51 protein-coding genes and 2 pseudogenes (2 of these 53 running past the window's edge) are annotated in these 57,671 nt (G+C 52.3%); 27 read left to right on the top strand and 26 right to left on the bottom strand.

What is annotated here, in order from left to right; genetic code table 11:
- A protein-coding gene (gene uvrA, locus P0X86_RS23925) for an excinuclease ABC subunit UvrA (RefSeq protein WP_277746639.1) crosses the window boundary here: on the bottom strand, positions 1-2,039 show its 5' portion. Its footprint begins 463 nt before the window's first position; 2,039 of the gene's 2,502 nt are visible here — the first part of the coding sequence; the start codon lies at positions 2,037-2,039; its stop codon lies off the left edge, out of view.
- A 232-nt stretch (positions 2,040-2,271) separates the two neighbouring features.
- On the opposite strand from uvrA, the gene P0X86_RS23930 reads away from it, so the two are divergent.
- The 3 genes from P0X86_RS23930 (at position 2,272) to P0X86_RS23940 (ending at position 4,797) form a co-directional block, all read left to right on the top strand.
- Positions 2,272-2,895 carry a CGNR zinc finger domain-containing protein gene (locus P0X86_RS23930; RefSeq protein ID WP_213579420.1) on the top strand — a complete coding sequence of 208 codons (624 nt, stop codon included), beginning with the start codon at positions 2,272-2,274 and terminating at the stop codon, positions 2,893-2,895.
- Between the two features lie 203 nt (positions 2,896-3,098).
- Positions 3,099-3,965, top strand: a complete 867-nt coding sequence (locus tag P0X86_RS23935) for an alpha/beta fold hydrolase (RefSeq protein WP_277746640.1) — start codon at positions 3,099-3,101, stop codon at positions 3,963-3,965.
- A 130-nt stretch (positions 3,966-4,095) separates the two neighbouring features.
- A complete protein-coding gene (locus P0X86_RS23940) occupies positions 4,096-4,797 on the top strand; it encodes a MerR family transcriptional regulator (protein ID WP_213579422.1) in 702 nt (233 codons plus the stop codon).
- 87 nt (positions 4,798-4,884) lie between these two features.
- Here the strand turns inward: P0X86_RS23940 and P0X86_RS23945 are convergent, their stop codons facing one another.
- Complete coding sequence (locus tag P0X86_RS23945) at positions 4,885-5,790, bottom strand: DUF4097 family beta strand repeat-containing protein (protein WP_228468862.1); 906 nt, start codon at positions 5,788-5,790, stop codon at positions 4,885-4,887.
- A 283-nt stretch (positions 5,791-6,073) separates the two neighbouring features.
- Positions 6,074-6,993: pseudogene (locus P0X86_RS23950) on the bottom strand (NADP-dependent oxidoreductase).
- A gap of 183 nt (positions 6,994-7,176) precedes the next feature.
- Here P0X86_RS23950 and P0X86_RS23955 point away from each other — a divergent pair.
- The 6 genes and pseudogenes from P0X86_RS23955 (at position 7,177) to P0X86_RS23980 (ending at position 14,823) form a co-directional block, all read left to right on the top strand.
- A pseudogene (locus P0X86_RS23955) lies at positions 7,177-8,021 on the top strand (LysR family transcriptional regulator).
- Between the two features lie 292 nt (positions 8,022-8,313).
- The gene (locus P0X86_RS23960; protein WP_213579424.1) at positions 8,314-8,937 is read left to right on the top strand and encodes a TetR/AcrR family transcriptional regulator; all 624 of its coding nucleotides are present in this window, start codon (positions 8,314-8,316) and stop codon (positions 8,935-8,937) included.
- 140 nt (positions 8,938-9,077) lie between these two features.
- Positions 9,078-9,632, top strand: a complete 555-nt coding sequence (locus tag P0X86_RS23965) for an HXXEE domain-containing protein (RefSeq protein WP_277746641.1) — start codon at positions 9,078-9,080, stop codon at positions 9,630-9,632.
- 189 nt (positions 9,633-9,821) lie between these two features.
- Positions 9,822-11,018, top strand: coding sequence for an oxalate decarboxylase family bicupin (locus P0X86_RS23970; RefSeq protein ID WP_213579426.1), 1,197 nt, complete (start codon positions 9,822-9,824; stop codon positions 11,016-11,018).
- 189 nt (positions 11,019-11,207) lie between these two features.
- Positions 11,208-11,810: a MarR family winged helix-turn-helix transcriptional regulator gene (locus tag P0X86_RS23975; RefSeq protein ID WP_277746642.1), complete on the top strand. Its 603-nt coding sequence runs from the start codon at positions 11,208-11,210 to the stop codon at positions 11,808-11,810.
- A complete protein-coding gene (locus tag P0X86_RS23980) occupies positions 11,692-14,823 on the top strand; it encodes an MMPL family transporter (protein ID WP_277749086.1) in 3,132 nt (1,043 codons plus the stop codon). The genes P0X86_RS23975 and P0X86_RS23980 overlap by 119 nt, the downstream gene beginning before the upstream one ends.
- A gap of 158 nt (positions 14,824-14,981) precedes the next feature.
- Here the strand turns inward: P0X86_RS23980 and P0X86_RS23985 are convergent, their stop codons facing one another.
- Entirely contained in the window at positions 14,982-15,662 is a 681-nt protein-coding gene (locus P0X86_RS23985) for an O-methyltransferase (protein WP_213579428.1), read from the bottom strand.
- 133 nt (positions 15,663-15,795) lie between these two features.
- On the opposite strand from P0X86_RS23985, the gene P0X86_RS23990 reads away from it, so the two are divergent.
- Positions 15,796-16,683, top strand: coding sequence for a LysR family transcriptional regulator (locus tag P0X86_RS23990; protein WP_015736777.1), 888 nt, complete (start codon positions 15,796-15,798; stop codon positions 16,681-16,683).
- A 336-nt stretch (positions 16,684-17,019) separates the two neighbouring features.
- On the opposite strand, the gene P0X86_RS23995 is transcribed toward P0X86_RS23990, so the two are convergent.
- A complete protein-coding gene (locus P0X86_RS23995; protein ID WP_277746643.1) occupies positions 17,020-17,535 on the bottom strand; it encodes a TetR/AcrR family transcriptional regulator in 516 nt (171 codons plus the stop codon).
- Positions 17,536-17,730: 195 nt separating this feature from the next.
- Here P0X86_RS23995 and P0X86_RS24000 point away from each other — a divergent pair, with 195 nt between their 5' ends.
- Entirely contained in the window at positions 17,731-18,087 is a 357-nt protein-coding gene (locus P0X86_RS24000; protein WP_213579430.1) for a VOC family protein, read from the top strand.
- Positions 18,088-18,238: 151 nt separating this feature from the next.
- Here the strand turns inward: P0X86_RS24000 and P0X86_RS24005 are convergent, their stop codons facing one another.
- From P0X86_RS24005 to P0X86_RS24025, 5 genes are all read right to left on the bottom strand, one after another.
- Positions 18,239-19,168 carry a carbohydrate ABC transporter permease gene (locus P0X86_RS24005; protein WP_213579431.1) on the bottom strand — a complete coding sequence of 310 codons (930 nt, stop codon included), beginning with the start codon at positions 19,166-19,168 and terminating at the stop codon, positions 18,239-18,241.
- Positions 19,168-20,079, bottom strand: a complete 912-nt coding sequence (locus tag P0X86_RS24010) for an ABC transporter permease (RefSeq protein ID WP_009595317.1) — start codon at positions 20,077-20,079, stop codon at positions 19,168-19,170. The genes P0X86_RS24005 and P0X86_RS24010 overlap by 1 nt, the downstream gene beginning before the upstream one ends.
- Positions 20,080-20,089: 10 nt before the next feature.
- Complete coding sequence (locus tag P0X86_RS24015) at positions 20,090-21,706, bottom strand: ABC transporter substrate-binding protein (RefSeq protein WP_096776120.1); 1,617 nt, start codon at positions 21,704-21,706, stop codon at positions 20,090-20,092.
- Positions 21,707-22,040: 334 nt separating this feature from the next.
- A complete protein-coding gene (locus P0X86_RS24020) occupies positions 22,041-24,314 on the bottom strand; it encodes a helix-turn-helix domain-containing protein (protein WP_277746644.1) in 2,274 nt (757 codons plus the stop codon).
- Positions 24,315-24,466: 152 nt separating this feature from the next.
- Positions 24,467-24,811, bottom strand: coding sequence for a winged helix-turn-helix transcriptional regulator (locus P0X86_RS24025; RefSeq protein ID WP_096776122.1), 345 nt, complete (start codon positions 24,809-24,811; stop codon positions 24,467-24,469).
- Positions 24,812-25,010: 199 nt separating this feature from the next.
- Between P0X86_RS24025 and P0X86_RS24030 the strand changes: the two genes are divergently transcribed.
- Both P0X86_RS24030 and P0X86_RS24035 read left to right on the top strand, forming a co-directional pair.
- Positions 25,011-26,186: an MFS transporter gene (locus P0X86_RS24030; RefSeq protein WP_277746645.1), complete on the top strand. Its 1,176-nt coding sequence runs from the start codon at positions 25,011-25,013 to the stop codon at positions 26,184-26,186.
- A 160-nt stretch (positions 26,187-26,346) separates the two neighbouring features.
- Entirely contained in the window at positions 26,347-27,234 is an 888-nt protein-coding gene (locus P0X86_RS24035; RefSeq protein WP_277746646.1) for a cupin domain-containing protein, read from the top strand.
- 93 nt (positions 27,235-27,327) lie between these two features.
- Here P0X86_RS24035 and P0X86_RS24040 read toward each other — a convergent pair whose 3' ends face one another.
- Genes P0X86_RS24040 through P0X86_RS24055 form a run of 4 tightly spaced genes read right to left on the bottom strand, consistent with a single transcriptional unit; the run spans position 27,328 to position 31,919 of the window.
- Entirely contained in the window at positions 27,328-27,981 is a 654-nt protein-coding gene (locus P0X86_RS24040) for a metallophosphoesterase (RefSeq protein WP_277746647.1), read from the bottom strand.
- Entirely contained in the window at positions 27,978-29,057 is a 1,080-nt protein-coding gene (locus P0X86_RS24045; RefSeq protein ID WP_277746648.1) for an ABC transporter ATP-binding protein, read from the bottom strand. Before P0X86_RS24045 ends, P0X86_RS24040 begins: the two co-directional genes overlap by 4 nt.
- Positions 29,058-29,074: 17 nt before the next feature.
- The gene (locus P0X86_RS24050) at positions 29,075-30,784 is read right to left on the bottom strand and encodes an ABC transporter permease (RefSeq protein WP_277746649.1); all 1,710 of its coding nucleotides are present in this window, start codon (positions 30,782-30,784) and stop codon (positions 29,075-29,077) included.
- 10 nt (positions 30,785-30,794) lie between these two features.
- Positions 30,795-31,919 carry an extracellular solute-binding protein gene (locus P0X86_RS24055; RefSeq protein WP_277746650.1) on the bottom strand — a complete coding sequence of 375 codons (1,125 nt, stop codon included), beginning with the start codon at positions 31,917-31,919 and terminating at the stop codon, positions 30,795-30,797.
- A gap of 163 nt (positions 31,920-32,082) precedes the next feature.
- Here P0X86_RS24055 and P0X86_RS24060 point away from each other — a divergent pair, with 163 nt between their 5' ends.
- The 3 genes from P0X86_RS24060 to P0X86_RS24070 all read left to right on the top strand — a co-directional run bounded on the left by P0X86_RS24060 (position 32,083) and on the right by P0X86_RS24070 (position 36,774).
- On the top strand, positions 32,083-32,973 hold the full coding sequence (locus P0X86_RS24060; protein ID WP_277746651.1) for a LysR family transcriptional regulator: 891 nt from the start codon (positions 32,083-32,085) through the stop codon (positions 32,971-32,973).
- A 133-nt stretch (positions 32,974-33,106) separates the two neighbouring features.
- Positions 33,107-34,468, top strand: a complete 1,362-nt coding sequence (locus tag P0X86_RS24065; protein ID WP_277746652.1) for a dipeptidase — start codon at positions 33,107-33,109, stop codon at positions 34,466-34,468.
- A 1,166-nt stretch (positions 34,469-35,634) separates the two neighbouring features.
- Positions 35,635-36,774: a zinc-dependent alcohol dehydrogenase gene (locus tag P0X86_RS24070; RefSeq protein ID WP_277746653.1), complete on the top strand. Its 1,140-nt coding sequence runs from the start codon at positions 35,635-35,637 to the stop codon at positions 36,772-36,774.
- 207 nt (positions 36,775-36,981) lie between these two features.
- On the opposite strand, the gene P0X86_RS24075 is transcribed toward P0X86_RS24070, so the two are convergent.
- Both P0X86_RS24075 and P0X86_RS24080 read right to left on the bottom strand, forming a co-directional pair.
- Complete coding sequence (locus P0X86_RS24075) at positions 36,982-37,353, bottom strand: VOC family protein (RefSeq protein ID WP_277746654.1); 372 nt, start codon at positions 37,351-37,353, stop codon at positions 36,982-36,984.
- 74 nt (positions 37,354-37,427) lie between these two features.
- Positions 37,428-38,363, bottom strand: a complete 936-nt coding sequence (locus tag P0X86_RS24080; protein WP_277746655.1) for an aminoglycoside phosphotransferase family protein — start codon at positions 38,361-38,363, stop codon at positions 37,428-37,430.
- Between the two features lie 189 nt (positions 38,364-38,552).
- Between P0X86_RS24080 and P0X86_RS24085 the strand changes: the two genes are divergently transcribed.
- The 4 genes from P0X86_RS24085 to P0X86_RS24100 all read left to right on the top strand — a co-directional run bounded on the left by P0X86_RS24085 (position 38,553) and on the right by P0X86_RS24100 (position 41,706).
- Positions 38,553-39,050, top strand: coding sequence for a DinB family protein (locus P0X86_RS24085; RefSeq protein ID WP_015736790.1), 498 nt, complete (start codon positions 38,553-38,555; stop codon positions 39,048-39,050).
- A 63-nt stretch (positions 39,051-39,113) separates the two neighbouring features.
- Entirely contained in the window at positions 39,114-40,106 is a 993-nt protein-coding gene (locus tag P0X86_RS24090) for a helix-turn-helix transcriptional regulator (RefSeq protein ID WP_277746656.1), read from the top strand.
- Positions 40,107-40,111: 5 nt separating this feature from the next.
- Positions 40,112-40,414: a putative quinol monooxygenase gene (locus P0X86_RS24095; RefSeq protein WP_009591286.1), complete on the top strand. Its 303-nt coding sequence runs from the start codon at positions 40,112-40,114 to the stop codon at positions 40,412-40,414.
- A gap of 147 nt (positions 40,415-40,561) precedes the next feature.
- Positions 40,562-41,706, top strand: a protein-coding gene (locus P0X86_RS24100) for an IS3 family transposase (RefSeq protein ID WP_277746525.1) whose coding sequence is annotated in 2 segments (ribosomal slippage) — positions 40,562-40,856 and positions 40,856-41,706 — 1,146 coding nt in all. Because the reading frame shifts where the segments join, the coding sequence is not laid out codon by codon here.
- A 69-nt stretch (positions 41,707-41,775) separates the two neighbouring features.
- On the opposite strand, the gene P0X86_RS24105 is transcribed toward P0X86_RS24100, so the two are convergent.
- Entirely contained in the window at positions 41,776-42,603 is an 828-nt protein-coding gene (locus P0X86_RS24105; protein ID WP_277746657.1) for an AraC family transcriptional regulator, read from the bottom strand.
- A gap of 119 nt (positions 42,604-42,722) precedes the next feature.
- Between P0X86_RS24105 and P0X86_RS24110 the strand changes: the two genes are divergently transcribed.
- The 3 genes from P0X86_RS24110 to P0X86_RS24120 all read left to right on the top strand — a co-directional run bounded on the left by P0X86_RS24110 (position 42,723) and on the right by P0X86_RS24120 (position 45,972).
- Entirely contained in the window at positions 42,723-44,072 is a 1,350-nt protein-coding gene (locus P0X86_RS24110; RefSeq protein ID WP_009591280.1) for an alpha-L-fucosidase, read from the top strand.
- 227 nt (positions 44,073-44,299) lie between these two features.
- Positions 44,300-45,184, top strand: coding sequence for an ATP-binding cassette domain-containing protein (locus P0X86_RS24115; RefSeq protein ID WP_213579437.1), 885 nt, complete (start codon positions 44,300-44,302; stop codon positions 45,182-45,184).
- Positions 45,181-45,972 (top strand): ABC transporter permease, encoded by a 792-nt coding sequence (locus P0X86_RS24120; protein WP_277746658.1) that lies wholly within the window; start codon positions 45,181-45,183, stop codon positions 45,970-45,972. The genes P0X86_RS24115 and P0X86_RS24120 overlap by 4 nt, the downstream gene beginning before the upstream one ends.
- A 280-nt stretch (positions 45,973-46,252) precedes the next feature.
- On the opposite strand, the gene P0X86_RS24125 is transcribed toward P0X86_RS24120, so the two are convergent.
- From P0X86_RS24125 to P0X86_RS24140, 3 genes are all read right to left on the bottom strand, one after another.
- Complete coding sequence (locus P0X86_RS24125; protein ID WP_096776681.1) at positions 46,253-47,053, bottom strand: TetR/AcrR family transcriptional regulator; 801 nt, start codon at positions 47,051-47,053, stop codon at positions 46,253-46,255.
- 296 nt (positions 47,054-47,349) lie between these two features.
- Entirely contained in the window at positions 47,350-48,090 is a 741-nt protein-coding gene (locus tag P0X86_RS24135; protein ID WP_277746659.1) for an SDR family oxidoreductase, read from the bottom strand.
- Between the two features lie 69 nt (positions 48,091-48,159).
- Positions 48,160-48,423, bottom strand: coding sequence for an Atu4866 domain-containing protein (locus P0X86_RS24140; protein ID WP_096776132.1), 264 nt, complete (start codon positions 48,421-48,423; stop codon positions 48,160-48,162).
- 197 nt (positions 48,424-48,620) lie between these two features.
- Here P0X86_RS24140 and P0X86_RS24145 point away from each other — a divergent pair, with 197 nt between their 5' ends.
- Positions 48,621-49,544, top strand: coding sequence for an AraC family transcriptional regulator (locus P0X86_RS24145; RefSeq protein WP_277746660.1), 924 nt, complete (start codon positions 48,621-48,623; stop codon positions 49,542-49,544).
- Positions 49,545-49,659: 115 nt separating this feature from the next.
- Here the strand turns inward: P0X86_RS24145 and P0X86_RS24150 are convergent, their stop codons facing one another.
- The 3 genes from P0X86_RS24150 to P0X86_RS24160 all read right to left on the bottom strand — a co-directional run bounded on the left by P0X86_RS24150 (position 49,660) and on the right by P0X86_RS24160 (position 52,899).
- The gene (locus tag P0X86_RS24150; RefSeq protein WP_009591022.1) at positions 49,660-50,493 is read right to left on the bottom strand and encodes a carbohydrate ABC transporter permease; all 834 of its coding nucleotides are present in this window, start codon (positions 50,491-50,493) and stop codon (positions 49,660-49,662) included.
- Between the two features lie 16 nt (positions 50,494-50,509).
- Positions 50,510-51,400 carry a carbohydrate ABC transporter permease gene (locus P0X86_RS24155; protein ID WP_009591023.1) on the bottom strand — a complete coding sequence of 297 codons (891 nt, stop codon included), beginning with the start codon at positions 51,398-51,400 and terminating at the stop codon, positions 50,510-50,512.
- Between the two features lie 98 nt (positions 51,401-51,498).
- A complete protein-coding gene (locus P0X86_RS24160) occupies positions 51,499-52,899 on the bottom strand; it encodes an ABC transporter substrate-binding protein (protein WP_213579440.1) in 1,401 nt (466 codons plus the stop codon).
- A gap of 282 nt (positions 52,900-53,181) precedes the next feature.
- On the opposite strand from P0X86_RS24160, the gene P0X86_RS24165 reads away from it, so the two are divergent.
- Both P0X86_RS24165 and P0X86_RS24170 read left to right on the top strand, forming a co-directional pair.
- The gene (locus P0X86_RS24165) at positions 53,182-53,667 is read left to right on the top strand and encodes an anthrone oxygenase family protein (protein WP_277746661.1); all 486 of its coding nucleotides are present in this window, start codon (positions 53,182-53,184) and stop codon (positions 53,665-53,667) included.
- A gap of 124 nt (positions 53,668-53,791) precedes the next feature.
- Positions 53,792-54,478 carry a G1 family glutamic endopeptidase gene (locus P0X86_RS24170; RefSeq protein WP_213579441.1) on the top strand — a complete coding sequence of 229 codons (687 nt, stop codon included), beginning with the start codon at positions 53,792-53,794 and terminating at the stop codon, positions 54,476-54,478.
- 82 nt (positions 54,479-54,560) lie between these two features.
- Here the strand turns inward: P0X86_RS24170 and P0X86_RS24175 are convergent, their stop codons facing one another.
- Positions 54,561-55,787, bottom strand: coding sequence for an amidohydrolase (locus tag P0X86_RS24175; protein ID WP_277746662.1), 1,227 nt, complete (start codon positions 55,785-55,787; stop codon positions 54,561-54,563).
- A 49-nt stretch (positions 55,788-55,836) separates the two neighbouring features.
- Complete coding sequence (locus P0X86_RS24180; protein WP_277749087.1) at positions 55,837-56,493, bottom strand: ankyrin repeat domain-containing protein; 657 nt, start codon at positions 56,491-56,493, stop codon at positions 55,837-55,839.
- Between the two features lie 142 nt (positions 56,494-56,635).
- Between P0X86_RS24180 and P0X86_RS24185 the strand changes: the two genes are divergently transcribed.
- Positions 56,636-57,505, top strand: a complete 870-nt coding sequence (locus P0X86_RS24185; RefSeq protein WP_213579443.1) for a LysR family transcriptional regulator — start codon at positions 56,636-56,638, stop codon at positions 57,503-57,505.
- Between the two features lie 78 nt (positions 57,506-57,583).
- Here P0X86_RS24185 and P0X86_RS24190 read toward each other — a convergent pair whose 3' ends face one another.
- Positions 57,584-57,671 carry the 3' end of an ABC transporter ATP-binding protein gene (locus P0X86_RS24190; protein ID WP_277746663.1) on the bottom strand. Its footprint extends 1,766 nt past the window's final position, so the window shows 88 of its 1,854 coding nt (coding positions 1,767-1,854); its start codon lies off the right edge, out of view — the gene reads right to left on this strand; the stop codon is at positions 57,584-57,586.

Genomic DNA, 57,671 nt, shown 5'->3' on the forward strand with positions numbered 1-57,671 from the left:
ATATCGGAAATGGTGTAACCGTTAAAAGTCACCCGGAGAACCTCTTCCTTGAAGCGCTTGCCCTTGCAGTCCGGGCAGCGTACTTCCAGCTCCGGCAGAAAGTGCATATGCACGGACACGACGCCAAGGCCTTGGCATGTCTCACAGCGCCCGCCTTGCGTATTAAAAGAGAAGTGCTTGGCCGTCAGTTGATTCTGTTTAGCTTCCGGCAAGCTGGCGTACCAGTTTCTGATATGAGTGTAAACATCCGTATAGGTAGCAATGTTAGATCGCTGCATTCGGGATACCGGCGATTGGTCAACCTTGATCAGCTGTCCCACCGATTCCCAGCCCGTGATGGCTTTGCAGCCGATTGGAGTTGATTGATCGCTTCCGGATTCCGCCAGAAGATCAAATAAAAGCGTGGATTTACCAGATCCCGATACGCCTGTCACCGATATGAGACAGCCTAGCGGGAAAGAGGTCGTAATATGTTTCAGATTTCTCAGATGTGCATCCTCGATCGTCAGCAGGCTGCCGTTTCCGGTCCTGCGACGACTCGGAGCCGCCAGCATCGTGGGATCCCGGAAATACGATCCGGTCACGGACTCGGGATTCCCTATCAATTCCTCCAGCGTTCCTTGACCGACGACCGTGCCGCCCATCGTTCCCGCACCCGGTCCGATATCAATGATATGATCGGCGGCCCGCATCACTTCTTCGTCATGCTCGATGACAAGCACCGTGTTGCCGAGATCCCTCAGTTGCTTCAGAACCTGGATAAGTCCCCTGGTATCTTTGGGATGCAGACCCGTCGTCGGTTCGTCCAAAATGTACAGCACGCCCGTGAGGCCGGAGCCCAGAATCGATGCGAGCCGAAGCCTCTGAGCTTCCCCGCCCGACATCGTGACGACCTGCCTCTCCATGGACATGTAACCCAGCCCGACATCCATGATGCGCTTTAGTCTCACGACGGAATCATAAATGAGCGGTTCCACGATCGTTAATTGGTCCGCCTTCAGCTTCTTCAGCAGCGCCTCCATCCAATTCAGCGCTTCCCCGATCGACCATGCGTTAACTTCGTTAATGGAGACGCCGGCAATCCAGACGCGGCGGCTGTCCTCCTTCAGCTTCGTTCCGTGGCAATCCGGGCAGACATGCTCATGAAACAGGGACGCTTCCCCGGACTCGCTCCCCTTCTCCCGGTACCTTCTCCATATTCCGGTGACTACGCCCTCGTACTTGCCTTGTCCTACGGACTTCGGCGGCTTTACGTCAGGAAAGTGCCGGCTGAACGGCTCACTCTCCACGCCATAATACAGGAGATCGCGCTGAACGTCGCCATAATCCCGAAGCGGCATAAACTCATCGAACACAAACCCGTAATACTTGGCTGCTGCTTTCAGAATGCTGATGTTATAATCGGTAAGAGCGCTGTACCATATTGCCACCCCGCCGTCTCTTAGGCTTAAGTCAAGCTGGAACACGGCTTCCATGTTCAGGCTGACCGTTTGACCGAGTCCGCTGCATGTTTCGCATGCGCCTTCCGGCTTGTTAAAGGAAAAATGCGACATCGTCAATTTGTCGAGACCATGACCGCATCGCCTACAATGAACCGTCTCGTGGGAATCGCTGATTTCTTCCTCGTCAGAAGGACCGTGATAGGCTTCTCCGTCCACACTTGGTATCACCTTGTCGCCGCAGGAAGGACAGCTTCGTTCCCCCAGCTTGGCAAACAGAATCCGGAGCAGCGTATAGATATCCGTCACCGTTCCGATGGTGGATCTCGGGTTCCGGTTCGTAATGTGCTGACCCACGCTGATCGACGGGGAGAGCCCTTCAATCGAATCCACCTTCGGCTTGCTGACCGTGTCCGACACCATGCCCATGGATTCCATGTACTGCCGCTGACATTCCCGCTGCAGCGTATCCATGGCCAGCGTGGACTTGCCCGAGCCGGACGGACCTGTCATGACGACCAGTTTGTATTTGGGAATCTCAAGCGAAACATTTTTCAGATTGTTCTCCCTGGCACCGCGAATCTTAATCGTTCCTTCCATCTTCCCTACCTCCTTCATTTTACAAACCCATCTTACAACATTGATGCAAGTACAAAATTTCAAACCTGCGAAGGTTGCTCCACCACTGTTTTCAACGGCGAAAGCCGTCACGGAGCTTTAAGGTTTATGTACAATGTTTGAAGCCCTGTTGGTTGTCTGTGCACCGCAATTGACTTTATAATAGGCTATGAATATCTACGCTACGTATCGTGTTTTCTGAGGAGAGGTACCCATGCCGAAAAAAATCGCACCCGAATTTTATTTTATTGGCAACCATCCCGTGCTGGATTTCGTGAATACCAAGATCGCTGTCAACGCTCAGCCGCTGGATTTGCTGGATACTTTCGATTCTTTAATGGATTGGATGGTGAAGGCGAACCTGCTGTCTGAGGCGGAACGCAACCTGCGCAAGGCGGTATATAACGGCAACGAGGAGGAAGCCCGGATCGTGGAGTCCGCCAGATTGCTCCGCGACCACATCTTTCACCTGATTCAGCCGGGCAGTGCGAACGAGAGTTCAACCGAAGCAAGCCTGCAGTTCATCAACGGGCTGCTGAAGGAGCAAATCATGCGCACCGTGCTCGTGGCCGAAGACAGCGCGTACAGCCGCAAAAGCCGGATGCTTTTTCGGAAGCCGCTGGACCTGCTGAGCCCGATCGCCGCATCTGCCGTTGATTTTTTAACTACCCATGACTTGAAGCTGGTGAAAAAATGCGAAAATCCGGCGTGCGTGCTTCGCTTTTACGACAATAGCAAAAACGGCACAAGGCGCTGGTGCAGCCCCAAAACATGCGGAAACCGCATGAAGGTCGCTGCTTATCTGGAGCGTCAGAAACAACAAACGAAGGAATCTTAGATAAACCGTCTAAGATTCCTTTTTTAATACCCAAAATAACACTTTACAGGTTAAAATAAGAAGTATATAATACCCTTAAACTAATTTTGGTGGTTAATAAAACGAAAGGAGGCATTCTACTAATTAAATGACGGCTAGTCAAAAGGATCTACATAGCAATCGTTTCTTAAAAAATCGCAGGTATTCAAGGAGGCGTTTATCCAATGGAAGATAAAATCCAGTATCATACGGTTCAAATCAACGGTTTGAACATTTTTTACCGTGAAGCAGGAGCTCCCGGCTCGCCTGTCGTATTACTGCTGCATGGTTTCCCGACTTCCAGCCATATGTATCGTCAATTGATTCCGGCCCTTGCCGATCAGTATCATGTGATCGCACCTGATTATCCAGGATTTGGTTACAGCAGCGCACCAGACCATGATCAGTTCCGGTACAGCTTTGAGCATTTCAGTCAGCTCATCGAAGAATTGCTGGCCCAATTAAATATCCAGACCTTCTATATGTACTTGATGGACTATGGTGCACCCGTCGGGTTCCGGATCGCGTCGCGACATCCCGAGCGGATCCGAGGCCTGATCATTCAGAACGGGAACGCCTACGATGAGGGACTCGAAGAATTCTGGAATCCCATTAAAGCTTACTGGGAAGATCCGGCAAACCCGGATAAACGCGAGGCTCTGCGCTGGCTTACCAGCATCGAGGCAACGAAGTGGCAGTATACGCATGGTCTCGATGACGCCTCCCTCATCAGCCCGGACACCTATACCTTGGATCAAGCGCTGCTCGACCGTCCCGGCAATCAGGAAATTCAACTGGATTTGTTCCTGGATTACGGATCGAATCCTCCCTTGTATCCGGCTTGGCAGCAATATTTCCGCAATGCTCAGCCGCCAACCCTGATTGTGTGGGGGCAAGGCGACCACATCTTCCCTGAGAACGGAGCCCATCCGTATCAGCGTGATTTGCCTCATGCCGAGCTGCATCTTCTAAAGGGTGCCGGTCATTTTGCATTGGAATCCCATGGACCGGAAATCGTTCAATACATTCGGGCATTTTTGGAACGGCAATGATTCTGAGCATGATTCACACCCAAGGTGACAGGTTATTTTTTCATCCGTCTTTTCTCGGAAACGCACTTCATGATACAATCCCCCAATAAGTAAGGATTCAGGCAGATCCGGATGAAGTAGGGGGGACATCATGGGCATCCGACCGATTGATATCGCCAAGAAACTCGGGATTACCACAAGTGCGCTCAAGCACTATGAGAAATGGGGAATTGTCCCTACTGCCGAGCGTGCGCCGAACGGCTACCGGTTATATACCGAGGAGCATGCCGCTTATTTCGAGTGCATCCGCGCCATGTTTCCCGGTTTCGGCGTAGACGTGACGAAGCAAGTCATGAAGAAGCTGCAGGAAAGGGAGCTGGATGATGCGCTCTGGATCGTAAGCGAGGTGCAAGCCCGCCTCCAGCAGGATAAAATCCTTGCGGAGCGGACCATCCGCATTCTGGAAACGGAGCAGCTTGACGCAGTCGATGCCCGAGGCCGCAAGAAAGAGCTGACCATCGGGGAGGTTGCGGCCGAGATCGGCGTTCCCTCCTCGGCCATCCGCCATTGGGAGAAGGAAGGCGTCCTTATTCTGCCGCGGGATCAGGTTAACGGCTACCGGAAATTCGATGGTGCCCAAATCCGGCAGATTATGATCATTCGGATTCTCCGCTCAGCCAATTACCCGCTTGAAGTCATCAAGGACGTCCTGCATGAGCTCGAGCATCATCAGGTTCATAACGCCAGACGGGTGCTCAAGGACACGCTGGTGTACCTCAATCACCTCAATCATAACCAGATACGCGGCGTGCACTACTTATATCAATTGTGCCAAGTATTGAAGTTAATGTAATCCGCTATCCATTCGCACATTGGTTATTGCTGTAACAAAAAAACAAACCCGGAGCCTCATCCGGGTTTGTTTGTGTGTATGTGCCGCTTATGGATTAACCTTGATGGAACCGACCGAGGTCGTCAGGGATATTTTCGCTCCGCCGCCGTTGACGTCGCTCTGTCCCCGGCTTGCTCCTGTAATCTGTCCAAGCTCGGTTTCGGTATTCAGCGTATATTTCATGGACGGCGCGAACGCAGCGGTGATGCTGCCTGCCGATGTGTTGGCCGTCAGCGAGCCGTCCGGGTCGATCTGCCCAATATCCAGCTTGATGCTGCCCGCTTCGGATACGATCCTGGAGCTGCCCGTGATTTCCGTTTGGTTGAGTTGAACTTCCCCGGCTCCCAGCTGCAGCTCGAAAGCCCCCTTCAGCTCGTTCACCCTTACCTTCCCGACATCATTCTTGATACGGATATTCTGCAGGGCTTCCGGTACCTCGATCACATAATCGATCATAAATCCGGAATCGCCGAACTGCTTCTGCGACCAGTCCCACAGGCTAATGCCGGAGTCGTCTCTAGGATGCGTCCTTAATTCCAGCATGCCATCCTGGAGCGCCAAGGAGGTAGCGGCCTGCTCCGTCACCCGGGTGCGAATGTTATCGTTCTTGAAAAAGCTTTCGTTGAACCACACGGTTGTTTTCACGTTGACCTCGCTACCGGGGACCGCGATAAGCTCGATATTGCCTACGGCATGATCGATGACCAGTCCCTCGGCCGTGCCGGCTTCCTGAGCCGTCGTCCATTCGAACTCCTTCCCTTCCCGTTTTACTTGATCGCTGATGGCTATCGCCGATTCGCCGGCTAGGTTCCCGATTTGCGCTAATTTATCAAGCTCCCGGTTTACGGCTTCATCGGCATTTTGGGCAGCATCGCATCCGACCAGCACGGCAAATATCAACAGCGACGAAATTTTCACGGCCAGCATGCTCTGTTTTCTCTTCAAATCCTCCACGTCCATTCCTGTTTATGTATATGTCCATTATATCGCGGAGGAAAAAGTTCACACGCTGCCGCGGACCAGTTTCTTCCTGGACCTTAGTCTGGGACGCCCCCTCCGTCTTTTGTATGACGCTGCACGTTCGGATCATTCTTCCAATCGCTGTTGCCCCCAAATTTCAATCATGGTTTTGTAACGGTAGAAATTCGGGGACCAAGCTAAAAAAAAGAAAAGGGAGTTCCGGCAGTAAAAGATCTACTCTTGGAACAACCCTTTTCTCTAAAATCATGCGCGGATCTCATGGCTGGTCTATCCGCAGCACGACCTTTCCCCGGACATGACCGGATTCCACGGCACGATGCGCCTCAGCAGCTTCGCTCAGCGAGAACGTCTGCGACACATGGATTTTCACCTTCCCTTGTTCATACATTTGGACCAGTTCCGCTAATCGATCCTTGGATCGCTGGCTGCGGATCGGACGCACCCCCAATTCTTCTACCAGATCGAAAGCCACGATCGTTCCGATGCGGCTCCGGTCGCCGACAAGCGCCACCGAGGCCCGCAGCGCTTCTTCGCCGGAGGCATCAAGCGCGGCTGTCACTCCCTCGGGGGCGCAAGCCTTGACCCGGTCTACAAGGCCTGGTCCATAAACAACGGGAACAGCGCCCAGCGAACGAAGATAATCATGATTTCGCTCGCTTGCGGTACCGATGACCCGCGCTCCCCAGGCTCGTGCGATCTGGACGGCAAATGAGCCGACTCCCCCGCTGCCGCATGAATCAAAACCGTATCCTTATGGCCAACCCCTAGCATCCCAAGTGCCGTATGGGCGGTTTGCCCCGATGCGGTCAAGGCACCCGCTTCCTCCCATGGCATCGAATCGGGTTTCCGTACAACTTGGTCTGCGCTGACCACGACATATTCAGCGTAGCAGGCGAGTAATGACCAGCCAATGACGCCATCCCCAACTTCAAATTCCGTCACTCCCTCTCCTACCTGATCAACCGTTCCGGCGAATTCGTTGCCGAGGATTTGCGGCATCCGCAATGTCACCCCGGGCGGCGCCCAGCCGCTTCCCCTGATTCCGCAGTCGGCCGGCTGGACGCCTGCCGCCTTGATGTTAACCCTGATCTGGCCGTTGCCGGCCTGAGGATCTTCGAAGTCCATAACGCGCAAAACTTCCGGCGGTCCAATCGTACTGAACGCAGCGGCTCTCATATCGATCATCCTTTCATGCATCCCTTGATCTTGTTTCTGAGACCATTCTATAATCATTGATAAATAATAAAAAATACAAAATAATCTATGTATATATATACTGAAGTATATAAGCAGGGACGGTGAACCGTAATGGAGATGTTGCAGCTGAAGTATTTTGTTACCGTAGCAAGGCTTGAACATATGACCAAAGCCGCAGAGGAGCTCCATATTGCTCAGCCGGCGCTCAGCAAGACGATCTCCAGACTCGAAGAGAATCTCGGGGTTCCGTTATTTGAACGCCAAGGCAGGCAAATCCGCCTCAATCCGTACGGCAGAGCATTTTTGGCGAAAGCCACCGCTGCCCTGCAGCTGCTGGAAGAGGGACGGCGGGAAGTGGAAGATCTTGCGGGGCTGGAGCATGGGCGCATTCATTTGGCCTTGTCCAACATGGAGCAGCTCCGCGAGCCTTTACGCTTGTTTCTGCGCAAACATCCGAAGGTCAACTTTCATATTATCCAGTCCTCGATGGAGGATATGGTTCAGACGATTGAACATAACGAAGTGGACTTCTTTCTGACCTCCATGCCCGTTCGGCATCCGGATATACGCAGCTTGCCATTGCACGTGGAAGAGGTGTTCTTGGCAGTCCCCCCACCCACCGCTTAGCCGGAAACAATCGCATCCGCTTAAGCGAGGCTGCCGGAGAATCCTTTGTGGGTTATAAAGAGGGCCATCCGTATCAGAAGATGAATAACGAGTTTTGCAAACAAGCCGGTTTTCAACCGAAGGTCGTCTGCGAGGTGGAAGACCCCGGGACCATCGCCGATCTGGTCCGTTCGGGGTTTGGCGTGGCTTTAATCGGGGAATGCAGAAGCAGCGAGGAATTAAAGCTGACGAAGCTCAGCATTCAAGAACCTCTCGCACGCCGGGTATTCCAAATCGCATGGCTGGAATCCAGATACTTGTCCAAGGCCGCGATTTCCTTCCGCGATTACCTCGTCGAATATTACGCGGATCACGGTAAGAGAGACATAACCACGTCGTAAACGACGTGGTTTTTTATGATATCGAAATTTCAAACCCTGCAGCGCCGTTTCACTCTCTGGCTATTCCATTTGGGCACGTTGTCTGTCCGTGCACCTTGGTAGAACATGACCACAATGAACAGTCTCTGCGGTGATACTTCGAGGGTTGACAATATTTGGGGAGTGATTATACTTTTGAGTAAACACTCAGTATTTTGAATTCATCCCTCATGACTATTTAGCATCCATGGAAACCGGAAGCTCCACAAGGAAGTTTTGCCTATTTCATTCCAAAGGAGAAAGACATCTGCCTATGCCTACAACAACCCGTCGAAATGCCAAGAAGGAACGGATATTGAACGCCGCTCTGAAGCTGTTCTCCCAGCAGGGATTCCATGCAACGACAACCAAAGAGATTGCGGCCGAAAGCGGCGTGGCCGAAGGGCTGATCTTCTACCACTTTGGAGATAAACGGAAACTGCTGCTCTTTCTTGTGAACAATTTTTCCTTTGCTGCGCAGCTTCAAGAGGATGCAGGTGAATTGTCGAAGCTTCCTGCGGACGAGGCCCTGTTTCAATACGGCATCGCATATCTCCAGTTCCTCAGGACGAACATGGATTATCTGATGCTCATCTGGTCACCTGAACTCATGAAGGATGCCGAGGTATCAAAAGAGGTTTTGCGGCTGATCGGTGGTCTTGGGACAGCAGGCAGCAGCATGCTCGAACAGGCGGCGGGATCGAGTCGTCAACCGGAACACACGGTTCAGGTTGCCATGATGATGATGACCTCGTCCATCCTGGTCTATAGCATGCTCCATTTCCGTTTCGGAGAGGAAACGCTCCCGCTCGGGGACGAATCCTATATTCGCGAGCTCGTCCGGCTGCTGCTGCATGGGATGAACGAAGAACCGGATCATGACGTCTTCTCTCCGTGAAAAACGATGTGTACAAATAGCTGATGGCCGTATAGAACATGCTGCATCGGCTTCTTTTATCTTCACAATTTGAGTGTTTACTCAGTTTCTTTTCGTTAGGCATCGCTAATATGGTTAGATTGAAGGGAGAAATGAGGATTATGCTGTCATTCATGCCGGATTGGAATTTCGTCATGTTGTTGTGGCTGCTGCCGGTTGTATTTTTCATTCACGACGGAGAAGAGATTGCCACGATGGTATGGTGGCTCAGGAAGAACAAGAACAACCCCTGGATCACGAAATTTTCGCCAGTATCCATTCCGTGGGATAAGAACATCACCCTGCAATTCTCCTTTGCCGTACTGCTGATCGGGTTCATCCTCACCTGCGTAACGTTTCTAACGGCGCGCGCCTTCGATATCGGCAGCCCGTTCAACGGCCTGTTCGCGGGGTTCGTTACGGTGTTCCTGCTGGACGGCGTGAAACATGTGGGGGCCTCAATCGCGCTGAAGGCATACACCCCTGGCGTCATTACAGCTGCGGTCCTTGAAATTCCATACGGAATTTATGCGCTCAACCGCCTGCTGTCCACTGGAATCGTGGATGCCACGGCATTCGCGATGGGAACCCTGATCTCCATGCCTCTCATTCTGTTTCTGGTCTGGTTTGGTTTAACGCTTGGGAAACGAATCGCGCCGCACCGCATAAATACGTAGGCTCCGATAACTGTGCCCTGCAGCGCTTTCAAATGTCAACACTCTTTTCGATTGAACCTGAGATATGTCATTGCGAATCTCTCCCTGGACGACTTCGTTTTCCTCAACATATTAGCCAAGCGCCGGCTCATAAGCTTAATGGATGGCAGTTAAACCGGATACGTAAACACCATATGGAGGGAGATACCGATGATGGAGGATCAGAACCAGAAACGAGAACATGCTGGCCGTATACCCCAGCCGATTCGCAGCGACGGTGCAGGCGGGCCGGACTATGGTCCGCGGGATGTGATGAGGGATATCGAGAATCCCGACATGCTTGTACCTCCGGTCACGGATGCAGGCTTGATGCCGAATCTGAAAATGTCGTTCTCCGACACGCATATGCAGCTGAATCATGGCGGCTGGTCGCGGGAAATTACGGTACGGGACCTGCCGATTGCGACCACGCTGGCCGGCGTGAACATGAGCCTGACGCCCGGCGGGGTTCGGGAGCTGCATTGGCATCAGCAGGCGGAGTGGTCCTATATGATATGGGGCAGCGCCAGGATTACGGCCATGGATGCAAGCGGCAGGAATTTTATCGCGGATGTGGGACCGGGCGATCTTTGGTATTTTCCGGCCGGCCTCCCCCACTCGATCCAAGGACTCGAGGAAGGCTGTGAATTTCTGCTGGTCTTTGACGACGGCCACTTCTCGGACCTGAACACCTTATCGATCTCCGACTGGTTTGCCCACACGCCTAAGGACGTGTTGTCCGCCAACTTCGGCGTCCCGGAGGATGCGTTTGCCCATATTCCGAAGGAGCAGGTTTATATATTTCAAGACCAGGTACCGGGTTCGCTTGCCAGCCAGGAGGTGCAGTCTCCCTACGGAACGGTGCCGCTCAGCTTCAAGCACCGGCTGTTGGCGCAAGAACCGATCATAACCCCTGGCGGAAGCGTAAGAATCGTGGATTCCCGCAATTTTCCGATCTCCAAAACCGTTGCGGCCGCGTTAGTCGAGATCAAACCTGGCGCCATGAGAGAGCTCCATTGGCATCCGAATCAGGACGAATGGCAGTATTACTTGACCGGGCAGGGACGAATGACCGTATTTGCCGGCAATGGAGCGGCTCGGACCTTCGATTACAGAGCCGGCGACGTCGGTTACGTGCCTTTTGCCTTCGGTCACTACATACAGAACACGGGGACGGAATCCTTATGGTTTCTGGAAATGTTCAGAAGCGACCGGTTCGAGGATATATCCTTGAATCAATGGATGGCCTTGACCCCTCGGGACCTGGTCCGGGATAACCTGAACGTCGGAAACGAAGTCACCGACGCTTTGCGCAAGGAGAAGTGGCCCGTCGTAAAGTATCCGGGATTTTCGTATTATCCGCGATAACGCTCCACTCCCCTTCTTTGTCTCGTACATTGCCCGTTTTATCAAAAGGCCTTGCGGACCTGCCAAAGGGCTTGATTCCTAAGCGGCCTGCATGTGTTCTCATGCTGAGATTGACTTTTCCTTCCTTCTGCCATATAGTTCATTAATGAAACTATTTCATCCGTGAACTATTTGAGAGGAGAACTATGATTGAACGACAAAGCAAGGCAGTGGATCGACCGGTATGTCGATGTCTACCTGCTGGTATCGCGGCGGATCAATGCCCAGATTCGAGAGCAGCTCGGTGAAGACCTGACCAGCGACCAGTTTCAGGTGGTACGCTTGATCAACGGCATGGATCGCTGTACCTCATCCTATCTGGCGGAAGCGCTCGCGGTCGGCAAAAGCTCGGTTACGGCCATCGTAAACCGTCTCGTGGATGCCGGCATTATCGACAGAACCCGGGACGAAGCGGATCGCAGGCTGGTGTATCTGACTCTAACGGAGTACGGACATACGATTTTTGAATCGGCCCAGGAGCAGATGAGGGAGATCATCTCCCCTTACCTGCAGCATTTTGAAGAAAAAGATATCGAAATGTTTATCTCCATGTTTGAGAAACTGGGGCAATTGATGTTTGAATCAGGGGGAGAAAGAATTGAAAGCTATACTGAAAGCAAGATGGGCCATCATCGTGCTGTGGCTGGTGGCCGCCGTCGCGCTGTTTATGTTCGCGCCTTCCATGGCGGACCTGGTGCGGGAGAAGGGCCAGCTATCCGTGCCGGATGGATATACTTCTTCGCGCGCGGCTGAAATCCTAAAGGAAGCCTCCGGGGGCGAGGGCGGGGAAACCCTGAACCAGGTTGCGCTTGTCTTCAACAAACCCGACGGGTTAAGCGAAGCGGATAAGGAAAGCATCCGGCAGGGCGTTCAAGCTTTAAACGACAATAAAGACAGCCTACATATCGATTCCATAAATGAACCGTTCACGCAGACGGAGCTGGAAGACACGCTCATCGCCAAAGACGGCAAGACCATCATGGTCGCGCTTCAGGTCAGCGGAGGCGAGGAAGCCGTGAAAGAGCTGCCCGGGAAGGTCGATCAGGTGCTCGAAGGCGTTCAAGCCGATCATTATCTGACCAGCGAAGGTCTCATCAACGAAGATACCATCGTCAGCTCCGAGGAAGGCCTGAAGAAAACGGAATATATTACGGTCATCTTTATTCTGATGATCCTGTTCGTTGTATTCCGTTCCTTCGTGGCACCGTTCGTGCCGTTGTTGACCGTGGGGCTCAGTTATCTCGTGTCCCAGTCGGTCGTATCCTTTCTCGTGGACCAGTTCAACTTCCCGATATCCACTTTCACCCAGATCTTTATGGTGGCCGTCATGTTCGGGATCGGAACCGACTACTGCATCCTGCTGATCAGCCGGTTTAAGGAAGAACTCACCACGTCCGAAGATACCCAATCGGCCATTATCGAAACTTATCGGAAAGCCGGCGGCACCGTGCTTTATTCCGGGCTTGCCGTATTCGTCGGCTTTGCAGCCATCGGTTTATCCAAGTTCATTCTGTATAAATCCGCGGTTGCGGTCGCGATCGGCATCGCGGTTATGCTTCTTGCGTTAGTCACGGTCGTGCCGTTCTTCATGGCGGTCCTCGGGAAGAAACTCTTCTGGCCGTCACGCGGCAAGCTGGAACACAGCGAAAATAAACTATGGGGAGCGGCCGGTTCCTTCTCCCTCAAGCGTCCTTGGGCCGCCATGCTCGTCGTGGCCGTCATCGTCGGGCCCTTCCTCGCTACGTACAGCGGCAAGCTGTCGTTTAACAGCCTGGAGGAAATCGGTCCGAGTTATGATTCGGTCAAGGGCTTTAATATCATTTCGGACAGCTTCGGTCCCGGGCAGTCGCTGCCTTCCACCATCGTGATCAAGAACGATGACCGGATGGATACGGCGGAGTACATGGGACTCGCGGAAAAAATCAGCCGGGAAGTGGAAAAGGTTGAAGGCGTTTCGAGCGTTCGCGGACTTTCGCGTCCAACCGGCGAGCAAATCAACGATTTCCTCATTCCGACTCAAGTCAAAACGTTAAATGAAGGATTGGGAGAGTCCAAAGACGGGCTGACCCAAATTCAGAACGGACTTTCCGAAGCAGGCAAGCAGCTCAGCGAGAATGCGCCGAAGCTGAATGAGGCTGCTGCGGGAGCGCAAGAGCTGACGAAGGGAACGGCCGACCTGAAGGACGGCATCACCGAGCTTGGTCAGGGTCTCAGCGCCATTCAAAAAGGGATTCAAAGCGGAAGCGCCGGCGCTGGCGAGCTCAAAGCCGGACTTGCCAAGGCAGCGCAAAGCGCGAAAGAGTTGGCTGCTGCCCACGACCAGCTGCTTCAAGGCTACAAGCAGCTCGACACCGGATTAGCGGCCCTAAACGGCGGCGTTGCCGGAATCCAGGAACAGCTGGGCGGCGTTGCCGCTGCTCTGAAAGGACTTGAAGGCTCCTTCACGGGATTGGAGAGCAGCCATCCGGAACTCGTTCAGGATACCGATTATCAAACGATTAAAGGCACCGTTACCCAAACGGCAGCAGGCACGGCAGAGCTGGCCGCGGGGTTGGGACAGATCTCCGAGCAGCTTAAGGGCGCATCGGCAGGCTTATCGGAAGCCAACGCCGGCTACGCCAAGGCAGCCGCAGGTCAAACGGCGCTTGCCGACGGTCTTCAGCAGCTTGTGTCCGGAATCGCAGAGCTTCAATCCGGCCTCTCGCAAGCCGCTAACGGGCAGGGCCAAATCGTAAGCCAGATCCCTTCCATTACGGGCGGACTGGACCAGCTGCAAGGCGGCCAGAAGCAGCTTGCCGACGGGTTCGGCGATCTTACCGGACAGATCGGAGAGCTGACGGAAGGACTGAATTCCAGCGCCGACGGGCTGAAACAAATTTCGGACGGACTGCATTCCGCTCAGGATTACCTGCAGCAAATTCAGGACGTTCAGGATGAGGACCTCAGCGGATTCTTCATCCCGCAGGAAGCCCTGGAGAACGAAGAATTCCAGACGGTATTCGATACCTACTTGTCCGATGACCGCAAAGTGATGACGCTGGATGTGGTGCTGTCAACCAATCCGTACAGCGAAGAAGCGCTGGGCAGCGTCGAACAGATTCAGGCAGCCGTCGACCGTGCAGTTAAAGACACGAAGCTGGAGAACGCCGAGGTTGCCATCAGCGGCATTACCAGCACCAACAACGATTTGCAGAGCATCTCGAATGAAGATTACACGCGTACCGTGATTCTCATGCTGAGCGGAATCTTCATTATCCTGGTCATGCTGCTGCGATCCATCGTGATGCCGATCTACCTGATTATTTCGCTTGTCATCACGTACTTTACCGCCGTCGGCGTTACGGAGATGATCTTCGTCCACGGCTTCGGGTATTCCGGCATTACTTGGGCCACGCCGTTCTTCAGCTTTGTCATGCTGATCGCGCTAGGGGTGGATTACAGTATCTTCCTGATGGCACGCTTCAACGAGAACAAAGCCTGGAACGTTCAGGATGCCATTCTCCATGCCATGCGCAACATGGGCACGGTCATTCTGTCCGCGGTGGTCATTCTTGGCGGTACTTTTGCGGCCATGTATCCATCCGGCGTATTGTCCATGATGCAGATCGCCACGGTCGTCTTGGTTGGACTTGTGCTTTATGCTCTTCTGTTCCTGCCATTCTTCGTGCCCGTGATGGTTCGCATCTTCGGCCGGGCCAACTGGTGGCCGTTCAGCCCTAAGGGACAGGGCGACGCTTCCAGAACGGGTCATGACCTGAAGATGTAATTAGCATGTTGAATACGATAAAAAGGGCTGCACCCTCGTTAGGCATACGGGGGATGCAGCCCTTTTGTCGTTCCCTCCCAAATATCGGAATCTTCATACCATTCTTCCGTAAGGGCAGGGCTATCGCATTCAGAGCATGGTACGGGCCGTTATGTCCTCTACTGCACAATTCCGATATAAAACCCGTCATATCCCTTGCTTCCAACCGTTTGAATGGCCGTGCCGGCAATCGAGGAATCTGCCGACAGCATATCCATGAATTTTCGGATGCCATGCACCCGAGGGTCTGTGCTGTGATAATCGATGACTTCTCCGTTCCGGATGACATTATCGCTAATGATGACGGTGCCGGCCTTGGAGAACTGCAGCGCCCACTTCAAATAATTCGGATTGTTCGGTTTATCGGCATCGATGAAGATCAGATCGAACGGCTCCGCCTTTTCCTTAGCCAGCTGCTCCAGCTGCGCCAATGCATCGCCTACGCGGATGCTGACCCTATCCTCCAGTCCAGCCAACGCTACGTTGGATTTGGCAACCTTCGCATGATGCGGATCGAGCTCCAATGAAATCAGCCGCCCTCCTGCCCCGATCGCCCTAGCCATCCAGATCGTGCTGTAACCGCCAAGCGTACCGATCTCCAAGATTCGTTTCGCTCCCTTGATCTGAACGATCACGTTCAGCAGCTTGCCCTGAGCGGGAGATACATCGATCTCAGGCAAGCCTGCCTCCCGGTTTGCGGCCAACACCTTCTCCAGCACCTCGTCATAAGGAATCAAATGTTCCGTCACATAATCGTCCACTTTGCCCCAAGTCGCAGCATCATTCGCATTCGCTTTCATGCCTGTTTCCTCCCTTAAACTTCAAATTGGATTTTACACATTCATTGTATGTGATTTAGTATTATAAAAATAATATATAATTAAATGGGTTATATAAATATAATATATAAATTAGACAGGAGTGCGGCTCCATATGAATTTACATGCCTTACGGCTGTTTCACGTCATTGCCACAACCGGCAGCGTCACCCGGGCTGCCGAATTATTAAATATAAGCCAGCCGGCCATAACGGCACAGGTTAAGAAATTCGAGAAGGAGCTTTCCCTTACCCTGTTCAAGCCGCAGGGCAGAGGCATCGGATTGACGCAGGCTGGCGCCGAGCTGCTCCCGCTTGCCAAAAGGCTCTTCTCGGTTGAGCAGCAGATCGAACAATTCTGCCGGGATTACCGCAGCGGTTCGAGGGGGCATATCCGACTGGCCGCAACCTACCTCCCTTCCCATTTTCTTCTGCCGGCCTGGCTCGCAAAATACAAGCAGCGGTACGAAGACGTGGAAATGAGCATTACCACCACGAATTCCAGCGATGCGCTTAAGCAGCTGCTGAACATGGACGTGGATCTTGCGATATACGGCGGCCTCCCTGAGGAATCGCCGGATACGATACAGACCGAGGAGCTGTTCCGGGATGAGCTGTGGTTTGTCGTCTCCCCCGACCACCGTTATGCCAATCAGCATATCTCCCTGGACGAGATGATGAGAGAGCCCTTTGTCATGCGGGAGGAAGGAAGCTCGACGCGGGAACGGTTATTTGCCTTATGCCGCACCCACAGCGCGCCTTCGCCCCGCATCACGCTGCAATTCAACGGCCTGCACGAAGCGATCACGGCCGTCATTGCCGGATACGGTGCCAACTTCGTGTCTTCGCTCGTGGTGCGGGAATACGTGGAGCGCGGTGAGCTCAGCCAGGTATACGTCGATGGCATCGAGCTGCAAAATATCATTGCGGTTTGCACCCGCAAGCATGAAGCATTATCCGCTGCCGCCATGAATTTCGTGGAGATGATCCGAGAACGGCCATAAGTTAATCGTATGTCGTTTGGGAAGATGGAGCTGCGCATTTTGGAGCTTGCCTGCATTAGTTCCTTTGGGCCTTATCTGTGAAAACAACCCGTATGCTGCTCCGGCATACGGGTTGTTTTTTGCGTTATTTTCACTTGTATCTACCCTATCGTTTTCATACGATCATTGAACCGTTACATTTCCCTAATACATATTATTGCCTGCCTGGCTTCTCTTTTCTGGCGTGCCGAAACTGGCATAACCCCGATGTCTCCCCTGTTAACGTCAGCACCAAAGCTGCCATCAAGCAATAAGCATCATTACTCTATTCATGTGAAGGATGACCATAACATTCATTTATGACGATAATAATCTGTTTAATACCGATCTCATCCCAGCCTCATCGCCTCCGTGTTCCACGACTTGCGCAAATGCGGCACGCAATGCCTCCGCCAGAATGATGCCCAATTCTTCGCCAGCCTCTTCTCCTGATGCTGCGGCCAGTTCACCGAGATAACGCGCAACGGGATTGTCTCCTTTGCGGGGATCGGGCTCAGACAACAGTCGGCCCACTTTAAGGCGAATCATGCTGTCGTAGGCGGTCAATAGAACCAATTTCAGGCGCAACTCGGGAGGAGCCGCATCGGCAACAGCTTCCATGCGATCCAATATCCGAAGCGTAACGTCATCCCGAAGCAAGCCGTAAAATTTCTTCTTGGATTTGTAATGATGATAAAGAGCTCCCACGGTCACTCCGGCATCGGCAGCAATGTCGTCAACTTCCGCTTGGTTGTAGCCCATCTCGGCAAAACGCTTTAATCCTGCCTGTATGAGTTTGTGCTGCGTGGTGCCCGGTATTGGTATATGACTCATGTAACTCCCTCCGAAAACGTTCATGCATAGATATTTAAATTCTAACATAGCTGCTCTTTAAGATATATAAATCTTTCATAGCTGCAACTGAGCCATTTACCAAAAATAGCTTGATCAAATTACATAACTGGGTTATGTTTAATATAACCTAATTATCTTACATCACGAAACCATATTCTATTTCGAGGTGAGAACATGGAAGGAAACGTTATTTTTTATTTTGTTCCGGTCAAAGATATCAAGGCAGCCAAATCCCTGTATCGCGACACGCTCGGTTTGGAAGAATCATGGCGCGAAGGGGATTACACGGTTGCTTTTAAGCTCCCGGGAACCAACGTGGAATTGATGGTGGAACAAGTCTCGGAAGGAAGCCAGGATGCTGCCGGACCTGTTTTTCTCGTGCCCTCTGTCCGGGATATATACGAGAACAACCCCGGCAAGCTGCAATTGATCGGCGAACCGGGCGAAACTCCCGACGGCCTCTGGTTGAGTGCCAAGGATGATTCCGGCAACGGAATCTACTTTACGGATGAAAGCAAGCACGAATCCTGATTTTCATTTATGCATGAGGCACCTCCGGTCTTAAATGCCGGAGGTGCCTTTTCCCGCTATTTGACATAACATAAGGGCTTCCCGCCAGATCCAGGATCAAGCGGGACAGCCCCCTTTTATTGTCTATCATCCAAATGTAAATCGCGGCGCGTCACCCTTTAATGGAGCCGATCATGACGCCTTTCTCGAAATATTTTTGCATAAACGGATAAATGAGCAGAATCGGAAGCGTCGAGACGATAATGACGCCGTACTTGATCTGGTCGGCATATCGCTGCGCGTACCCTCCGGCATCCCCGCCCGTTCCCGCACCGCTCGAGAATACCTGGTTCGACAGCAGGATATCCCGCAGAACGATCTGCAGCGGCTGGAGCTTCGTATCCCGAATATAGACCAGCGCCGTAAAGAAATCGTTCCAATGCCCCACCAAATAATAGAGCCCGATGACGGAGACCAGCGCTTTGGACAGCGGCAAAGCCACTTTGAAGAAGAAGGTAAAGTGAGAGCAGCCGTCCATGACGGCGGCTTCATGCAGCTCCTGCGGCAGCGAGTTTTCAAAGAACGTCCTCGCAATGATCAAATAAAACACATTCACGGAGAACGGGAGAATAAACACCCAGATCGTGTTGGTCAAGCCAAGACCCTTCATCAATAAATAGGTCGGAATCAGCCCGCCGTTAAAGAACATCGTGATCACGAAAATAAACATGATGATGCGTCTGGCGCGAAATTCCTTTCTGGACAGCACATAAGCTGCCGGGAGCGTGAACAGCATGTTCACCAGGGTGCCGAACACCGTGTAAAACAACGTATTTCGGTACCCCGTCCAAATCCGCATATCCTTGAAAATTTCCTGGTAACCGAAAAAACTAACATTTTTGGGGATAAACATGACCTTCCCCGTAGAGACGAGCGTTGAGTCGCTGAACGAAGCAATGATGATAAAATACAGCGGATACGCAATCAGCAGAAAAATCAAAACGCACAGAAATCCCAAGATGATCTTAAATCCCAGCTCCTTGCCGTTGATGCGCATACTGGCAGTTTCATATTCCACAACCGTTTCTCCTTCCCCGATCATTAGAATAAGCTCGTTTCCGACATTCTCTTCGATATCGTGTTCATCGCATACAGAAATACGAAATTGATGAGCGTGTTAAACAAACCGATGGCCGAAGCCAAGCTGAACTGGTTGGAGATGATCCCGATTTTGTAAACATAGGTGGCTATGACCTCCGAGACGGGAAGGTTCAGCGAATTCTGCATCAGGAATATTTTCTCGAAGCCGGTCCCGAGGATATTCCCCATGCTGAGAATGAACAGGATAATGATAGTTGGAACGAGAGCGGGAATGTCGACGTACCGGATCGTCTGCCAGCGGCTGGCCCCATCGATCTTGGCGGCATCGTACAGCTGGGGATCCACGGTGGACAAGGCCGCAAGATAGATAATGCTGTTCCAGCCGCAGTGCTGCCATATGTCGGAGAGCACGTACACCGGAATAAAGGTCGAGGTGGAGGCTAGCAAATTGATATGCCCCAGCCCCACCGCCTTCATGAAGTGACCGACAACCCCGGTTTCGGAGGACAGCAGCACGTTCAGCATCCCGACCAGCACGATGATGGATATGAAATGGGGCAGGTATACGGTGGTCTGCATCACCTGCTTCATTCTTTTTCGGCGAATCTGGTTTAGAATGAGCGCTAAGATGATCGGGGCAGGAAAGCCGAGCACGATCGTGGCCAGACTGATCAGAAACGTGTTTCGCATCAAATCGGTGAACAGGTAACTGTCGATGAATTGCTGAAAGTAGGCGAGCCCGCGCCACTCTCCGCCGGTCAAGCCTTGGCTGAAATCGTAATCCCTAAACGCAAGCTGGATGCCATACATCGGCACGTAGTTAAACAACAGAATGACGGCAATCGCCGGAAAAATCATAATCCACAGCTGGTAATCACGTCTGAAGGTGTCCAATCTTTTGCGAGGCCCCATATCCTCCCTCCTAGTTTTGATTCATGTAATCGTCGTAATATTTTTGCATAATCTCAAGATTCTGCTTCAGGCCTGCCTTCTCGCTTTCCTTGATATATGCGTCCCATTCGGCTTCCACGCCGCCCTTGGTGACCCATTTCGCAAAGCTGGATTCCGCCAGATTCATTACGTTGGTATTGTTCAGGCTCATGGCGTTATTGTCCATGGTGGAATACTTGATGAACATGCCGGGGAACACGTCTTTATCGGGATCCACGTCCAAGGCCGCCTCCAGCGGCTCCGATTGACCCAGCACCTCCTGCATATCGGTGCCAAGCGTCAGCTTTAAGGTATCGGGAATATAAAATGCGCCGTTGTCCGCCATCGTCGAGGTCCATTTCCACGTGCCCGGATCCATCTTGGCATCGGCCGGAGGCAGAACGGCATATGTACCGTCTCCGTTATCTTTAATGTTCGGTCCGAGGGATCCGAACAGCACCTGCATGCCCACCTCGGGCGCATAAAGCTCGTTGATGAATTTCATGGCCGCTTCTTTGTTCTTGGTCTTGGCGGACATGACGATATGGTTGGTGCCGTAATTCAGGGAGTAATGATCATAGCTCCAGGACAGCTTCCCTGCATAATCTGCCGAGACCTTCATCGGCGGCATGGAAGCATATTGCGGTGCCAGCTGCTCGCCGAACCGGTCGGACGCCACCCATCCCCAGGTAAAGCCGACCTTGGCCGTATCCCCTTCCCCGCGCGCGATGGATTGAAATTTCGTATAATCATGCGTGAACACTTCCGGGTTGACCAGACCCGCCTTGTACAATTTATTCAGAAATGCGACCATCGTTTTGTACCGTTCATCCGTCAGGAAATTCTTCACCTGACCGTCTTCCACGAAATAGCCCTGTCCGCTGCCGTCCGTCAACGTAATGCCCATGCTGCCCAGGAGCACCGCAGGGTTAAAATATCCGCCGATGCCTCCCGGCCAATCCATCGGAATCTCGTCATTCGGATCGCCGTTGCCGTTGGCATCCTTCTCTTTGAAAGCCACCAGGACTTCATACAGCTCATCCCATGTGGTCGGCATGCTCAGACCGAGGTGATCCAGCCACTGCTGGTTAATGAACTGCCTGCTGGCGGTAGCGGGCCAGAACCGCTGATATTTCGGGAGACCGTAGATTTTGCCGTCCGACTGCGTGGCGATTATTTTCGTATCCGGTTTTTCATTAAACATGTTCTGTACGTTGGGCGCCTGCTCCAGCATGCCGGATAGATCCTGGAACAAACCCTGGAATTGCGCAAAGTCCGCATCCGTAATGACGTTCGGCCCGATGAACAGATCCGGAATATCGCCGCTGGCCAGCATCGTCCCTTTCTTCTGTCCCCAATCCGCGGTAATCTCCTGCCATTCGATGTCCACGCCCGCCGTCTCCTCAACCTTTTGCAGCCACTCCATTTCGGCCAGCGGCTTCGTGAGCGGGTGCTTGGTAATGATAGCGGTAAGCTTTACTTTGCTGCCGGTTTGGTCTCCGGGAGTCTCCGCCGAGTCGTTCTGGCCGCCTCCGGCCCCGCTGCAGCCTGTTAACAACATGGCCGTCATGGCGACAAGCGAGATGAAAACGTTTACCCTTTTCTTCATTCCATTACCTCCTGGTTTCGTTTGTTGGTCTGGTCCATGGGGGTATACGGCCTTGAGTCGGCCTTGCCTTGGGACAGTTTTCACTCTAAATGAAGGCGGCGAGCACCGTAAACGGACAGTTTTTCAGGCATCCTCATTTTTTGAAGGCGCCTATCATCCCATAAATGTAAACGCATCCATTACAAACCGGCGCTTGGAATTCAAATTTTGTATATGTTCAAAAATTGAAACATCTTAGCCTGTGAAACAGCTGCCTAGAAATAGCTTCTAAGCAAGCAGGTTTATAAAAGACCGCTGTAATCGGCCTTGTCATCGGCATCAGCGGTCTTTCGTTTTAAGCTTTATGCGTATTTCGATATTGCCCCGGCGTCGTGCCCACCATTTTTTTGAAGGATCGGATAAAACTCGAGGTATTGGTGTACCCGACCTGTTGGGAGATGGCTTCGAGCGTCTCCTCGCTGTCCCGCAGAAGCTGAATGGATTTCTGGATCCGAAGCTGATCGATATGCTCTTTGAAATTTTGCCCCATCGTTTTTTTGAAGTGATGGCTGAAGTTGGAGACCGACATATCAAAATAATCGGCCATCATCTGCAGCGAACAGTTCGGATCCATCCCTTTCTCCGCAATCAGGGACAGGATCTCATCCTGGGTTGCCGCCCGGGAAACGGGGAGGGTTTCCTTGATCATATCGCACAGCTTGGCATAGCTTTCCCTTATGATCCCGATCATCTGTTCCAGCGTATAACGATGGTTAAATGCCGCATCCGTAAGCCGCAGCAGGCTCTGATCGTCATGACGGAACCGCTGGAGGCCGTTGAAGATGACGGTAACGGTATTGAGATACACGCTCTGAATCATATGTGGCGGCAGGCTGTCATTGCTTAGGTAACCGATCATTCTCTCTGCTAGAGAGGCCAGCATGGCTGCATCATTCTTGAGGATCGCAAGCTCGAGGGATTGCAGGATTTCGGCATAATAGGAGACGGCTCCGGTCTGGGGAACCCCGATGTTATCAAAGACCAGCACGGCGTCGGTCTTTCGGATGCGCAGAAACTCCGCCGTTCGGAGTGCCTGCAGATATGAGAGATGGAGGTCCTGCGGAGACGGGGCTTCGCCAGGCTTGCCGATGCCGATCACCGTTCGCCGGCCCGTGTGCTCCAATATTTCATCCTGCATCCGTTCCAGGCAGGATGTGAGCGGGACATTCTCCGCATGGGAGCACACCAGAATCAATTCCTGCGGATAGATGCTTTTAAAGAAATAACCTTGGATATCCTCCGGCAGCCGTCCTTCATAGCGCCGGCAGTAATCCAATATCTTCTCCATCTCTGCTCCATCCGCTTCGCAGCATAGTACGGCAACCGAGAAGCAATCGTGCTGAAACCGGAGGCCGACCTTTCTTGCTTCCCGTTCGAAATCATCCCAGCCTGCAAGATGTCCGCTCACCAGTTCAAACAGCAGGTTATCCCGCATAATCGGCAGCGATCCCTTCACATGCTCGTCAAGCTTGCTGTTGGCCATCGAAAGCTCCTCCAGCGTATATTTGATCGTATCGATCTCGTTCATGGGCTTGCGGTCCCGCGGTTCGAAGACTTGAACGGCAAGATCAACCAGACGGCGAATCGGCTGATAGTTGTTCCGGATCGATATATAGATGATAAACACTTCAAGCAGCAGGATCAGGCCGACCAGGATGGCCGTATTCAACTGAATCGTCCGAATGCCCTGAAGGGATGAGGATACCGGCAGCAGGCTCACGTATTTCCATCCATTTTTGTCCGAAACCGAGGACGATACCAGATAATCCGATCCGCTGATCGCATAAATGCCCGAAGAGGAAGATGTCTCATCCCCTATGCCCTGCACAAGCTTCCGGAAGTCATCGGAGGATTGGTATGACGTATCATGGGAAGATACCAATCGCCTTCCCTGGCCGTCAAACACAAAAAAATCGCCGCTATAGGTTTCCGAGACGGACTTCATCATCCGGACGATCGTATCTTCCCTTACCATGATCATGACGGCTCCGGGGGAATTCGTGCCTCCTACCGGCAGCGGCTGCACGAAGGTCAGCATTCGAACCCGGTTATTGCCGGGCACAATCACGTTCTCAACAGGCCTGACGATGGGAGACTCGAGATCATTCAAGGTCTGGATCATATCTTCGCCGGCCCAGTTTTCATAGTAGTAACCGACGCCCGGAATGGACAGGTCGTCCAAACTGTATGCGCTTCCAGTTTTGGAAAACAAATAACCGATGTTCTTTACATACAGCAAGGTGTTGTAAATAAATGCATCGGTTGCATTGTATTTTTTCATCTCATTGGCAATGAGGACACGCTGGTAATCGCTTTCCTCGGCCTTGTACATCTTGAATTCCCGATTCTGCACCAGCTCGAACGGCAAATTGTATACATACCGGGTAAACGTATCCATCGATGTCATGAACTGCTCCGTAATATGCGCATTCCAGTCCATTTCCTTCTCTTTCACAACGTCCGCCGAATAGGGATAGTAATAACACAGGATGACGATCACGGGAAACATCAGCACGAGCAAATAGGAAATCAACAACTTGGTCAGCAGGTTAATCTTATGGATTCGCAAACGGCAACCACCTCCCTATCACTTCATTCCCATTTTGGAAAATGTTATCTATAAGAATACGAAATTTTCAAAAAAAAGAAAACTCATTTCCGCTGTATACGCGTCGGAAATGAGTCTTCTGATATCATACCATTTTGGCGGCAGCCGGAACGTCAGGAGGATTGTTCCACTCCCCATTTTTCGGCCCACTTCTCCATCTCCTTCAAAGAAGCCAGGAAGTCCATCCCCTTCTCGGTCAATGAATATTCCACGGAGACCGGAACGGTAGGGAATACCTCGCGTCTCACGATGCCGCTGCTTTCCAAATGGCGCAGGACATCCGTCAAGGATTGCGTCTTGATGATGGCTGCATCCCGGTGAAGCTGATTAAACCGTTTCGGTCCTTGGGCTAATTGCGCGATGACAAGGAACGCCCATTTGGCTCCAAGAATTTGCAGCACTGAGCAGATATGATTGAACCCTGGCTTTTCCTGAAAGTCTTCTTTAACCGGCTCCATTGCCTCACCCCATCACTAACTAATCGTAAGTTAGTCAAAATGACTGGATAATATCCAAATACTTTGCCTTCTTACATCATATATGCGCGCTGCTTATAATACAAACACAAAGAGATTTCATGCTTTACTATCCGAAACGGCATGTGCTAGCCATGATCCGATTGAGGGTATCAATCTCCCAACGGAAAGGATAATGGATATGAATCGATATACGATATATTTATTGGCGCTCGGGGTTTTTCTTACCGCTACTTCGGAACTGGTCGTCTCGGGTATTCTGTACGCGATTGCTGACGATCTTCATATTTCCTTGGCTTTTGCCGGCCAGCTGATTACCGCCTATTCGCTTGCTTTTGCGATCGGAACACCGTTTCTGGTCTCGCTTACCGCTCGAATCAATCGAAAAAGAGTGCTGCTCGGCTCGCTTCTGCTATTCATTGCCGGCAGTCTTGTTTCTTTTTTTAGCACCGAGGTATGGATGCTCATGGCTTCCCGTGTCATTCTTGGCGTAAGCTCAGGCGTCTATCTCGTTGCCGCAATGGGTACCGCAGCCAAAATGGTGTCCCCGGCAACGTTAGGCCGTGCGATCGGCACCATCGTGCTGGGTTTCAGCAGCGCCATGGTGCTGGGCGTTCCGATCGGCATATGGATCACGAATCTGCTGAACTGGCAGTCCATTTTTCTGCTGCTGGCTCTGCTCAGTCTGTTGGTGGCCTTTGTCCTTATCAGGCTCCTGCCGGATGTTCAAGGGGATGCCCCCGTTTCCTTCCGCCAGCAATTCAAAGTGCTGGGAAGTCTCGTGATCGTCAGCGCCCTGCTGCTTACGTTCTTCCGGGAATCGGGCAACTCGGTACTGTTCACGTATGTGACGGCGTTTATCCAGGATATTTTTCGCATCGCGCCGTCCGGCATCAGCATCATTATGCTCGGCTTTGGCCTATTGGGAGCCATCGGCTCCAGGCTCGGCGGTTATGGCGTCGACCGTTTTGGGGCGGGGAAGGTAATTGTCCTCAGCACGCTCGTTCATATTGCGGTATTTGCGCTGCTTCCGCTGCTCGCCGGTCAATCGGTCATGGGACTATCGCTGATGGGAGTCATGGTGATGTCCATGTTTGCGGCGGGCCCGGCGGTCCAGAGCTATTTTATCCAGCAGGCACCGGGTTCTTCCAATCTGGTTCTCAGCATAAACACCTCCATTGTCCATCTGGGGTTAGCCGCAGGAGCGGGTGCAGGAGGCTTCATGGTCAATACGTCATCCACGCTTCAATACCATCCATGGCTCGGGGGATTCGTGCTCGCGCTTGGCTTGGCGGCAGGATTGGTCAGCTTCTCGGCCGGACGGAAGTCGCCGGTTTCCATCCCGAAATCGGCCTGACCTCTACTGCTCCACCCTATGAGTGTTTAACGCAAGCCGCCCTGTCAATGGGCGGCTTGCATCCTGCTGATTCTTAAAAATGGGCTCACGGATGTTTGCCCATAGGCATAACGTATGTTATGGGTCAACGCCTACTACATGATGAAGGGCAGGAGTCACAGTGGCAGTCTCTTATATGGATTTCACCTCACCGTCCGTTCGGTTTACTTACGATATGAGCAATAACCCGTTTTTCAAAAAAGATAGTCAGAATTACATCAATTCTCTCTCCGTAAAAGAATTGAACACGCTCGGCAACGCTTCCCTGCTGGATATATATCTCAGTACCGGAAACGTAGTGGAGCCGCATATCCATCAAAATGCATCGGAGCTGGTATATGTCGTTTCCGGCTCAGCCATCGTTTCCCTTGTCAATCCGTTTACGAAAGAGCTGCTGAACTTCACGGTAACGCCCGGTCAAGTTGCGCTCGTGCCCCAAGGCTGGTGGCATTATGAAATGGCAACGGTCGACAATACGCATCTGATCGCGGTCTTTGACGCGCCGGTGCCTGAATTCATTGGAGGTTCGGATCTCTTGAGATTGACGCCGGCCAGCGTGTTCGCTCATACCTACTGCCTGGATGAAGCCAAAGTCAAAGAGACCTTGGCGCCGATCACCGACACGGTTGTCATCGGGCCGCCAAAAAACTGCCCGCAGCAAGGGCAAGTGCAAGGACAGATGAAACATCAGCCTCACGCATCTCATCTTAATCAGCACTATTATCATCAAGGAGCGCCTGGCCATCGAGATTATGAGCTCCTTCAGCAGCAGCAGCAACAGCAATTCCAGCAACAGCAGCAGTTGTTCCAGCAGCATTTCAATGCTCAGGATCAAACGCAGCATGGAACGTATGCTGCTGAACCACAGCGCACACCAACTCAAGCACAAGAGCAGTTCCATTCGCAACAGCAATTACAAGAACAACAGCGTCAGCAGTTCATTCAACAACAGCAGCAGCTGCCATTCCTGCAGCGCCAGCTTATTGGAAATGGCTGGGATAAATTCTGATTAACCCTCCGGTGATTGAGGGTCATCCATTGAAATACGCAGCATTACGATTCGTCCATGATGCTGCGTATTTCTTTTTCATATGGAATTATATTATTTAGGAAGACCGGATGCTCCCGTTACTTTCAGCTTCCGGCACGTAATGTTCTTCGGCCGTGTAACCGAAATGGACCACTGAATACCCGAAGTCAAATTCACCAGGCTTAAATAATATCCGTGCCCAGCGCCTGTATCGATTCCCAGCTTACCATCGCCAAACCAGAGCTGGTGCGGCTGCACACCCAAGCGAAACGTGGATGTGTGCCCAAACACAATCGTTTTATCCATTAAACGCGGAGACTGATGGAACGGTTCACGAATCTCCGTCAAATCTTCCGGCTTCTGCGCATGGAGCGGAATATCGGGCCGAATGCCCGCATGCACAAACAAGTACTCATCATGGTCGATCCATAGCGGCATGGCTGCAATGAATTGTTGATATTGTAACCATTGTGGAGCCGCGAAATCGGCTTGTTTCGGCAATTGATGCAGCCATTTGCGTTCATTATTCCCCTGAAGCGCTACTGCGCCGGCATTACACAGCTCCTTCACATAATCCAGGGTCCCGACGGAATCGGGTCCCTTATTCACATAGTCCCCAAGCAAAAATAAACGATCCGCCTCAGGCTGATAATGTACATGCTGCAGCAGAGTCTCAAGCAGATAACCGTAGCCGTGAATGTCCGAAACCGCATACACCTGGCTCATATGGCCAACATGCTGCTTTCCGCATATATCATCGTTTGTTCCGGTGACACCCGTATCCTCCATTCGCTTCCCGCATCTACGCTGCAATGATGGAATAAATGAATCGGCTGCCGATCTGCCGTTTCGGCTATGATTCTCCATCTGGTTCCTTCGTAAACCGTCTGCATGACGGTTACCTTCAGCGAGTTCCCTTCCGGCGGAGCTTCGTCACTGCATATTTCGATCGACTCAGGATGGATCATGACGATGGCACCGTCGTCTCCATCGTTCGTACCCATCAGATTTCCGCCAATCAAACTTCCCGATAATATGGCTGTTGGCTGCCTATTCGGGCTCAGTTTGGCTTCCAATCGGTTATGGTAACCCATAAGCTGCGCCACCCAAGGGCTCGCAGGCCGCTCAAACAGCTCTCTCGGTTCGCCGAATTGATCGATCTCCCCGTTCCTTAATATCAATATCCGATGAGCCACCGTAAAGGCCTCCATTCGGTCATGCGTCACATACAGGGTAGCGATAGATAATTCGCCCAGCAATCTGGCCAATTCACCGCGCATATCCGTTCTCAGTTTGACATCCAGATTGGACAACGGTTCGTCCATTAACAACAGCTTCGGCTCTGTTGCCAGCGCTCTCGCGATGCCGACGCGCTGCTGCTGACCGCCAGACAGCTGGGCCGGCAGCCGGTCCAATAAGCCTTCCAGCTTCAGAAGCGATTGGAGTCGGTCCAACGTGCGCGCTCTGTCATGCCCATTTAATTTTCGGCGTTTCATCCCATATTCCATATTCTGTTTCACGTTCATATGGGGCCATAGCGCATAATCTTGAAACACCATGTTAATCGGGCGATTCTCCGGCGGAATATAATGCCCTCGCCGTTCTACGTTGACTCCGGCCATCTCCACCTCCCCTGTATCGATACGCTGAAGACCGGCAATCATCTGGAGCAGCGTTGATTTTCCGCAGCCCGAGGGGCCAAGAATGCATATGCGCTCCCCTTCTCCCACCTCAAACGTGATCGGCTTCAATACTTGCTGCGAGCCGAATGATTTCGAAACGCCCTTTACCTTTAAGATCATTCCACTCTCCATCCCTTCTACCATTTATTGCGATCCAGCCATCTAAACCATGTACGCCCTGCTGCCTGCAGAAGAATGATAATCAGCACGACCGCTCCGCAGCTAACGACGGTAGCAGCCGTTGCATAGCCGTAGCGGGAGAATTCAAATGCCCGGTCGATGACCAGCGGCATCAGCGAATAGTTAGCCGGTTTCAGCATGGAAGCCAGGGCCAGATCGAACACGCTGGTTCCGAACGAGGCCAGGGTTGCGATCAGGAGCGACTGGCGTGCTATAGGCAGCACGATATCCCGCATTCGTTCAAATACGCTTGCCCCTTGAATGGCTGCCGCCTTCAGCATGGTGCCGGACATGTTGCCGAACGCTCCAAGCTGGACCCTGACCGCGTAGGGGATGGCACCGGCTATCCCGGCGATCACAAGCAGCGAGGGTGTCCCGTAAAGATGGAGTCCTAAAGGTTCCAGCCATTTCTGATTCCATATGAAAATATAGCCGATCCCTAGCACAACGCCGGGGACCGCTAAAGAAATGATCGAGAATAGCTGAAGCAAAGGCTTTAACCGAGATTCCGTAAAGGTCAGCATATAGGCAGCAACAAACCCGATCAGCATGCTAAACAATGCGGCTGCAGCAGCTATGACAAGCGAATGATACATGCCTTCCAGATAACCGAGCAGCCTGTGATCCCCGGCTTGTCCTGCGAATAATTCGCGATAATGATCCAGCGTGAGATTATCCGGATGTAAGCCTCCGCCAGCCTGCTTCAGGAAAGACACCGTTGCGCTGGTTCCGATCGGAATCCCGAGGCTCACAAAGAGAAAAATCGTAATCGACAGATTATACAACCAGGCCTTGCGCGGCCTTACCTTCTCCATCTGAACCGCTCTTGCATTCAAAAAGTCGAATCTGGATTTCCGCAGGGTCACCATAAGCAAGGTCATCGCCAGAGCCAGGATTAAGACAAGATAGAATGCCAGCACACCTGCCATATCGAATCGGACCGGAGACTGGTAGATTGCCGAGTATATGGAGTATGTCAACGTTGGGAATTTATACACGGTTGCCAAGGCGGCGGGCAGCCCGAAATCTCCGATGGTATCCATGAACACCAGGGTCCAGCCAGCCACATAGGAAGGAAGAGCCAATGGCAGTTCGACGGTTCTCCACACGGTGAACGGCCTTGCGCCATTCAGCCTGGCTGCATAACCGAACTGCCTTATGTTCCACTCCGAAGCTGCCATAATAGCCAAATAAGCTAACGGGAACTTACTTAGCGACATGACGAACATAAGTCCGGCAGGCTGAAAAATAAACGAGGTGACCCACGTCAGCCCCAGCCACTGATGAGCCAGTCCGTCCGAGCCGGCAAACAAAACCCAGCCCTGCGCTATCATGAAGGATGGGGCTATTAACAACACCCAAGCCGTCATATCCAGCAATTTGGCCGCTGCAAAGTCCCATCGTGCCCGAATGGTAGCAAGCACGCCGCCAATGATCGTGCCGATCGTTGCCGTGCCCAGTGCCAATGTGACCGAATTCAGAAGGGACTGTTTCCATAACGGCCGATTTATGATTTCTCCGATCAAGCCCAAGCTGCTGGACTGGATCTGTCTGAAAAATAGCCCTGGAAAGATGACGTTGATCAGGACGGCAAGCAGCGGCAAAAAAATAAAAACAAACAGGAGGAGGGTCACCCCGCCTCCATAGCGAGCTTCCGAAGTATTCATATCGCCCTTCCTACCTTACGTTTTGATCCGCAAACCAGGTTTTGATCTCAACTTCATGCTCGGACGCCCACTTCGCGGAAGGCAGCATAAAGGCCCCATTCAGTTCACGCTCACTTCGTGCGGTCACGCCTTCCACAAGCGGCGTAAAGAAACTATCCGTTGAATCCAGATTCGTTAACATCTGCTGTGTCTCGGGTTTCAGCATATATTCAACAAATGCTTTGGCCGCTGCTGGATTCTTGGTATGCTTGCTGATCGCCACAACACGCAGGCTGCCTGGCGCACCCTCGCGCGGCCATATTACCTCGATAGGCTCGCCTGCAAGCTTCAGTTCATAAGCATTATGCTCCTGAAGAGCCGCGACCTCGATTTCTCCGCTTAACAGCGCCTTCCCGACAGGACCGTTCTTGGGGTACACATGAAGTCCCTCTTTAAAACGCTGCTCGTATGCCTGCTCTGCTGCTTCGACACCCCATTGCTCAAAAAATGCGGATACGAGCGGATAGGCAGGCGCTGCCACGGCCGGATCGGCATGACCCACAGGGCCGTCATAGGCAAAAAATTGCTCCCAAGTCGTCGGGACCTTCTCCGGCGTTACCAGCGTTGTGTTATAAGCAATGACACCTGCCGCATGAATGCCGACGGGGAAGTAAGCGAAATCTTCGGGTACATGGCTCTTTCCGTTCTCGGACAGATTTCCGAGATTGTCAGGCTCCCAATCCGTCATCAGGAAATCGCGGTCGCCCAAATTGCGCACAGAACCGTGTCCATCCATCATCAGGACGTCCCATTGCGGATTTCCCTGCTCCGCCTCAATTTTGGCCAATGCTTCTCCCCCTCCATAATGCACGGCTTCTAATTTGAAGCCTGTCTCTTCCATAAATTTCGGGGCAATGTAATCCACAAAATCATTTCCGTATAAGTAGATCGTTTCCCCGGTATCCTCCGGATTGCCGTTCGTTAAGGTTATGTCCGGCTGCCCGGCTGCACCTTTGCTTTCGCTGGCCGTCGGCCCCGTGGTTTCTCTCGAGCGAACCGTTGGCTGTCCATCCGTTTGCGCGCATGCCGACAACAACCACATGAGCCCAATCAAAGCAATGAATATCCCATGTTTGAATCCTGTTTTCTTGTTCATGTCACCCTCCTGTTTCTGATTGCCTTCTTGATTCCATTTCAGCATAACGTCCCAGATTCAAGTAAAAATTATCGCTGCGTTAACAAAGAATTAAATAATATCTATCAAATGAAAGATAAGATTAATAACATCGATGATTGAAATGGGAAGAGAGGGATCCAATTTGAACTTACAGCAATTCAAAGTGTTTGTACTTACCGTGGAGCTGAAAAAACTGTACCTTGTGGCCCAGAAGCTGGGCATTACCCAGCCAACCGTCACCTTTCATTTGAACAGGCTGCAAGAAGAGCTTGGCCTTGCTCTGTTTCATACCAAGTCCTATCATGTCATCAAGCTTACGGAAGCCGGTGAAGCCTTTTATCATTACGCATCGCAGATTCATTCCCTCTCAGAGGAAGCTTCATCAACCATGGACGTATACCGCGGAACCGCTGCGGGAGTGCTTGCCATCGGCAGCACCCATACGCCCGCCACCTACCTGTTACCGCCGTTCCTGCAGCAGTTGAAGCTCAATTATCCGGGATTGTCCATCCTTATGGATGTCCGACCTGCAGCCTATATTCTGGAGAAAGTCAAAAAATACGAACTCGATGTAGGCATCATTTCGAACACGCAAGTGGATGAGCCGGAATTCATCGCGCAGCCGTTGATCCATGATGATCTGGTTCTTATATTCGCCCCGGGTCATCCATTCACAAGCTTAAGCGATTTAATGCCCGGCGATCTGGTCGAACATCCCTTCGTTTCCCATGAACCGGGCTCTATCAGCAGGCAGCTTATTGACAGCTGGGCAGACAAACATCGTCTACATCTTCAAATATCACTGGAAATCTCGGGGACCGAGGCGCTGAAATCAGCCGTGCGGCACGGTCTCGGGTACGGCATGATTGCAGAAGCCGCCGTACAAGAGGATGTGGCAGAGGGGAAGCTGCATACACGACCTATTCCGTCCTGGGTGCCTGAACGTCAGATTTATGCTGTTCGACACCGCAATAAGCTGATCAGTCCGGCCCTGCGCATGTTCTGGAGAAATCTTTTGGACAATTTTGCATGACAGCGGCGGATGGGATCCAAGACAAGTTTCCGATTTGATCCGGCTGTATTTCGTATTCTCCGAAAAACGGTTAGAATAGTAAGATACGGCATCTTTTCGAATGCCAATGTAAATCGAAGGAGGATCCATATACATGAGCGTTGATTATAAAGCGTATTTCGCTGAACACCGCGAAACCCATCTGAATGAATTGAAGGAATGGTTGTCCATTCCGAGCATTTCCGCCTTGTCCGAGCACAAAGGCGATGTCGCCAAGGCTGCCGAGTGGCTCGCAGGCAAGCTGACCGAAGCGGGACTCGAGCATGTGGAGGTTCACCAGACGGCCGGGCACCCGATTATTACGGCAGACTACCTGCATGCCGAAGGCCAGCCGACCGTGCTCGTCTACGGCCACTATGACGTTCAGCCCGTAGATCCGCTTCATCTGTGGGAGACGCCGCCGTTCGAGCCGGCTGTCCGCAACGGCAAATTGTACGCTCGCGGAGCAACGGACGACAAAGGCCAGCTCTTCCTGCATGTCAAAGCCGTCGAAGCCATTTTGAAGCAAGAGAAGGAGCTTCCGGTCAACATCAAATTCTGCATTGAAGGCGAAGAAGAGGTATCCAGCCCCAACCTGCCGCTCTATCTTGACAACAACAAGGACAAGCTGGCGGCAGATGCCATCGTGATCTCGGATACATCCCTGCTCGCACCTGGCAAACCGGCCATTTCCACGGGCCTTCGCGGGTTGTGCTCGCTGGAATTGTCCCTGGAAACAGCCAATACCGATCTTCATTCCGGTACATACGGCGGCGGCGTGCCGAACGCCCTGCACGCAATGGTGTCCTTGCTCTCCTCGCTCCATGACGAGCAGGGCCGCGTTGCGGTTGAAGGCTTTTATGACGGCGTACTCGAACTGTCGCCCGAAATGCGCGAGGAATTTGCCAAGCAGGAGTTCGACGAGGATAAGCTGAAGCGGGACCTCGGCCTTGATTCCTTGTACGGCGAAGAAGGCTTCTCCTTCGTTGAACGCGTGGGAGCGCGTCCGACCCTTGAGCTGAACGGCGTATACGGCGGGTTCCAGGGAGAAGGCAGCAAAACGGTTATTCCGAAGGAAGCCCATGCCAAGATTACCTGCCGCTTGGTCGCCGAACAGGATCCGCAGGCTGTTCTTGACGCGATCGAGAAGCATCTGCATGCCCATACCCCGGTCGGCGCCAAGATCACCTTCCAGCCGAAGGAAAAGGCATTCGCCTTCAATATCGATCCGTCCCATCCGATGCTGCAAAAAGCCGCAGATGCCTTCGAGAACGTGTACGGCACGCGTGCACTGTTCACGAAAGACGGAGGATCGATTCCGATCGTGGAGAAACTGTCCAGTACGCTGAACGCTCCTGCCGTCATGATGGGCTTCGGCTTGCCGGACGAGAATCTGCATGCGCCGAACGAGCACTTTAATTTGGAGAATTTCGATAAAGGCTTGCTGACGATCGTAGAATATTTGAAGCTGGTATAACGGTGACGCCAACAGTCCGAAAGTAACATAGTAACATCCTAAATAAGAACGCGTATGGCGGGAGAATCGAATCCCTGCGATACGCGTTCTTTGCTTTTATGAGAGTCCCTTGCCATTCATAACCGGCCATTGGCGTGAGAGCCACTTGCCATTCATAAGCCGGTTATTGGCGCGGGAGCCTCGATTTACCGACGAAAAGCGGCCATGGACGTGTCTACACGACTAAACACCTGCAGATCCCCAATCAGACGGTGCCATATTAAATGGCTGCCGGTCCTATGTATGCGGTGGTTTCCCTACCAACAGGCAGCTCTTCACCACACATGTGGTTTCCCCACCAACAGGCAGTTTCTTCAACACACTTGTGGTTTCCATTCTAAACAGGTAGCTTCTTCCCATCACATGCGGTTCCCACGCCAAACAAGCGCCGTTATCCCCATACCCATCGGACTACAGATCCGTTATTTACCACAAATCAGGCCATTCTCTAAGTGTAACGGACACCAGTTCCGTTATTTAACCCTTTCGCCGCTAAAAAACGGACTTTTTATGCAAATAACGGACCTCATGTCCGCAAGTATCAAAGTTTAGCTCTTATCAGAGCAAATAACGTATCCTGTGTCCGCTAAAGCCCGAAGTATACAATAAGGTCGACAGCCGTCGCATCTCGGACCACGTACCGTGCGTACAGGGAGTAGGGCGCACGAAGCACAAAAATTAGCATGATTGTCTCAGTTCGGACAACCGATTCGTACTTACTGCCTGGCCCCCTGTTGCCGAAGCCATAGCAGTGAAATTGGACGCACATATCACAGCAGGATTGACTACATGCCGTGATGCCGTGAGCCAGCGATCTGTAAACCCTTGAGCTGCGATCCTTAATACCGTGACCCTGTGATCCCGCAATCCGTAATCCCGTGATCCCGTGATCCTGCGATCTAATCGTTCTACACATAACGATCAGCGGCATTCGTTTCAGCCGGCCATCATGGAATCAGCAATTTTCGTATCGCTGTGATCCTACTATGGTTACCTTGGACTTCTTCCACAAACTATGTTTTTGCGCTTGGCAGCATATATGCATAAATAGCCATGGGGATGTTAATAAAAGGACATACCGGGTATTTAAGAAGATAACTTCTCTACAAAGCATAAGGAGGGAACGTATGAGAGCAGTCACATTTCAAGGCGCCAAAGACATTCAGGTCAAACACGTAGAGGATCCATCCATTCGGACCCAGGATGATATTATCGTCCGCATCACCTCTACAGCCATTTGCGGTTCCGATCTTCATATATACCTAGGGGCTATGCCCGCGGCTAAAGATTTCGTGATCGGCCATGAGCCCATGGGGATCGTAGAAGAGGTCGGTGCCAACGTCACCCGCGTGAAAAAAGGCGACCGCGTCGTTCTTCCGTTCAATGTTTCTTGTGGTCACTGCTACTATTGCAATCATGATATGGAGAGTCAATGCGACAATTCCAATGGCAACCCGGATGTCCATGCCGGAGGGTACTTGGGTTACACCGAACGCTACGGAAGCTACCCCGGCGGACAAGCTGAATATTTGCGCGTGCCTTACGGGAACTTTATGCCGTTTGTCATCCCGGAGTCGTGCGAGCTGGAGGATGAGGCGCTTCTGTTCTTGTCCGACGTTCTGCCTACCGCCTATTGGAGCGTGGAGAATGCCGGCGTAAAACCGGGCGATACCGTAACGGTGCTGGGCTGCGGGCCGATTGGCCTGATGACTCAGAAATTCGCCTGGATGAAAGGCGCAAAGCGGGTGATCGCCGTGGACCGTCTACCTTACCGTCTGCAAAAAGCAAAACGGCTGAACAACGTGGAGATCTACAATTTTGAAGAATATGACAATATGGGCGAATACATTCGAGTGATCACTAAAGGCGGCACGGATATCGTGATCGACTGCGTCGGCATGGACGGGAAGAAGTCGACGATGGAAGCCATCGGCCAAAAGCTGAAGCTCCAAGGCGGAACGTTGAGCGCGATTGATATCGCCATCCAGGCCGTGCGCAAATTCGGCACCGTCCAGCTGACCGGCGTATACGGTTCGCTGTATAATATGTTCCCGCTCGGCCATATTTTTGAACGGAACATTACCCTTACCATGGGGCAGGCCCCCGTTATTCATTACATGCCGGAGCTGTTCAAGAAGATCACCGCCGGCGAATTTGATCCGACGGAGATTGTCTCCCACCGGCTTCCCCTGGAACAGGCAAGCGATGCCTATCGGATATTCAGCGATCACGAGGACGAATGCACCAAGGTCGTTCTGAAGCCGTAGCGTAATTCCACAGAAAAAAGATAAACCAAGCATTCCCTGTCACATCCTTTATCTTGGATAGGAGATGCTTGGTTTTTTGTGTCCCGGTTCATGGAATTTAGGGAGTGAGCCTAAAATTTCGCCGGGTGCGAGTTAGGCGCTTCGACATAACTTCGCACGTCTGAGGGGTGCGTAGTCAACGGCAACCACATTTACCGGGTAGGCTGTCTATTCACTCGCTTTTCTGGGATTCACCCGGATGATCGTCCCGCACGGATCCGATATCCAGTAGCCCCTCGAGTTCTCGTAAACCTCCACCTCATCCCTGCGGTCCACCCGGTGCTCTCTCAAATATCGGGCAGCCTCCTCCGGATCCTCCGTGTTGACCTCGAGCCAAACATCCTGCTGCGAATAGTTGAGCATGCAATCCAGCCATAAGGTATTCGGGCCGTGCTGAAAAACATGCGACCCGTCCCTGAAGCCCAAATATGGCAGCCTTAAAACCTCTTTGTAAAAATGCACGGTCTCCTCATACTTGTGCTTCGGAATTTTAATGGCAATATTATTTCCGCCGATAAACTGAATGTCCGCTGATGTCATGAGTGCAAACCTCCATTGTGGTTTTTTTGCCATTGTATCATGCAGCAGCTTGGTTAGATTCTTCCGGATTGCTGTTATTCGCGGCGATTTGCCATAACCTCGGCATTCGTTATATACCAATTGGGCACATGCGTCCGGAATCCATCATACCAATTCAGCACGGTTTGGGCCTGGTTCATCATAACCTCCACTTCCTGCTCTCCGAACGGGATGGCCCAATGAATGGAGGATATCTGATTGCTTGCGATATAAAGCGCCATTAATCTGAAAAATGGATCCGGCACCTCTCGTCCTTGAAAATAACCGTGAATACGACCCGAAGCGAACCACGGGCTAATCGAGGCATCCCACGTAATCCGGTTAAACTCCTCCCAAGGATCACCGTAGTCCGCCCGGTTGAAATCAATGATGCCGAGTTCCCCTTCAGGCGTAACCACCATGTTGCCGACATGATAATCCCCATGTTGAAAAGCAACGGGACGCTCTTCTAGCAAATACCGGTGCGCCTCCATAAAACGGACGATGTTCTCAGCGCCGGCAAGCCGGATGCCGCAGCTCTCATAATTTTTTATGTATCGATCCATTTTTGAATTATAGTAAGACGCCCACGTATCCAATCCGCTGTCGGCCGGAACGCCATGCATCCTGTTCAAATATGCGCCGGCCTGAACGCCAAGCCGGTACTGCTCCTCTGAATCCAGCAAAGGAATCGCCTCCCTTGCATCTTCTCCCGGAACCCAGGTGAACAGGGAATACACTTGCCGGCCACCATGACAGACGCCAAAATCAATCGGGCGAGACGTTCGCATTTCGATGGGATCCAGCTTTTTAACCGTTTCAAACTCCCATTTCTTCCTCTCGAACTGAGAGATATCGGATAGCCGGAGGAGCCGCTCCTCGCCTTGCATATCCTGAATATAATATTTACGATCTGCCGACCAGCCCTTGTCAACCGCTTGAATGGCAATCCATCCATCAGCCCCCGGGATATCACGAATCGCTTCCTGCATGCCATGCACCTCCTGTATCCAAAATCCTTAACGATCCTTGAGCCTTATTCATTATAAATGAAGATGGATACTTAGGGCATACAATCCCATTTTTTTATTTTGGCCCATAATCACTGACCGTAACTGTCAGGAATGATGTAATATACTCGTTTTGCAGCACACATCCTAAACCAAAGCGAGGGTTAACACATGAACATGAGCAAAGCGGATTTTACGACAGAATGGTTAAAAGAGGCGCATATAACGGAACAAGTCATGAACGCTTTAACCGACGATTCGCTTAAAACCGCCATGACGGAGCAGCATCGCACGCTCGGTCAGCTGGCATGGCATTTGGTCATGTCGATTCAATACATGACCATGCTCGGTTTGCAATTTGAGGGCCCGTCCCGCGAGCAGAAAATTCCCGATTCGGCTGCCGAAATTACCGACAGCTACCGCCGGATCCGGCATGCCCTTCTGGATGCGGTTCAGTCGCAGTGGAGCGAGGAGGATCTTCGCGCTACCCGTGAATTCGACGGAGAGCCCTGGACCAATGCGGCATTCCTGCATTTTACCCTGGTTCATCAAGCGCATCACCGCGGACAGATGACGGTGCTGATGAGACAAGCCGGCCTGCGGATTCCCGAGCTCTACGGTCCGACCTACGATTCCTGGATCGACAAGGGCATGGACCCGCTCGTATAAAAAAGATACAATCTACTTAAAAGTAAACGGTCGGGATCGTCCCTAAGGAAGGAGCGCGTTTTGATGTCCAAAGCGGATAATATGCTGTCGATCCTGTGGATGCTTCGCTCGGGCAAAAAGATGACCGCGCAGCAAATCGCCGATGAGCTGGAAATCCATGTTCGAACGGTGTACCGCTGCATCGATTCGTTATGCGCCAGCGGCGCGCCCATCATCGCCGATTCCGGGCCGAACGGCGGCTTTCGGATTCTCGGACCGTTCGCCGAGTCCCCGCTGATGTTTGATGCGGAAGAGCAGAAGGCTTTGGTGCATGCCTCGATTTTTGCCAAAGAAACCGGCTATCCGTTCACGGACGCGCTGGAGCGGGCGATCGGCAAGCTGAAGCTTTATACGAACGAGGAGCAGCTTCATCAGATCGAACGGCACAGCAGCGGCATCGCGGTTTTGCAGCCTCCGGTCCATGACGGGCTTCGCCCGCTGCTGCAGACGCTGGAGAATGCCGCGGCACAGGGACAAACCCTGAAGATGACGTATTCGAAGGGCCGGGAAGGCTCCGGAACCGTCCGAGACTTCGATCCCTACGGCATTATCCATTGGAAAGGCCAATGGTATGCTGCGGGCTACTGCCGTCTGCGCCAAGAGATTCGCAATTTTCGCGTGGACCGGATCCTCGGTCTGGAGACGACAGACCTGGTCTTTGAGCGGCCCGTTGATTTTTCTGCCAAGGATGTCTTGCTGGGCAGTCTTCTCCCGGATCCACGCAGCACGGAACCCCTGGTCGATGTTGTCATCCAAGCCCACGAGCATGTTCTGAATGAATTGAGCCAGCATTGGTTGTTTGGGCATACCCTCGTATCGCGTCATGATGGCGAGGCTCGTTTCGGGCTGGACACGTCTTCGCTGACGTCCTATGTGCCCTACTTCCTTCTCCCCTACGGCAAAGCTTTAACCATTCTGGAGCCAGCTTCGCTCGTCCTGAAACTGTCCGAGATCACGACAAGCCTAGCACTCCATTACGAACGCATGTTAATCGGCATGACCAAAAAGGAAGGATGATATCCATGGAGAAATTTGCAATGTACGGGAAACTGATCGCCCATCCGGGCAAACGGGATGAACTTGCGGAGATACTGCTTGAAGCAGCCGCGATGCTTCGCGATAACGAAGACTGTGAGCTTTATATCGTCAACGTATCGGACAGCGATCCGAATGCCGTATGGGTCACGGAATTGTGGAGCAGCCAAGACGCGCATGCCGCTTCCTTGCAGGGAGCGGATACGTCCGAGCTGCTGCAGCGCGGGCGGGCGCTGATTGCCGGCGCAGAGCCGCTCAGGCTTAAGCCGCTTGGAGGCAAAGGGTTTTAGGCAATTCAATTCCGGTTAGGAATAAAAGAGGCCGTTCCCGAATCGAAATTCGGGACTGACCCCATAACGTGAGACAGATTAAAAACACCTTCAAGAGAATGCAACCATGTCGTAAGATATGGGGACAACTATGGAGGTGTTTTTGCGTTGGCAACGAGAGTCAGCTATCCAGTAGAAGTGAAAAAGAAAGCTATTGAAATGAGGTTGGATGGCATTCCAGTGAAAGAAGTCATGGACCAACTGAACATACGAAATAAGACACAAGTGGAGACCTGGATGAGATGGTATCGCAGCGGCCAATGGAACCGGTTGAAGCAACCTGTCGGTAAACAATACAGCTACGGTAAAGGCCCTGAATATGCATCAGAACTCGAGAAGGTGCAGGCGGAAAATCGGTTTTTGAAGCAACAATTAGATCTGCTAAAAAAGTTCGTGGAAATGCAAAGGAGGTGTCGCCAAAGGCTGTAGTGGAGTGGGTTGAGTCTGTTCGAGGAGAAGTCAGTGTAACTCAAGCGTGTGCATGGATCGGGCTTTCTCGCTCCACCTACTATCGCTGGAAGGACGCCTACGAGAACCCATGTAAAGATCACATGGTAGAGAAGATTCGAGAACTCTGTAGTCAGCATAAATTTCGTTATGGATACCGGAAGATCACGGCTCTACTTCGGATGGAGCGTAAGATTAACCATAAACGCGTGCAGCGGATTATGCAGCGTGAGGGGCTCCAATGTCGTGTCAAGGTGAAGAAACGCAAACCTACAGGCCAGCCAGCTTATATCGCAGAACACTTGTTAAAGCGCCAATTTGCAGCCGATGCCCCCATGCAAAAACTCGTTACAGATATTACGTATTTACCGTTTGGCGGAAAAACGTTATACCTGTCGAGTATCTTGGACTTGTTTAACGGTGAGATTGTGGCGTACAGTATTTCTGACAAGCAAGACACCGGGTTTGTCCTGGACACGCTGGGTCAGCTGCCCGCTCTGCCGGGCACCATGCTCCATAGCGATCAGGGCAGCGTCTACACATCTCAGGCTTATCAAGAAGCTGTAAAGGGAAAAGGCATTACCATGAGCATGTCCCGCAAGGGTACGCCCGCTGATAATGCCCCCATTGAATCGTTTCATTCCACGCTAAAGTCTGAAACGTTCTATCTCGAAGGTTTAACCTGTACGACGACGGCCATCGTCGAGCAGACCATTCGAGACTACATTACTTACTATAACTCAATTCGCATTCAAACAAAACTAAACAACCAGTCGCCGTTTCATTTCCGGCAACTGGCTGCTTAAACTTGCAAGGTGTTTTGATCCCTGTCTCACAAACGGGGGGCAGTCCCTTCAGGAGCAGCCTCTTTTTTGCTATATATTGTTACGATATTCCGAGGGGCTGTAGCCTACCTCTTTCCGAAAGGTTTTCGAGAAATAGTTCGCCGATTCAAAGCCGGTGGCATCCGCAATTTCCTTGATGCTTAGAGACGTCGTCCTCAGCATGAGTTTGGCCTGCTCCATCCGTTTGAGGCTTAAATATTTTTGCGGCGTGATTCCGAAATGCCGTTTGAAATACTTAATAAAATAATTCGGGTGCAAATGCAGCGTTCCCGCCATCTGCTCCAGCGTAATTTCCTCATGCAGATGATTTTTGATGTACTGCTGCACTTTGTGGAGCCTGCCCATATCCTCCATTTTGTCCGCATGAATCTGCGGCTGCTGGTGTTCGAACACGCGGGAGAGAATGTCCAGCATCACGGACTTTTCCCTCAATCGCGCGGCGAGGGTATCGGAACGATGCGCATCGACGAGCTGCTGGAATAATGCCGGCATCTCCTCGTTCCCCGATAAATCGTAGCAATGGGGCACGTTCAGCCAGGAAAACACATCGGAATCGCCCACGGTCGCCGAGAAGTGAGACCAGTATTTCAGATAGGGACGGCCGCTGATGACAGAGTAGGATTGCCGGGTCCGTGCCGGCATCAGAACCAATTGACCCGGTACGGGATACAGCTCCTCATCGCCGATCTTCACCCACCCTTCCCCATCCAGGATAAAATAGAGCTTGTTGTACGACACGGTGTAGTCGAATTCCTTCCATTCCGGCCAGCACTGCGTTCTTTCGGCCTCCCAGATCTGAACCTGCATGTTCAGGAGCATCTGCTGAATGGCTTCATGTTCATTTCGTTCATTCTTCATCTTCAATTATCCTCTAAAGTTATTATAATACCCGTCGGAGTTAAGTAATTATCTATTCATACTAACACATTCTTGTTAAAATCAAACTCGACAATTCCAAGAATCGGAGGTTTGAATCCATGACAACGACTACCACTCCAACCAATCAAGTCATCCATGATCGAAACCAGCGCGTGCAATGGTTCCAGAACGACCGTTTCGGCATGTTCATTCACTGGGGGCTTTACTCCATCCCGGCCCGAGGCGAATGGCTCCGAAGCACGGAACAAATGAGCATCGAGGACTATCAGGCCTATTTCGATGAATTTGATCCCGTTGACTATAATCCTCGGGAGTGGGCCAAAGCGGCCAAGAAAGCAGGCATGAAATATGCGGTGCTGACGGCCAAGCATCATGACGGATTCTGTTTGTTCGACAGCAAGCTGACGGAATATAAGTCAACGAATACCAAAGCCGGCCGGGATCTCGTGCAGGAGTTCCTGGAAGCTTTCCGTGAAGAAGGCCTTAAAGTCGGCCTCTATTTCTCGCTGATCGACTGGTATCATGAGGACTACCCGGCTTATGGAGACCGGATTCACCCGATGCGGGCGAACGAAGCCTTCAAGCGCGATCCGAAAAACTTCGACCGATACCTGGATTACATGCATGGACAAGTGCGTGAGCTGCTCACAGGCTACGGCAAACTCGATATCATGTGGTTTGACTTCTCTTATGATAACATGCGCGGCGAGGTGTGGCGCGCCACCGAGCTGATGAAAATGATCCGCGAGCTTCAGCCGCACATTCTTATCGACAATCGGCTGGAGGGAAGCGGCGAGAGCGGGGGCAGCATCTATACCACCGATCCGTCCGTATACAGCGGCGACTTCGCGTCGCCGGAACAGATCATTCCGCCGCACGGGGTTGTGGACCAGACAGGTGCCCCGATTCCATGGGAAGCCTGTATTACGCTGAACAACAACTGGGGTTATGCCGCAGCTGACCGCAATTACAAATCGGCAACCACCATTATCCGCAAGCTGGTGGAATGCGTCAGCAAGAACGGCAACATGCTGTTGAACGTCGGTCCTGACGCGAAAGGCTCCATCCCGAAGGAGAGCCTCGACGTGCTGGAGGAGATCGGCGACTGGATGAGCAAGAACGGAGACAGCATCTATGGCTGCGCGGCTGCCGATTATCCGAAACCGGAGTGGGGTCGTTATACCCAAAAAGGCAATACACTGTATGCCCACGTCTTTGAGGAGTCCATCGGACCGATCAATCTCATCGGCATGGCCGACAAGGTGAAGAAGGCCCGGCTGCTCGCGGACGGATACGAATTGTTCCTCAGCCGCCCATGGAGCGCCGCCGAATTCGTCGAGGACGCATTCGTGAACTTCGCGCGTCCCGAACACTTTACCTATCCGCTCCCCGACAAACGCAATACCGTCATTGAACTGGAGCTTTATGACGAATCGGATCGTTCGTAACGATAAGATCGCTTATACATGAACTAATCCCTATAAGAGCCTGACTCGATGTTTCGTTACATCGCGTCAGGCTTTTTTTATGTCCGGACGCCTCGTCCTCCCAAGATCATCATGCCGTTTTCAAAACGCAAAAAAATCGTATTGCACAATAACTGTTTATGCAATATACTAATTATCAATTAAACTGTTTATATAATACACAATTATTTAAAGGAGATGTTCGGTTCATGATTACCTATGCTGTTGAAATTCGTCAGCTTCGCAAAAGCTTTGGGCACCAGACCGTTCTGGACGGGATCGACCTGAGCGTGCCGCAAGGAAACGTATTTGCTCTTCTCGGTCCTAATGGGGCCGGCAAAACAACCTTGATTCACATCCTGTCCACGTTGGTGACGCCCGATGCCGGGAGCGTGAGGATCAACGGGTTCGATCTCCGCGATCACAAGCAGGAGGTTCAGCAGTCCATCAGTCTGACCGGCCAGTTCGCGGCCGTTGACGAAGTGCTGACCGCCGAAGAAAACCTCAGGATGATATGCAGGCTGTCGGGTCTATCCGCGGCGGAAGCCGGGCGGAGAACCGCCGAGCTGTTGGAGCACTTCGATCTGGCGGCCGCGGCGGCCAAGCGCGTGAAGACGTATTCCGGCGGGATGAAGAGACGGCTTGATCTGGCGATCAGCCTTGTCGTACCGCGGCCCGTGTTGTTCCTCGATGAACCGACCACAGGACTTGATACGCGCAGCCGCCGTGCGCTGTGGGATATCATCCTGCAATTGAAGAGCCAAGGCATCACCATCCTGCTGACCACGCAGTATTTGGAGGAAGCCGACCAGCTCGCGGACCGGATTGCGGTTCTGGATGGGGGACGAATCGTGGCTGAAGGTAGTCCGGCCGAGCTGAAGACCCGGGTCGGTGGTGAAATGCTGGAGCTTCGCGACGCACGCGACGAAGTGATCCACAGGATTCCGACAAGCGGCAGCATCGGCGACGTCGCACATACGCTTCAGGAGTTCATACGCTTGCTCCCGAATGAGACGCGCGTAAGTCTTCACAGACCCAATATGGATGATGTATTCCTGTCGCTTACCGACAAGAAAATGGAGGGAATTGTATGATAAGAGCAACGGCTACAAAAACAAAAACAACGTCCTTAGCAGTTACCCAGTCTGTCTTTATCGGCCGCAGCCTCCGTCACAGCATCCGCAACGCGGAGGCGATGATAACGGCAATGGTGCTGCCGATCATGCTGATGCTGCTGTTCACCTATGTATTTGGCGGTGCCCTCGATCCCAGCGGACAGTATGTTAACTACGTGGTTCCTGGGATCATCCTGCTATGCGCCGGCTTCGGATCGTCCAGCACGGCCGTCGACGTCTCCCAGGATATGACTAATGGCATCATTGACCGCTTCCGCACGATGCCCATTCAAAGCTTGAGTGTCATCACGGGGCATGTGGTCGCCAGCCTTGCCCGGAACATGCTTGCGACAGGCGTTGTTATCGCAGTGGCTCTGCTCGTTGGATTCAGGCCATCAGCAGGGCTTATGGATTGGATACTCGCCATCGGCTTGATCGCGCTCTTCATCTTTGCCTTCACCTGGCTCTACGCCGCTATCGGTCTCGTTGCAGGCAGTCCGGCAGCGGCCAGCAGTTATGGATTCATCCTGCTCTTTCTCCCTTACCTCTCCAGTGCTTTCGTTCCCACCGAGACGATGCCGGCTTGGCTGCAAGGGATCGCAAGCAACCAGCCGATTACGCCGGTCATCGAATCCATTCGCGGATTACTGACGGGAGGCCCCATCCAGGATCAGATCGGCTGGGCGATCGGATGGTGCCTGTTCATCCTGATCGGCTCGATGGTATGGAGCATGTGGACGTTTAAGAGGAAAGCCGGACGACGCTAAATACGGGTGGCTGCTTTACTAAGGGCGCGCGAAGGATACTCCATCCGATTCCAAAAGGCTGCCGTGTCCTTCCTATCTCATAGTCGGTCATTCCACCAGTACCCCCGTAACTAACGTTAATGAAAGTCCGGCCGGAACGATACCAACCAACCGGGCGCTGAACAAGTCGGGCTTGGGCCGACTCAATCAGCAAAAAAAACGATCCTCATGAGAGGATCGTTTTTTTGCTCGGCTGTTGCTGCACTTTTTGGATCGACCAAGCCCCGTAACTTGGCCTACATCATGGCTTGTCCGAGGGTTCCTGTTGTTTTTTGGCTTGAAAATATTGCTCGATGCCATCCAAAATGCGTTCTAACCCGAAATCAATGTCATTGCCTATCGGATTCACTTCCTCGCTGTCTTCCGTATAGACCCCCGACATCACAACCGGGTACAGGAACGGAAACCGATCCGGCTTCATAAGCTGTTTCAGCGCTTCCGTATAATCGAGTCCACTGAACTGTTCCGGGGTGGAGCCTGCCTGTATGGCGCGGTCCATATCCCGCTGCATCATGCCGCTCGTTCTGGCATAATTGCTTAACAAGAGAATCAAGGACATCCGCTCATAATCATTCAGCGGAAGATCCTTCATGAACCGCAGACCCCAATCGATAAATCGCAGATTGTTCGGCGTAATGGGAATACCCGTAATCGGAATGTCTCCGAACCAGGGGTGATCCCGGAATACCTGCATCGTCGATTTGACGTAGACCCGCATATTCTCGCGCCAGTCAGCAGAATCTTCCGCCGGAATGGGAATATCGCACGCGGCGTTCTGCATCAGCACCAAAAGGTCGTCCTTGCTGGATATGTACCGGTACAGCGACATGGCGGTAAAACCCAAAGTGGACGCAATTCGATTCATGGAGACAGCTGAAAGCCCTTCTTTATCGGCGATGTCGATGGCCGTATCTACAATCTGGGAAAGGCTCATCTCCCGTTTCGGTCCCCGCTGCGGCGGCTTAACCAATCCCCAGCTGAGAGCCGCCCCTCTGGGCAGCTTGGATCCAATATCCGGATCTATCGTCTCATCGTTAGACATGATCATGTTTCCTTTCTGCATCCTTGCATCTGATAATAATTGTTTATATTATAAACAGTATAACATATCTCATCATCCATAGGTAAAGAGGGCGAATCAGGGTCTTTGCAGAGAGCTGCCGGCTTCGCCGCCCCCCTCGGAAGCAAAGCTGATCTGAACGATCTTCTCCTGCGAGCCATAAGTGGTGATCCAGCCGTGAGCCATGATCATATCCAGTCCCAACACATCTTGATAAGAAGCATAACAAATCCTTCCATCATAAAAAGCTGTTGAGATTGAACTCAACAGCTGATTCGTTAGCTCCCTGATGCCGTTGGCCTAATGATGATTTCATTCACATCGACTTCCGGCGGCTGCTCGATGGCATACACAATCGCTTGCGCAATCGATATCGCCGGGATCGATATTCTTCGATACTCCTTCATGACTTGTCTGGCCGTATCATCGGAAATGCTGTCGGCCAGCTCCGACTCCGTCACGCCCGGCGATATTTGCGTAACCCGGATACCTTTGCTCCCGACCTCCTGTCGCAGCCCCTCCGAGATTGCACGAACCGCATGCTTGGTTGCACAATAAACGGCAGCGGTAGGCGATACCTCATACGCACCGATGGAAGCGATATTGATAAATTGACCAAAGCCCTGCTTCTGCATCACCGGCAGCCCTGCCGCAATGCCATGCAGGACGCCGCGGACGTTCACGTCGATCATCCGGTTCCATTCGTCCACCTTCAAGGCTTCCAAGGGCGATAGAGGCATGACGCCTGCATTGTTGAGGATGACATCCACCCGCCCGAACCGGCTCACCGCCAAGTCGATGAAGGATTCCATCTGATCGAGATGAACGACATTCAGCGATTGGTAAACGGCTGAGCCGCCTTCCCCATTCAATGCGGCAGCCAGCTTCTCCAGCCTGTCCGTTCTTCTCGCCCCGAGCACCACATGTGCGCCATGCAGAGCGAGCAGCCGGGCCGCCGCTTCGCCGATCCCGCTGCTCGCGCCTGTAATGGCCACGACTTTTCCTTTTACGCTAGACATGCAACAACGCTCCTCCCGTTCCTGTTCTGTATTTCGAAATCCATTCCGCATTTTTGCCATGACACAATGTTAGATTTCCCGATACAATACCATTCCGGCATGATAGAGAACGCCGTCCCGAAAATCGCCGTCGGCCGTGAACCCGGTATCATCCACATATTCGATGTGATCGCCTTCCATGAAATAGCGGCCTTGATAGGCGCTTTGCCGCGGTCCTCTTGCTTCATCATAACGCCCGTTCGGGAGGAGCTCGTGGCGGATATATCCGTCCTTCGTAACCCACATGCCTGCATAGGGATGCTTCGCCCCATTCGCATCAAGAGCTGGATTCATTCCATTCCCTCCTCTTCGCTCTTATCTAATCCTCTTGAGTTTCATTTATAGCTGTCTGCCTTTAACCATTGAGGATAGTTCTATTATGCGTTCACACCGCATTCATCCGGTAGCCGAATCCACCATGATTCTTGCCTATTCCTGCATGATTGATTAAGATTGAACCATATACCATCGGAGGAGGATACCGACCCTGAATGTTCAACCATGAAGGAAGCCATCCGCACAACGAACTTGCAGGATACATTGAAAAATACACGGGCATGGACGGTACATATAGTACGTCGATACCCGCTCTGCATTTTATACGGGCATCCAGCGAGACGGAATTGGTCCACACGATTCATGAACCCGCGCTATGCATCGTGGTCCAAGGCCGAAAATTAATCATGCTGGCACAAGAATGCTATGTTTACGACCCGTCCAGCTATCTTGTCGTCTCGCTGCAGCTGCCCATATCCGGCCAAGTAATCCAGGCGGCACCCGAGCGGCCTTATCTGTGCCTTCGGCTGGACTTTGACAAGCATCAGATTTTCGAGCTAATCAAACCCGGCCAAGAGACCCCTCCCAAGAAATCCGACTCCCAAAAAGCCCTGTTTGTCAGCCCGATGAATCAAGCGCTGCTGGATGCCGTCGTCCGTCTGGTGCGCCTTCTGGATACGCCGGAGGATATTCCCGTCCTGGCCCCCCTGTTCACGAAGGAAATTCTTTATCGAATCCTTCAAGCCGACCAAGGGCAATCCCTGAAGCAGTTTGCCGTCAGCGGCAGTCATGCGCAGCGCATCGCGGCGGCTGCCCAGTTGATCGAGCGTGATTATAATCAGCCCTTGCACATCGCCAAACTGTCCGCAGCCGTCAATATGAGCCCTTCTTCGCTTCATCATCACTTCAAGGAAATCACCGCCATGAGCCCGCTTCAATATCAAAAGCAAATCCGATTGCAAGAGGCCAGGCGGCTCCTTCTCTCGGAAACCTTCGCGGCCGCCGACGCCGGATTTCAGGTCGGCTATGAGAGCCCCACCCAGTTCAACAGGGAATATGCCCGCATGTTCGGATTGCCTCCGATCCGGGATATCAAACGTCTTCGCGACTCATTGGACTTCGGCACGCACGAAACGTAAACCCGATCGGATACGAACAGCAAAACGGAAGGGATTCGCCAGTCAAACATAAAAAAACGGCATTTCTGCCGTTTTTTATGTCGGGCACCAAGCGGCCCTGCCTTTTATTCGCATGCTATCCTTTCGTTCCGCCCTGCAGCCCGAAGCCCTTGGACATGAACTGCTGGGATAGAATATACATGATGATCGCCGGGATGGCGTACAGCACCGAGAAGGCCGCGAGGCTGCCGTAGTCGACCATGCCGTACTGCCCGAAGAACTGGTACAGCTTCAGGGATGCCGGGAACTTCTCGGGCGATTGCAGCAAGATATACGGAACAAAGAAATTGCCCCAGCTGCCCGAGAACGTAAAGATTGCCACCGTGCATATCCCCGGAACCATCAGCGGCGCCACCACCTTGCGGATCCCCGTAAACACCGAAGCCCCGTCCACCCATGCGGCTTCCTCCAGATCGCTCGGCACGGAATCCATGAAATTCTTCATCATCCATATCCCGTACGGCATGGACGACGCTACATAGAACAAGATGACGCCAAAAATGTTGTCATACAGCTTTAACCCCAGGAACAGCTGGTAGACAGGGACCATAACGGCCGTAATCGGCAGCGAGGTCATGAACAGAATGGTCAGCATGAAGGGCTTCTTATATTTCATCTGATAACGGGATAACGGGTAAGCCGCTAGCAGCGCCAGCAGGACAACCAATACGGCTTGGCCAAGCGACATCACCAGGCCGATCAGATAAGCGCGCTGGTTCTCGCTGCTGGTAATCACCTCTACGTAATTGGCGCCGGTAATCTTGCTGGGCACTTTCAGGGATTGCATTGCATTCGGATCGACGGAAGCCACAAGCACCCAGAGCAGCGGCAGCACGAAGCAAATGCCGATCCCCGCAAGAATCGCATACGGCAGAATTCGATAGACTAATTTACGTTGTTTGGCATTCATATGATTTCACCCCTGGTTACTCTTTCATCGACCTGATATACAGGAGGCTTAACACAATCCCGATCAACAGCAGCAGCAGCGAAATAGCGGTTCCATAGCCTAATTGATAGTTCACAAACGCCTGATTGTACATAAAGATCGGCAGGGTCGTCGTGGAGTTGCCGGGACCGCCTCCGGTCATCGCATAGATGAGCCCGAACACCCCGAGCGTCTGCAAAGTAACCAGCATCATGTTCGTGGTAATGGTGCTTTTGATGTAAGGGATGATGATGCGCGTGAAGATTTTCCACTTGGAGGCTCCATCCACTACCGCCGCTTCCTCGATTTCGTTCGGCACGTCATCCAGCGCGGCTTGAAATACCAGCATCGAGAAGGCCGTGCCGTGCCAAATGTTCGCAAGAATGATCGTCAGCATCGGTACGGTAAACAGCCAGGTCACTTCCGAAAATCCAAAAAATGTGATAATCGCATTCAGCGTGCCTTCATCCCCGAAGAAGCTGTACAGACAAAGGGCGCACACGATCTCGGGCGTTACCCAGCCCGCAAGCACAATCGTTCCAATCACGCGCCGAAAGGTCTTGTTCCTCTGCTTCATCAGCAGCGCAATCAGAAATCCCAGCACCTGCTGCCCGATCACCGCCGAACCGATAAGAAAAACCAGCGTGTTCCAAATACTGATCCGAACCGTGGGATCCTGGAACATCCGGGTATAGTTGTCGAGGCCGATAAATTTGAGCTCCCTCGCCGCTTCCCCGGTCAAGGCCAGATTGGTGAAGGAATAGAAGAACGTTAACAGGATGGGATATATAAAAAACACGAGCATAATCGCGATTGAAGGCAGCAAAAAAAAGAGCCAGGTATACGTTTTTCTTCGTTTCGGGTAAACGTCCACGGACAGACTGCTCATGTGTGGTTCTCCTTCCATACGGATGATCTGAAAAACCGCTTGCCCAAGTCTCCGCGATGACGGGAGCGCTTGAGCAAGCCGGTTTTGCTTATAGCAGGTTATTTCTCCACGATATGATCCGCACCAACGATGCGGGTAACATCCTGCGCGTATTTATTCATGGCATCCGCAGGCGATGTTCCGGTTGCTACGGATTCCACCATCGTCTGGATCTGCGTCGACACTTCCGGATACTTCTCCTGAGCCGGTCTAAACTCTGCGTTCTGCAGGTATTCGGTCGCGATTTCGTTAAACGGCATTTTCGTATATTCCGGATCCTTGGCAACATCGGCACGCACCGTAATATTGCCGGAGGACATGACGAGCTTCTGGGTATTTTCCTTGCCCAGCGCATACTTGATAAATTCCCATGCCTCGTCTTTGTTCTTGGAATTGCTTGGAATCGACAGCGCCCAGCCTCCGGCCAGCGTAATCGAGCCGGGCTCCTGTCCTTGGCTGGTCGGCATCGGCGCAAAGCCGAGCACGTCTTTGTATTCTGGCCATGGCGCCGCGCCTGTTTCCATGTAGTTGCCCGTGATCCAGGAGCCGTCCAGCGAAATCGCCAGCTTGCCCTGCGGCAGGTATTCGCGGGAAGCCGTGTTGCCTGCCTGGCCGTTCAATACTTTGGAGAGCGGCGGTCCCAGCTTCTCTTTGTTGACCGTTTCCACAAAAGTCAGCGCGTCCAGAATGCCCTGGCTTTTCGTAATCCATTTGCCGCTGGCATCGTCATACAGCCTTTCGCCCGTTCCGTAGAGCAGCATCTCGTAGGTTTGCATGGAGGTAGCTTCGCCTGTAGCCTTGCCCATGTTCATCCAGATCGGTACAACGTCGGGCGCCTTCTCCTTGATCGTTCGCGCAGCGTTTAAGACCTCCTCCCAATTCTTAGGCTGCCAATCCTCCGGAAGACCCGCTTGTTTGAAAATATCCTTGTTATACCAAAGGCCCCTGGAATCCGTGTTATACGGCACGCCGTATACCTTGCCATCGCTGGCAGTGACGCCCTTCTTCATCGCTTCGATGAAGGAGCCGTTGCCCCAGTCTTCCCATCCCGCCAATTTATCGTCGAGCGGCTCCAGATAGCCGGCGCTGGCATCCGAGTTCAAGATGAAGGTATCTTCCGTCACGATATCGGGCGCCGTATCTTTGGATTTCAGCGCCAGGGCCACCTTGGCAAAATAATCGCCTTCCGATGCCTGAATCGGTGTCGGCTTAATCTCTACGCTTTTGTCAGGGTAACTGGCCGACACTTCCTTAAGCCATTTATAGAACGCTCCGTTCTCGCCGATCCCGTCATCCCGAAACGTAACGGTAATGATTTTCTTGGCCGTCTCTCCGTCCTTTCCCGGCTCCGGATCGCCGGTATCGGCCGGCGTTCCCTTGCCACCGGTACAACCGAACAACAAAGAAACGCTTAATAAAGCCGTCGTTACTAGCCAAATCCCCCTCTTGCCTGACTTCATACGGATCCCTCCTTTTGGCTGAACACATTGAATATATGATCCAAATTTTGGATACGCTTACGAAAGCGTATATTCAACTCTATTTAGTAAATAGCGTAGATATGCTTATTACCATATATAGTAAAAACAAGTATACAGATCCCTCTATATCTTCATTCCTTCAATTTTAGGTCTTTACTTTTGCCGAAAACGCTAATATATTTGTATGTACAAACAATTATTAAGTGGATATACATGGAATCAAATGTCAGAATCACAGCTAAAACTGGAGGTAACCTGCCCATGAGTGATCGCTTGATTTTTTTGCTGGCTCTATTTTCAGTGACTGGCTCAGGCCTCATAGCCGGCCTGTTCTTCGCCTTCTCATCCTTCATGATGACCGCTTTATCGCGGATTCCGAACGAACAGGGGATTAACGCCATGCAGTCCATCAATGCAACCATACTCAACCCCACGTTCGGTGCACTGTTTACAGGTACCGCCCTAACCAGTATCGTTCTTGCAGTCCTATCCATCCTCCGCTGGGGAGAACCGGGATCCGTCTACTTGCTGGCCGCCGGTCTGCTGTATCTGACGGGATTCATCGTAACGATGGCCTTCAATGTCCCGCTCAATGACGCGCTGGCTGCCGTTGATCCTGCGAGCAGCACAGGAAGCGAGGTCTGGAATGCCTACCTAAGTAAATGGACGGCCTGGAACCATGTACGGACGGTCACCTCCATAGGGGCCATGATCCTGTTTGTTTTTGCCTTACGGCATATCCCTTAAGACTCGATTAACCTGAAAACTAGATTTAAGGGCTGCCTGTTCAAACTTTCTAACACATAACCCATACCAACTCTACCGATTCTTCATTAGATATACTATCAATCTAGTAAAGGCGGTGGAGATTATGGGGATTTCCACGACAGGTCAGTGGAATCACACATGCCAACTTGACACTACAGCCAAGCCGCGTCGTAACATCGGATGGATATCAAGCAATTGGAGCGGATACTCTATCACTGGAAAAAAAGGGGCTTTCAAACGGGTCTCCGCCAAATGGAATGTGCCGTTTGTTCGGCCAAGCCGCGGGACGTCCTACTCCTCGGCCTGGATCGGCATTGACGGATTCAGCAACAGCAATTTGATACAGACCGGAACGGGTCATGATTGGATAGACGGCAAGGCTTATTATTATGCTTGGTGGGAGATTCTCCCCGCCTCGGTTACGTTCATTCCGCTGCCCATTCAACCGGGTGACCGCATGCATGCCAGCATCATCAAGTGCAGCGGGTCGAACTGGCTGATCTGCCTTCGCAACGTATCCCGGAACTGGACCTTTCGAACATTGCAGCGGTACGGCGGTCCGCAGACCTCGGCGGAATGGATCGTCGAAGCGCCGCAAATCAATGGGGCGCTTGCCACGATGGCACGATTGTCCCCCGTTGTCTTCTCCTGCTGCCGCGTCAATGGGAAACGCCCCAAACTCACGGCGGATGATGGGGGCATTATGCTCCAGAATTCAACCGTTACCTCCATTCCCTCCAATCCGAACCGGGCGGGAGACGGTTTCGTTGTCAAAGGCGTTCATCAATAAGGGACCTGGCGCCTTAAAACCTATAAACCAACAACAGCCGCTGCACGCCGGAAAAGTCCGGCATGCAGCGGCTGCCCCTTTATCATATTCCGTAAACCGGGTTTCCCTTAAACAGCACGGCATGGCGGCGGGACCGCCTGGCAACGGCTTCTGCGGAGCAGCTGGCTTCCACAATCACCGCATCCGCCGCATCCCCGACGTTTGGCCACGCATAGCGGCCGTCCTGGTCTAGCGGCGTCACGCCTCCCGTAATAAACCCGAGGGCCTGTCCGAGCGAACGCTCATCGCTCATGTGGAAGCGTTCGGCCAGCGTGCCCGCCTTGTCTAGATTATCCCCTTTGCCGAACGGGGACCAATGGTCCATAATGCTGTCTTGCCCAAGCGAGATGTTCACGCCGCGGCGATGCAGCTGCGGGATCGGGATGGTTCGGCCAAGCGGTACGGAGGAGGTGATGGAAATACCCAAGTCCGCTAACCGAATCGCCACTTCATCCACCTCGCTTGGTGAGACGTCCGCGAAAGCGAGGGCATGGCTGAGCGTGACTCTTCCGTTCCAACCCGCCTCTTCCGTAAGATCAGCAACCCGTTTAAAGGCATTCAGTCCGATCTGGGACGACTCATGCAGGTGCAGATCAATGCCGGCGTTGGCTTCCACCGCCAGCTCCATCACGGTGTTCAGCGATTTCTCCATATCCTCGTCCACCGTCGTGGGATCCAGCCCGCCTACCAGCGCGGCTCCGTTCCGGAGCGCTTCCCTGACCAGGGATACGGACTGGCTGCGAAGCAAGCCGTGCTGAGGAAAAGCAACGATCTCCACAAAAGCTTTTTCCTTATATCCTTCAACCGCCTGCAAGGTGGCTTCCAAATTTTTCAGACCGACGACGGGATCCACATTGCAGTGGGTGCGGACATGGGTAGAACCGTAACGCAGCAGCAGATCCAGCAGTCCCTCCGCTCGCTCCTTGGCGGTGGGAAGAAGCTCGGGAAGCAGCCTCTCTTCCTCCTCGATCCGGCTGAAGATTCCGTGAGCCGGACGAAGCGGTGCCTTCCATGGTCCTCCATAATAGGTTTTGTCCAGGTGGATATGCATATCTCTAAAAGAGGGCAGCATCAGATTCCCCTTCATATCCCATGTCGGCAGCAGCGAATCCGGCAAAGCCTCCGCGGGACGAATCTCAGAAAAAGCCCCATTCTCTATCCTCACATGAAAAAGTCCCGTTTCGGTTCCGGTCACCACGTCATCCTCGTAGCGGTAACCCGTTTCCAGTCGGACATGCAGCAGCCAGTATGCCTTGCTGTGTTTGTTCATATAACCTTCATCCCCTTCTCGCTTATATCTGCCCTCTTTTCGATATCCCTTAGTTCGCAGCCTCCATTAAGATGCGTTCGATTTCTTGATATCCCCGCTCCTGGGCGTGCTGCAGGGGAGTTACGCCGTTCCCGTCCGGAAGCTCAGGGTCTGCCCCATGATCCAGCAGCAGCTTCACGATACGCTGATAGTTCTCGCTGCCGTCACCGAGAATGACAGCCTCCAGCAGCGCGGTCCAGTTCAAATTATTAATATGGTTCACATCGACGCTGGTCCGGGTCAGCAGCTCCTGCACAATCTCCACATGACCGCGGTCGGAGGCCGGAATGAGAGCCGTACCGCCAAAACGGTTCGTGAGCGTCACATCCGCATCGGCATCAATGGCCAGCCTCAGGATGTCCAGCATTCCTTCAGCTCCGGCATACAAAAACACATTATTCAGTTGATGATCCCGAATATTGATATCGGCGCCAGCCTGAATCAAGGCGTCTACCGTATCGACATGATTGCGGTAGGTTGCCGCCATCACCGCCGTTCTTCCCTGTTCATCCGTCGCATCGATGTTAGCGCCGGATTGAAGAAGCTGTCGTACTTGCTCCGTATTCCCTTGCTCGGCGGATTCAATGAGTTGACGATCCATATTCTTCTTCACCTCGTGTTTCTCCGAATTTGGTTGACAGGCCGACAGGAAAAGGATCAATAGCATAGCTGTTATACGCAGCACCCGATACTCCCCCTCTTTCTATCGTATATATGGGTATGCTACCATGAGACAGAACCATATGAAAAATACTTAAAAAATTGAATTTATGAAGGTTTTTCATATACAAGGAGGTTTGCATAAGCATATGGATATCAGGCAGCTCCGCTATTTTATTGCCATCGTGGAGGAAGGCACCATCTCGCTCGCCGCCAACCGGCTTCATATATCCCAGCCGCCGCTCAGTCAGCAGCTGAAAGCCATGGAGGAAGAACTCGGATCGGTCTTGGTATATCGAAGAGGGAAGCGGCTGGAAATCACCGAATCGGGGAAAGCGCTGTACAAATACGCGCTCCAAATGACCCAGCTCATGGAAGAGGCTAAAGCCGAAGTGAAAGAGGTCGGGAACGGAGATAAAGGAACGCTGAGCCTTGGCATCAATACCCTGTCTTCGGTAGAGCTGCCGTCATGGCTCCATGAGTTCAGGGCAAGATATCCCCAAGTCTCGTATAAAATTCAGCAAAACGAGTCGTATCAGCTCTGTGAGCTCGTGCGAAACCGATCGCTCGAAGTAGCGATCGTTCGCCTGCCGCTTGAATTGGACGATTTCTCGATCCTTCATCTGCAGACGGAGCCTTTTTACATGCTCACCTCGGAGCCATCCATCGAACAGGAGACGACCCTCCCCCATATCGCGCAGCATCCGCTTATTCTGCCAAGCACGGAAGGGCTGGGCGTGTATTATACGATCCAGATGGCTTTCTCGGAGCAGAAGCTGCAGCCCAACATCGTAGCCGAATGCTCCGACATTTCGCTGCTCCTGCGCTTGGTCTCTTCGGGGTTCGGCGTGGCGATCGTTCCCGAGACCCTGATCAAACAGCAGCTGCCCGCAGCGGTGCACGCCTTCAAAATCAAGGACACCCCGGCTGCGGCCTCCACGGCCTTAATCTGGCTGAAGGATCACCATGTCTCCAGAACGGCGCTGAACTTCATTGACCTGTTGGCTAGCACCTTATAGATTTGCGCACCTCATCGGAGGTCCAGCAGCAAAAAGAGGACAGAGCTAATGAAGCTCCGTCCTCCAATCGGGTGCCGTTTATTTCGAGCGATACAACGAGCCTGCGACCCCTTCCCGCTCCTGCTTCTGTCCTTGGGAGTGAAGATACAGCTCTTCGTAATACCCA

The sequence above is a fragment of the Paenibacillus sp. BR1-192 genome, from assembly GCF_029542445.1.
GTDB lineage: Bacteria > Bacillota > Bacilli > Paenibacillales > Paenibacillaceae > Paenibacillus_AQ > Paenibacillus_AQ lautus_A.

What these genes read in the sequence shown, in the direction of transcription:
- P0X86_RS24050 (WP_277746649.1), bottom strand. Translation starts at nt 30,784, where the DNA reads ATGAATACTTCGGAAGCTCGCTATGGAGGCGGGGTGACCCTCCTCCTG.
- P0X86_RS24015 (WP_096776120.1), bottom strand. Translation starts at nt 21,706, where the DNA reads ATGAAGAAAAGGGTAAACGTTTTCATCTCGCTTGTCGCCATGACGGCC.
- P0X86_RS24125 (WP_096776681.1), bottom strand. Translation starts at nt 47,053, where the DNA reads ATGTCTAACGATGAGACGATAGATCCGGATATTGGATCCAAGCTGCCC.
- P0X86_RS24000 (WP_213579430.1), top strand. Translation starts at nt 17,731, where the DNA reads ATGGAAGGAAACGTTATTTTTTATTTTGTTCCGGTCAAAGATATCAAG.
- P0X86_RS23965 (WP_277746641.1), top strand. Translation starts at nt 9,078, where the DNA reads ATGCTGTCATTCATGCCGGATTGGAATTTCGTCATGTTGTTGTGGCTG.
- P0X86_RS24185 (WP_213579443.1), top strand. Translation starts at nt 56,636, where the DNA reads ATGGATATCAGGCAGCTCCGCTATTTTATTGCCATCGTGGAGGAAGGC.
- P0X86_RS24075 (WP_277746654.1), bottom strand. Translation starts at nt 37,353, where the DNA reads ATGACATCAGCGGACATTCAGTTTATCGGCGGAAATAATATTGCCATT.
- P0X86_RS23995 (WP_277746643.1), bottom strand. Translation starts at nt 17,535, where the DNA reads ATGAGTCATATACCAATACCGGGCACCACGCAGCACAAACTCATACAG.
- P0X86_RS23990 (WP_015736777.1), top strand. Translation starts at nt 15,796, where the DNA reads ATGAATTTACATGCCTTACGGCTGTTTCACGTCATTGCCACAACCGGC.
- P0X86_RS24025 (WP_096776122.1), bottom strand. Translation starts at nt 24,811, where the DNA reads ATGGAGCCGGTTAAAGAAGACTTTCAGGAAAAGCCAGGGTTCAATCAT.
- P0X86_RS24040 (WP_277746647.1), bottom strand. Translation starts at nt 27,981, where the DNA reads ATGAGCCAGGTGTATGCGGTTTCGGACATTCACGGCTACGGTTATCTG.
- P0X86_RS23970 (WP_213579426.1), top strand. Translation starts at nt 9,822, where the DNA reads ATGATGGAGGATCAGAACCAGAAACGAGAACATGCTGGCCGTATACCC.
- P0X86_RS24085 (WP_015736790.1), top strand. Translation starts at nt 38,553, where the DNA reads ATGAACATGAGCAAAGCGGATTTTACGACAGAATGGTTAAAAGAGGCG.
- P0X86_RS24170 (WP_213579441.1), top strand. Translation starts at nt 53,792, where the DNA reads ATGGGGATTTCCACGACAGGTCAGTGGAATCACACATGCCAACTTGAC.
- P0X86_RS24070 (WP_277746653.1), top strand. Translation starts at nt 35,635, where the DNA reads ATGAGAGCAGTCACATTTCAAGGCGCCAAAGACATTCAGGTCAAACAC.
- P0X86_RS23935 (WP_277746640.1), top strand. Translation starts at nt 3,099, where the DNA reads ATGGAAGATAAAATCCAGTATCATACGGTTCAAATCAACGGTTTGAAC.
- P0X86_RS24150 (WP_009591022.1), bottom strand. Translation starts at nt 50,493, where the DNA reads ATGAATGCCAAACAACGTAAATTAGTCTATCGAATTCTGCCGTATGCG.
- P0X86_RS24140 (WP_096776132.1), bottom strand. Translation starts at nt 48,423, where the DNA reads ATGAATCCAGCTCTTGATGCGAATGGGGCGAAGCATCCCTATGCAGGC.
- P0X86_RS24090 (WP_277746656.1), top strand. Translation starts at nt 39,114, where the DNA reads ATGTCCAAAGCGGATAATATGCTGTCGATCCTGTGGATGCTTCGCTCG.
- P0X86_RS24095 (WP_009591286.1), top strand. Translation starts at nt 40,112, where the DNA reads ATGGAGAAATTTGCAATGTACGGGAAACTGATCGCCCATCCGGGCAAA.
- P0X86_RS24155 (WP_009591023.1), bottom strand. Translation starts at nt 51,400, where the DNA reads ATGAGCAGTCTGTCCGTGGACGTTTACCCGAAACGAAGAAAAACGTAT.
- P0X86_RS23940 (WP_213579422.1), top strand. Translation starts at nt 4,096, where the DNA reads ATGGGCATCCGACCGATTGATATCGCCAAGAAACTCGGGATTACCACA.
- P0X86_RS24115 (WP_213579437.1), top strand. Translation starts at nt 44,300, where the DNA reads ATGATTACCTATGCTGTTGAAATTCGTCAGCTTCGCAAAAGCTTTGGG.
- P0X86_RS24165 (WP_277746661.1), top strand. Translation starts at nt 53,182, where the DNA reads ATGAGTGATCGCTTGATTTTTTTGCTGGCTCTATTTTCAGTGACTGGC.
- P0X86_RS23930 (WP_213579420.1), top strand. Translation starts at nt 2,272, where the DNA reads ATGCCGAAAAAAATCGCACCCGAATTTTATTTTATTGGCAACCATCCC.
- P0X86_RS24180 (WP_277749087.1), bottom strand. Translation starts at nt 56,493, where the DNA reads ATGCTATTGATCCTTTTCCTGTCGGCCTGTCAACCAAATTCGGAGAAA.
- P0X86_RS24160 (WP_213579440.1), bottom strand. Translation starts at nt 52,899, where the DNA reads ATGAAGTCAGGCAAGAGGGGGATTTGGCTAGTAACGACGGCTTTATTA.
- P0X86_RS24145 (WP_277746660.1), top strand. Translation starts at nt 48,621, where the DNA reads ATGTTCAACCATGAAGGAAGCCATCCGCACAACGAACTTGCAGGATAC.
- P0X86_RS24055 (WP_277746650.1), bottom strand. Translation starts at nt 31,919, where the DNA reads ATGAACAAGAAAACAGGATTCAAACATGGGATATTCATTGCTTTGATT.
- P0X86_RS23985 (WP_213579428.1), bottom strand. Translation starts at nt 15,662, where the DNA reads ATGAAAGCGAATGCGAATGATGCTGCGACTTGGGGCAAAGTGGACGAT.
- P0X86_RS24065 (WP_277746652.1), top strand. Translation starts at nt 33,107, where the DNA reads ATGAGCGTTGATTATAAAGCGTATTTCGCTGAACACCGCGAAACCCAT.
- P0X86_RS24005 (WP_213579431.1), bottom strand. Translation starts at nt 19,168, where the DNA reads ATGATCGGGGAAGGAGAAACGGTTGTGGAATATGAAACTGCCAGTATG.
- P0X86_RS24120 (WP_277746658.1), top strand. Translation starts at nt 45,181, where the DNA reads ATGATAAGAGCAACGGCTACAAAAACAAAAACAACGTCCTTAGCAGTT.
- P0X86_RS24010 (WP_009595317.1), bottom strand. Translation starts at nt 20,079, where the DNA reads ATGGGGCCTCGCAAAAGATTGGACACCTTCAGACGTGATTACCAGCTG.
- P0X86_RS24030 (WP_277746645.1), top strand. Translation starts at nt 25,011, where the DNA reads ATGAATCGATATACGATATATTTATTGGCGCTCGGGGTTTTTCTTACC.
- P0X86_RS23960 (WP_213579424.1), top strand. Translation starts at nt 8,314, where the DNA reads ATGCCTACAACAACCCGTCGAAATGCCAAGAAGGAACGGATATTGAAC.
- P0X86_RS24175 (WP_277746662.1), bottom strand. Translation starts at nt 55,787, where the DNA reads ATGAACAAACACAGCAAGGCATACTGGCTGCTGCATGTCCGACTGGAA.
- P0X86_RS24110 (WP_009591280.1), top strand. Translation starts at nt 42,723, where the DNA reads ATGACAACGACTACCACTCCAACCAATCAAGTCATCCATGATCGAAAC.
- P0X86_RS24105 (WP_277746657.1), bottom strand. Translation starts at nt 42,603, where the DNA reads ATGAAGAATGAACGAAATGAACATGAAGCCATTCAGCAGATGCTCCTG.
- P0X86_RS24080 (WP_277746655.1), bottom strand. Translation starts at nt 38,363, where the DNA reads ATGCAGGAAGCGATTCGTGATATCCCGGGGGCTGATGGATGGATTGCC.
- P0X86_RS24045 (WP_277746648.1), bottom strand. Translation starts at nt 29,057, where the DNA reads ATGATCTTAAAGGTAAAGGGCGTTTCGAAATCATTCGGCTCGCAGCAA.
- P0X86_RS24135 (WP_277746659.1), bottom strand. Translation starts at nt 48,090, where the DNA reads ATGTCTAGCGTAAAAGGAAAAGTCGTGGCCATTACAGGCGCGAGCAGC.